The organism is Coprobacter fastidiosus, from assembly GCF_982245605.1.
In genome coordinates this window covers 1-48,215 of sequence record NZ_CEVCIF010000029.1, presented here as the reverse complement: position 1 = coordinate 48,215, position 48,215 = coordinate 1, and the positions used below count along the sequence as shown (strand labels likewise).

General features: G+C 38.2%; 28 protein-coding genes. 23 read left to right on the top strand and 5 right to left on the bottom strand.

What is annotated here, in order from left to right:
- Positions 1-73: 73 nt before the first annotated feature.
- Positions 74-1,303: a phosphoserine phosphatase SerB gene (gene serB, locus AC0UMU_RS08750; protein WP_022390750.1), complete on the bottom strand. Its 1,230-nt coding sequence runs from the start codon at positions 1,301-1,303 to the stop codon at positions 74-76.
- Between the two features lie 326 nt (positions 1,304-1,629).
- On the opposite strand from serB, the gene AC0UMU_RS08745 reads away from it, so the two are divergent.
- Positions 1,630-2,127: a peroxiredoxin family protein gene (locus AC0UMU_RS08745; protein ID WP_122337431.1), complete on the top strand. Its 498-nt coding sequence runs from the start codon at positions 1,630-1,632 to the stop codon at positions 2,125-2,127.
- A gap of 58 nt (positions 2,128-2,185) precedes the next feature.
- Here AC0UMU_RS08745 and AC0UMU_RS08740 read toward each other — a convergent pair whose 3' ends face one another.
- Positions 2,186-3,076, bottom strand: coding sequence for an AraC family transcriptional regulator (locus AC0UMU_RS08740; RefSeq protein ID WP_122303827.1), 891 nt, complete (start codon positions 3,074-3,076; stop codon positions 2,186-2,188).
- A 219-nt stretch (positions 3,077-3,295) separates the two neighbouring features.
- On the opposite strand from AC0UMU_RS08740, the gene AC0UMU_RS08735 reads away from it, so the two are divergent.
- From AC0UMU_RS08735 to AC0UMU_RS08635, 21 genes are all read left to right on the top strand, one after another.
- Positions 3,296-4,681, top strand: a complete 1,386-nt coding sequence (locus tag AC0UMU_RS08735; protein WP_022390747.1) for a sugar porter family MFS transporter — start codon at positions 3,296-3,298, stop codon at positions 4,679-4,681.
- An 11-nt stretch (positions 4,682-4,692) separates the two neighbouring features.
- On the top strand, positions 4,693-8,034 hold the full coding sequence (locus AC0UMU_RS08730; protein ID WP_022390746.1) for a DUF5107 domain-containing protein: 3,342 nt from the start codon (positions 4,693-4,695) through the stop codon (positions 8,032-8,034).
- A 209-nt stretch (positions 8,035-8,243) separates the two neighbouring features.
- Positions 8,244-11,045 carry a DUF8487 domain-containing protein gene (locus tag AC0UMU_RS08725; protein ID WP_009316672.1) on the top strand — a complete coding sequence of 934 codons (2,802 nt, stop codon included), beginning with the start codon at positions 8,244-8,246 and terminating at the stop codon, positions 11,043-11,045.
- Between the two features lie 191 nt (positions 11,046-11,236).
- Positions 11,237-13,042 (top strand): ELWxxDGT repeat protein, encoded by a 1,806-nt coding sequence (locus AC0UMU_RS08720; protein WP_278715989.1) that lies wholly within the window; start codon positions 11,237-11,239, stop codon positions 13,040-13,042.
- Between the two features lie 153 nt (positions 13,043-13,195).
- Complete coding sequence (locus tag AC0UMU_RS08715) at positions 13,196-16,354, top strand: SusC/RagA family TonB-linked outer membrane protein (RefSeq protein ID WP_278715987.1); 3,159 nt, start codon at positions 13,196-13,198, stop codon at positions 16,352-16,354.
- A 12-nt stretch (positions 16,355-16,366) separates the two neighbouring features.
- Positions 16,367-18,106, top strand: coding sequence for a RagB/SusD family nutrient uptake outer membrane protein (locus AC0UMU_RS08710; protein WP_288641248.1), 1,740 nt, complete (start codon positions 16,367-16,369; stop codon positions 18,104-18,106).
- Between the two features lie 16 nt (positions 18,107-18,122).
- Positions 18,123-19,208 (top strand): hypothetical protein, encoded by a 1,086-nt coding sequence (locus AC0UMU_RS08705; protein WP_270738026.1) that lies wholly within the window; start codon positions 18,123-18,125, stop codon positions 19,206-19,208.
- Positions 19,209-19,296: 88 nt separating this feature from the next.
- A complete protein-coding gene (locus AC0UMU_RS08700) occupies positions 19,297-22,470 on the top strand; it encodes a glycoside hydrolase (RefSeq protein WP_270738024.1) in 3,174 nt (1,057 codons plus the stop codon).
- A 95-nt stretch (positions 22,471-22,565) separates the two neighbouring features.
- Positions 22,566-23,438 carry an endonuclease/exonuclease/phosphatase family protein gene (locus AC0UMU_RS08695; protein ID WP_473979913.1) on the top strand — a complete coding sequence of 291 codons (873 nt, stop codon included), beginning with the start codon at positions 22,566-22,568 and terminating at the stop codon, positions 23,436-23,438.
- Between the two features lie 35 nt (positions 23,439-23,473).
- Positions 23,474-26,227, top strand: a complete 2,754-nt coding sequence (locus tag AC0UMU_RS08690) for a DUF8487 domain-containing protein (protein WP_288641243.1) — start codon at positions 23,474-23,476, stop codon at positions 26,225-26,227.
- 12 nt (positions 26,228-26,239) lie between these two features.
- Positions 26,240-26,953: an SGNH/GDSL hydrolase family protein gene (locus AC0UMU_RS08685; protein ID WP_195595924.1), complete on the top strand. Its 714-nt coding sequence runs from the start codon at positions 26,240-26,242 to the stop codon at positions 26,951-26,953.
- Between the two features lie 11 nt (positions 26,954-26,964).
- Positions 26,965-28,914, top strand: a complete 1,950-nt coding sequence (locus AC0UMU_RS08680; RefSeq protein ID WP_288641241.1) for a heparinase II/III domain-containing protein — start codon at positions 26,965-26,967, stop codon at positions 28,912-28,914.
- Between the two features lie 6 nt (positions 28,915-28,920).
- Positions 28,921-30,909, top strand: a complete 1,989-nt coding sequence (locus AC0UMU_RS08675; RefSeq protein ID WP_288641239.1) for a glycoside hydrolase family 2 protein — start codon at positions 28,921-28,923, stop codon at positions 30,907-30,909.
- A gap of 12 nt (positions 30,910-30,921) precedes the next feature.
- Positions 30,922-32,505: a glycoside hydrolase gene (locus tag AC0UMU_RS08670; protein ID WP_288641238.1), complete on the top strand. Its 1,584-nt coding sequence runs from the start codon at positions 30,922-30,924 to the stop codon at positions 32,503-32,505.
- 8 nt (positions 32,506-32,513) lie between these two features.
- Positions 32,514-34,268 carry a hypothetical protein gene (locus AC0UMU_RS08665; protein ID WP_031258632.1) on the top strand — a complete coding sequence of 585 codons (1,755 nt, stop codon included), beginning with the start codon at positions 32,514-32,516 and terminating at the stop codon, positions 34,266-34,268.
- A gap of 12 nt (positions 34,269-34,280) precedes the next feature.
- The gene (locus AC0UMU_RS08660; protein ID WP_288641236.1) at positions 34,281-35,807 is read left to right on the top strand and encodes a sulfatase; all 1,527 of its coding nucleotides are present in this window, start codon (positions 34,281-34,283) and stop codon (positions 35,805-35,807) included.
- Between the two features lie 19 nt (positions 35,808-35,826).
- Complete coding sequence (locus AC0UMU_RS08655) at positions 35,827-36,939, top strand: glycoside hydrolase family 88/105 protein (protein WP_278715843.1); 1,113 nt, start codon at positions 35,827-35,829, stop codon at positions 36,937-36,939.
- Complete coding sequence (locus AC0UMU_RS08650; RefSeq protein WP_278715840.1) at positions 36,936-38,882, top strand: glycoside hydrolase family 30 protein; 1,947 nt, start codon at positions 36,936-36,938, stop codon at positions 38,880-38,882. Before AC0UMU_RS08655 ends, AC0UMU_RS08650 begins: the two co-directional genes overlap by 4 nt.
- Before the next feature lie 10 nt (positions 38,883-38,892).
- Positions 38,893-40,632: a class I mannose-6-phosphate isomerase gene (locus AC0UMU_RS08645; protein ID WP_278715838.1), complete on the top strand. Its 1,740-nt coding sequence runs from the start codon at positions 38,893-38,895 to the stop codon at positions 40,630-40,632.
- Positions 40,633-40,642: 10 nt separating this feature from the next.
- Positions 40,643-41,746: an ROK family protein gene (locus AC0UMU_RS08640; protein ID WP_278715836.1), complete on the top strand. Its 1,104-nt coding sequence runs from the start codon at positions 40,643-40,645 to the stop codon at positions 41,744-41,746.
- A 104-nt stretch (positions 41,747-41,850) separates the two neighbouring features.
- Positions 41,851-42,855 carry a 2-hydroxyacid dehydrogenase gene (locus tag AC0UMU_RS08635; protein WP_009316691.1) on the top strand — a complete coding sequence of 335 codons (1,005 nt, stop codon included), beginning with the start codon at positions 41,851-41,853 and terminating at the stop codon, positions 42,853-42,855.
- A 9-nt stretch (positions 42,856-42,864) separates the two neighbouring features.
- On the opposite strand, the gene AC0UMU_RS08630 is transcribed toward AC0UMU_RS08635, so the two are convergent.
- From AC0UMU_RS08630 to AC0UMU_RS08620, 3 genes are all read right to left on the bottom strand, one after another.
- Positions 42,865-43,329, bottom strand: coding sequence for a TspO/MBR family protein (locus AC0UMU_RS08630; protein WP_009316692.1), 465 nt, complete (start codon positions 43,327-43,329; stop codon positions 42,865-42,867).
- 226 nt (positions 43,330-43,555) lie between these two features.
- Positions 43,556-44,218, bottom strand: a complete 663-nt coding sequence (gene ung, locus AC0UMU_RS08625; protein WP_009316693.1) for a uracil-DNA glycosylase — start codon at positions 44,216-44,218, stop codon at positions 43,556-43,558.
- Positions 44,219-44,402: 184 nt separating this feature from the next.
- Positions 44,403-45,476 carry a choloylglycine hydrolase family protein gene (locus tag AC0UMU_RS08620; protein ID WP_288641233.1) on the bottom strand — a complete coding sequence of 358 codons (1,074 nt, stop codon included), beginning with the start codon at positions 45,474-45,476 and terminating at the stop codon, positions 44,403-44,405.
- A gap of 250 nt (positions 45,477-45,726) precedes the next feature.
- Here AC0UMU_RS08620 and AC0UMU_RS08615 point away from each other — a divergent pair, with 250 nt between their 5' ends.
- Positions 45,727-48,006, top strand: a complete 2,280-nt coding sequence (locus AC0UMU_RS08615) for an outer membrane beta-barrel family protein (RefSeq protein WP_278582769.1) — start codon at positions 45,727-45,729, stop codon at positions 48,004-48,006.
- Positions 48,007-48,215: the final 209 nt, after the last annotated feature.

Genomic DNA, 48,215 nt, shown 5'->3' with positions numbered 1-48,215 from the left:
TAACAAAGGGAAAAAGAGGATGTATCAAATCTTCTCAATTTTGATACACCCTCTTGGATTTGAGTTTTTTGATTTATATCTTATTGTCTCCGATATAGGAATCTTTGAAACCTAAGAAATAAAGTACACCATCGAGACCTATTGTTGAGATAGACTGGGAAGCGTTTTCTTTTACTTTCGGTTTGGCATGATAAGCTATTCCCAAGCCAGCTATATTGAGCATGGGCAGGTCATTGGCACCGTCACCGACAGCGATGGTCTGAGCAATATCCACGTTTTCTACTTGTGCGATGAGACGTAATAGTTCAGCTTTACGTTTTCCGTCAACAATATCGCCGATGTGTTTTCCTGTTAACTTACCGTTCTCTATTTCCAATTCGTTTGCATACACATAATCTATTCCGTATTTCTTTTTCAGGTAATTTCCGAAATAGGTGAATCCTCCCGAAAGGATCGCAATTTTGAATCCTGCTGTTTTAAGAACCTGCATCATACGATCTACGCCTTCCGTTATAGGAAGATTTTGAGCAATATCTTCCATTACAGAAACATCGAGTCCCTTTAATAAAGCCACTCTTCGTTCAAAACTTTCGGAAAAATCGATTTCTCCACGCATGGCAGATTCGGTAATTGCTTTTACTTCATCACCGACTCCGGCACGTATTGCCAATTCGTCGATTACTTCTGTTTCGATGAGAGTAGAATCCATATCAAAACATATAAGACGGCGGCAACGGCGAAACATATCGTCTTGTTGAAAAGATATATCCATACCTAATTCCGAAGATAATTGCATAAAATTCGATTGCATTGAAGATTTATCTCTCGGAGTTCCTCTGACCGAAAGTTCTATACATGATTTTGGCTTACGAGCTGATTCGTCCAGAGGAATTCTTCCGGTAAGCCGTTGAATGGCATCGATGTTTAATCCCTGTTCTGCGACGACACGAGTCACTTCTCCGATTTGTCGGGCAGTAATTTGTCGGCTTAGGATCGTGATGATATATCGGTTTTTTCCTTGGAGGCTTACCCAACTGTTATATTCACTTTCACTAATCGGAGAAAATTTGATATTTATTTCCAATTCATAAGCCTTGAATAACAGATCTTTCATTATTTCTCCTGAATTATCATCAGTCGTTTTAAAGAGAATACCCAAGGATAAGGTGTGGTGAATGTCTGCTTGTCCGATGTCGAGAATCGTAGCGTTATAACGTGCTAATATTCGTGTTAGAGCTGATGTTACTCCCGGTTTATCACCTCCGGAGATATTGATCAATATGATTTCGGTCTTTTGGCTCATAAAATTGTATCTTATAAATATGGGCTGCAAAGATAATTAAAATACTGTTATGTATTTTTTGTAGCTTAAAAAGATATGCATATTTCAGTAATGAAGAAAATAAAACAATGTTATAATACTATTTTGTTTAGGTTGTATTGTTAAAAAATATAAATATTTTTGGGCTGTTTTTCAGAAAAAATGCATCTTTGCACTCGTTTTCTAAATCTCTGTCAGGGAAAAGGCGTTTTCGAGATAGTAGATTTACCGCTGAAAATCAGTGGGGCTTGCAGAATTCTGACGAGATGTCGCAACTGCAGGTTTAGTATGAATTATAAAACTTCAGTATGAAGAAAGTAAAGTCAATCTTTGCGTTATTTGTATTGTTTTTGATGTTTTCAGCTAGTAATAATCGGTTTCCTAAAACCGGATTGTTTGTCGGAGAAAAAGCTCCGAACTTTCAAATGACTGATTCCACCGCCGGGACTTTCGATTTGAGAGATCTGAAGGGCAAATATGTTGTGCTTAATTTTTGGGCTAGCTATGATGCTTCGTCGCGCATTTCAAATATAAGAATGCGGCAGGAGATCGAAAAATTGAATCATCAGAATCTTTCGTTTGTTTCGGTTTCGTATGACCCGAGCAGAGTCATTTTTGAAGAAACCGTCAAATTAGACGAGTTGGATAGAAATACGCAATTCTATGACAAGGAAGGGGAGTCTTCAGATATTTATAAGGCTTTCCGTCTTAAAAAAGGTTTTGGAAATTATCTGTTAGATCAAAACGGGGTAATTATAGCCAAAAACTTTAGTCCTGAGAAGTTGACGGAATTGATAGGTCAATAATCCTTTATAAAAGAGATCGGATATTATTATCCGGTCTTTTTTCTTTATTAATCGGTATTTATCCTTTTTTCTGTTCCCTGTATTTGCTTGGTGACATTCCCATGACTTGTGTAAAAATCCGGGTAAAATAGAATGCATCCTCAAATCCGAATTTGTGACATATTTGATTTATTTTCATATCTGTGAAGTCGAGATAGTGACATGCTTCTTGAATACGTAAATGTGTGAAATATCGAAGTGGCGAATATCCGGTCTTTTTTTGGAATATAGATGATAAATGAGAAGATGATAATCCGGCATGAGTTGCTAAGTCTGATAATGTAATCTTTTTTTCTATATTTTCTCTCATATAGTGAATAATATCTTCGATAATGTCCATTTGTTTGTTTTGGGGTTGTGCACTTTCCCTATATTCTCCCAAAAATTTCATAGATCCGAGAAAATAGAATAAGCTTGTAATTGCATAATAGAAATTATTTTTGCTATATCCTTTGCTTAATGTATAAAATATTTCTTCGAAAAGACGGAGACGCTCTTCAATACGAGAGTCGGAGTTGGGAGTGATGTTTGTCGGTTTGTCAAATCCGTTTGCAAAGAATGATGCTTTTTCTCCGTTGAAATGTATCCAATAAATAGTCCATGGGTCTTTAAGGTCGCTTCCGTATGAATGTGCTGTATTTTTAGGTAAGATAAAAAATTGGTTCGATTGTACCGAGTATTTATTCCCGTTTATGCTGAACCATCCGTGACCTTCAACACAATAAATCAATATAAATTGTTCCGCTTCTTCTTTTGTGCGTTCACGGTAATGATATGACGCTTGTGGATAATAACCTATGTCGGTAATATGCAACTCTTTCCCTAAAACATCTTGAGCGATGCTATCGACAACTGCGGAAGGCAGAACTATAGCTCTTTCTCCTTTGAATCCGCTTTTTATTTTAGCCATAAGTTATGTGATTTAAGATACACTTTCGCAAATATATTGATAATTTTAATTTGTAACAAGCATGTATTCATTATTTTAAGGGCTGTATATTGTATAATATATATTCATATAAAATTGATAAACAGAATAAAATTATCCATGTAAATAACATTTTTCTCTATGTTGTAGCTAAAAAAAAAGCGTTCTCTTTGTATTGTTAAAATTTAATACTGAAAACCGATGAATGCACATAGTAAATTTTTTCTGTTTTTTATAGCCCTGGCTTCTGCAATGGGAGGTTTTCTGTTCGGATACGATTGGGTTGTTATCGGAGGTGCTAAACCTTTTTATGAACAATTTTTCGAGATTGCCGATAATCCGTATATGCAGGGGTGGGCAATGAGCAGTGCCTTGATAGGCTGTCTTGTCGGAGCTTTAATAGCGGGGAAATTTAGTGACCGTTTCGGTCGTAAACCGATTTTGATTTTAGCCGCAGCTCTTTTTATTTGTACTTCTTTGGGTACAGGCTTGTGTAATAGTTTTACTATGTTTAATGTATTCAGGCTTATCGGAGGTTTTGCCATAGGAATTGCGTCCAGCCTTTCTCCTATGTATATAGCAGAAATTTCTCCGTCAGACGTGAGGGGACGTTTTGTATCGATAAATCAGTTGACAATAGTGTTGGGTATATTAGCCTCTCAAGTGGTAAATTGGTTGATTGCCGAACCTGTTGCCGAAGATGCTACGGGTGAAATGATTCGGTTGTCATGGAATGGCCAATGGGGGTGGCGTTGGATGTTTTTAGCCATGATTGTTCCGGCAGCTTTGTTTTTTATAGTTGGGTTCTTTTTACCCGAAAGTCCTCGTTGGTTAGCTACGGTAGGGCGCAGAGATGCAGCTTTACAGGTTTTTGATAGGATTGGAGGGCGAGAGTATGCTCTTGCGGAGATGCGTGAGATAGAACATACTGTACCGGCAGAACCGCAGGGCGGATTTAAGACATTGCTGTCTCCGTCTTTACGTAATGTATTGGTAATAGGTATTGTATTGGCTATGTTTCAGCAATGGTGCGGTATAAATGTGATATTTAATTATGCGCAAGAGATATTTATGGCTGCCGGATACGGAGTTTCTGATGTATTGATGAATATCGTAATAACAGGAATAACAAATGTCGTCTTTACCGTTTTAGCCATGTTTGTAGTTGATAAATGGGGACGGAAAAAACTGATGATGCTGGGAGCATTTGCATTGACCGTAATTTATGCGTTTATGGGTGCTGCATACTATTTTCATGTATCCGGACTTCCGCTGCTGATTATCGTTGTGCTGGCAATTGCATGTTATGCAATGACATTAGCTCCCGTTATGTGGGTTATCATTTCTGAAATATTTCCCAACAGAGTGAGAGGTGTTGCTATGTCTGTCGCTACATTCGCTTTATGGGCAGCATGTTTTATTCTTACTTATACATTCCCTATTTTGAATCATAGTTTAGGCGCTTACGGGACATTTTGGTTTTATGGTTTGATTTGTTTGGCCGGAGGAATTTTTGTTACGATAAAACTACCAGAAACAAAAGGCAAAAGTTTAGAAGATATAGAAAAAGAATTGGTTAAAAAATAACACTATAAAGTATGGAAAAAATTACAGAATACCTGACCCGTTGTGAGGTTGGGGAAGGACAGGTACGTGCTTGGGAAGAAGATATTATGCTTCCTACGTATGGTATAGGAAAAGAAGAAAAAAATCCTATTTTTTTAGAAAAAAGAGTATATCAAGGGAGTTGCGGATCTGTGTATCCATATCCCGTAGTTGAGAAAATAGAGGATGTAAAGTTTGAGAAAAAATACAAGGCTCTATTCCTTGAAAACGAATATATCAAGATGATGGTTTTACCAGAGCTCGGAGGTCGTGTGCAAATGGCCTACGATAAAATCAAGAAACGTCATTTTGTATATTACAATCAGGTTATAAAACCTGCTCTTGTGGGACTTACCGGTCCTTGGATTTCAGGTGGTATAGAATTTAATTGGCCACAACATCATCGTCCTTCAACATTTTTGCCTACAGATTATTCTATCGAAGAAAACCCTGATGGAAGTAAAACCATTTGGTGTAATGAAGTAGAACGGATGTTCCGAACGAAAGGGATGCATGGTTTTACTCTTTATCCCGGAAAGGCGTATATCGAAATAAAAGCTAAAGTTTATAATCGGACATCTTTCCCCCAAACATTTCTTTGGTGGGCTAATCCGGCAGTTGTGGTGAATGAACACTATCATTCGGTTTTCCCGCCTGATGTAAACGCTGTTTTCGATCATGGAAAGAGAGCCGTCTCGAGTTTCCCTATTGCTACCGGTGTGTATTATAAACAAGATTATTCTTCTGGTGTAGATATTTCGAAATATAAAAATATTCCGGTTCCGACTTCATATATGGCGATTCGGTCGAAGTTTGACTTTGTCGGAGGGTATGAGGAAGATAAAAAAGGGGGATTGCTGCATGTTGCCGATCATCATGTTTCTCCTGGAAAAAAGCAATGGACATGGGGGAATGGAGATTTCGGTGTTGCATGGGATCGTAATCTCACAGACGAAGATGGCCCTTATATTGAATTGATGACAGGCGTATATACCGATAATCAGCCTGATTTTACATGGTTGCAACCGTATGAAGAAAAATCTTGGGTTCAGTATTTTATGCCTTATGCAGAGGTCGGATATGTCAAGAATGCTACAAAAGATCTGATTTTGAATGTTGACGTACAAGGGAATAATACTAAATTGATATTGTACGCTACGGGAAAACAACCGAAAGTGCGTGTTTTGGTGAAGGATGTAAGCGGTAAAATATTGTTTGACAATACAGTGAATGTATCACCGGCAGAACCTTTCTGTGTCGAGTTCCCTTCAAACGGGGTGCTTGCGGAAAATATGATTACGGATATATACGGTCAGGATGGAAAATTATTGCTTACCTATAAAGCCGATAAGGAAGAAATAAAGCCATTGCCGAATCCGGCAGAGGCAGCAAAAGATCCTAAAGAAATAGCTTCTATCGAACAGCTTTTCTTGACCGGGTTGCATTTGGAACAATACCGTCATGCTACCTATAATCCGATGGATTATTATGAAGAAGCGCTAAGTCGGGAACCGGGAGATGTCCGCTGTAATAATGCTATGGGACTTTTATGGATGAGAAAGGGTGAATTTGCTAAAGCCGAAGCTCATTTTCGTACTGCAATAAAAACTCTTACACAACGTAATCCTAATCCGTACGATGGAGAGCCCTATTTCAATTTAGGTTGGAGTTGTCGTATGCAGGGAAAGATAGACGAGGCTTATGATGCGTTTTATAAGGCTGCATGGAATGCCGCATGGCAAGATGCTTCTTATTTTGAAATAGCCCGAATAGAAACCATTCGGGGAGAATATGAGAAGGCTCTCGAATCTGTTGAAAAGTCATTAACACGCAATTGGCACCATCACAAAGCTCGTCAGTTAAAGTGTTCACTTCTCCGTAAGATGAAATACAATGAAAAAGCAGTAGCTTTTGCTGACGCTTCTTTAGAAATCGATTCTTTCAATATGGGATGTCGCTATGAACGTTATTTGGCATCCGGAGAAAATTCTGATTTGGAAAAATTGAAAGAGTTGATGCGAGACTGGTCTCACGGGTACATTGAATATGCTTTGGATTTTGTTGCAGGAGGGTTATATGAGGAGGCTGCAGGCTTGCTCGGATTATATCTTCAGGATGTCGAAAAAGTATATCCTATCATTTATTACTTATTGGGTTATATATGCATGAAGCAAAGTAATCCTTCTTTGGCACAAGAATATTTTGTTAAAGCAGAAAAATGCGATTCGGCATATTGTTTCCCTAACAGAATAGAAGAAGTCTTGATTTTGCAAGAAGCCGTCCGGCAAAATCCTTCCGATGCAAAATCCTTTTATTATTTAGGAAATTTTTGGTATGCTTCCCGGCGCTATGAGAATGCTGTATCTTGTTGGGAGCAGTCGGCAACAATTGATCCTGAATTTCCGACAGTATGGCGGAACCTTTCGTTAGCATATTATAATAAATGTAATAATCGAGAAAAGGCGGTTGCTGCTTTAGAAAAAGCTTTTGCTTTAGACAATACGGATGCACGTATATTGATGGAACTCGACCAGCTTTATAAGAAACTGGGACGTTCATATGCCGAACGGTTGACTTTCCTTGAGAAACATGTCGCGTTGGTCGAATCCCGTGATGATTTGGCTTTGGAACGCATCACTTTATATAATCAGTTAGGACGTTATTCCGAAGCAAAAGCTTTGCTTGCGGCTCGTAAGTTCCACCCGTGGGAAGGCGGTGAGGGAAAAGTGACAGGACAATATGTTTTGTGTCACGTAGAACTGGCAAAAGAAGCAATTTCTGCAGGACGGTTTGAAGAGGCTTTGGATTTGTTGAATAAAACAGAATCGTATCCGTACAATTTGGGAGAAGGAAAACTCGCCGGAGCAGAGGAAAATGATATCTATTATTATAAAGGATTGTGTTATCGTGAGCTCGGTAAAGAGAGCGAAGCTTTAGGTTGTTTTCATAAGGCGACAGTCGGATCTTCTGAACCTGCACAAGCATTCTTCTATAATGATCAACAACCTGATAAAATATTCTATCAAGGATTGGCATGGCGAGCTTTAGGTGATGAGAAAAAGGCTCGGAGCCGCTTTAATAAGCTGATCAAACATGGTGAGAAGCATCTTTTCGATAATTGTAAGATAGATTATTTTGCTGTTTCATTACCTGATTTGGCAATTTGGGAAGAAGATCTGAATAAGCGAAATCTCCTTCATTGCAACTATGTAATGGGATTAGGACATTTAGGTTTAGGGAACTTGGTGAAAGCAAGATCATTCTTGGAGGAAGTTCGGAAATTAGATGTAAATCACCAAGGAGGACAAATACATTTGAATATGTGCAATAAGTAGAAAGATTGTTTGATAAAATTATATCCTTGTGTTAAAGGTGGAAACAAAAAGATTGATATTATCTTTTTTTGTTTATTTTTCCTCTCAAATATTTGTCTTTATTTGAAGGAGAATCCACCTTTGGCAAGATATAATAGATAGGCGTGTTTTATATAATAAAGTATATTATATTTATAAATACCGGATTTGTACTATTTTAGGCTTATTTTATGAAAAGAAATATTTTGTTTTTGCTTCTGATATTATTCGGGCTTATTCCGGAGGGTTTTTCTCAGGAATATGTATTGGATTTAAGTGGGACATGGCAATTCGCTATGGACAGTAAGGATGTCGGTGAACAGGAGTGCTGGTTTGAAAGATCTTTGGAAGATGTTATTCTGTTGCCCGGTACGACCGATTTGGCAGGGAAGGGTATTCCGAATGAACTCTCTCCGGCTTTGGAAAAGCCTCAAATGTTACACTTGACTCGTCGTCATTCTTATGTAGGTCCGGCGTGGTATAGCCGGGAGATTGAGATTCCTGCATCGTGGAAAGGTCGGAACGTTTCTCTCTATTTGGAACGTGTTATGTGGCAATCTAAAGTTTGGATAGATGGGGTTGCTTTGGAGGGGGTACAAGAGAGCCTGACTACACCGCATCGTTTCGATTTACCATCAGATATTCGTCCTGGGAAACACCGGTTGACGATCAGGATTGATAATCGCAAACAGTATGATATTTCGGTTAAAGATTTGGCGCATGCTTATACCAATGATACTCAGATTATGTGGAATGGTGTATTGGGACGTCTGGAACTTCGTGCGGAAAATCAAATCTCTGTTGAGGATGTTCAGCTTTATCCGAATGTATCTCAGAAAAAAGTGCGATGTGTGGTAACTGTGTCGAATTTTGGAAAGAAAGAAAAACAAGGAACTCTTTCATTTAATCCGAAAATATTAACAGATGGAAGAGCATTGTCGTCACAGCTATTGACTACATCTTTTCGTCCCGGGAAAAATACTATAACGTATGATTATGATATGGGCGAAAATACTGTTTTATGGAATGAATTTTCTCCGGTTTGTTATCAGATGGATGTCATTTTGACACAAGGGAAAAAAACTTCTGCTTTTTCAGCTCGGTTCGGAATGCGTAATTTATCGACGTCGGGTTCTGTATTGATGAATAACGGCGACCGCATTTATTTAAGAGGAACATTGGAATGTTGTATTTTTCCTTTAACAGGTACACCTCCTACTGATAAGGAAGGCTGGAACAAAGTATTTAGTGTTGCAAAAGCATACGGTTTGAATCATTTGCGTTTCCATTCGTGGTGTCCTCCTCAGGCAGCGTTTGAGGTAGCAGATGATATGGGCTTTTATTTGCAGGTAGAGTTGCCTTTATGGTCTTTGACCGTTGGTAAGGATACGACAACCAACAGATTTCTTCATGAAGAGGCTGATAGAATATTAAAGGAATATGGTAACCATCCTTCGTTTTGTTTAATGAGTGTCGGAAATGAATTGCAACCAGACTTTGACTTTTTGAATAATTTACGTTCTTATATGAAGTCAAAAGACAATCGCCACTTATATACGACTACTACGTTTACTTTTGAAAAAGGTCATGGTGATTGGCCGGAAACCGGTGATGATTTTTTTGTGACTCAATGGACGAAAAAAGGTTGGGTTAGAGGACAGGGTATTTTTAACGACGAATCTCCTTGTTTTAATAAAGATTATACTTCTGCCGTTGACGGGATGAATGTTCCACTTATTTCTCATGAGATAGGACAGTATGCCGTGTATCCTAATTTGAAAGAGATTGAAAAATATAAAGGTGTACTTGATCCTTTGAATTTTAAGGCGGTAAGGGCTGATTTGCAAGAAAAAGGATTGTTGTCTAAAGCCGATGATTATTTGAACGCTTCGGGAAAATTGGCTGCTATATTGTATAAAGAGGAGATTGAACGGGCTCTGAAAACACCCGGATTCTCAGGTTTTCAATTGCTCGATTTGCACGATTTCCCCGGACAAGGAACTGCTTTAGTCGGTTTGTTAGATGCATTTTGGGATTCTAAGGGGATTGTTGCTGCTGAAGATTTTCGTAATTTTTGTTCTCCGGTTGTTCCTTTAACTCGTTTCCCGAAAGCAGTTTATACGAATAACGAGTTATTCGAGGCGACAGTGGAAATTGCTAATTATGCTGCTTCAGATATTGACAATAAAAAAATTTTGTGGAATTTATTTGGTCCGGGTAGAAAATCTGTTGCATCAGGATATTTTGATGCAGCACACATTGAAAAGGGTAAAAATTCTGTTATAGGAAAGATTTCAGCGTCTTTAAATCAGGTTACGGTTGCGACTTGTCTTACTTTGGAAGTGGCTGTAGCGGAAACGCCTTACAAGAATAGCTGGTCGGTATGGGTGTATCCCGAAAATGTAGCTATAAATGCGGGAGATGTTTGCGTGACAGATAATTTGGAAAAAGCTCTTTCAGAGTTGTCAAAGGGTCGGAAAGTGCTGCTTTCACCTCCTGTTGGCGCATTAAAGGGTATAGAAGGCAAGTTTGTTCCGGTTTTTTGGAGTCCGATTCATTTTCCGAAACAAGCGGGAAGTATGGGGATTTTGTGTGATTCCGGACATTCGGCTTTGTCGGATTTTCCAACCGAAAATCATACCGACTGGCAATGGTGGCATTTGCTGAAAAACTCTAAAACGTTAGTCGTCGACTCTATAGCTCCAGTGTCTGCGATAGTAGAACATGTCGATAATTTTGCGAACAACAGGCGATTGCTTTCGGTCTTTGAGGCTACTTGCAATGGCGGTAAGTTGTTGTTTTCTTCTATGGACATTCTTTCGGAAAAAAATCAGAAATATCCGGAAATCCGTCAGTTGCTTTACAGCCTTTTGAATTATATGAATTCAGAAACTTTCAAACCTTGTTCAGAACTTCCTAAAGAAGATCTTAATAAGTTGGTAGATAATGAAATACATGAAGTGAAATCGAGTAGTGCGACTTCTATATATTGAAAACATTTTTGATAAAACCTGAAGAAATGGATAGACCGAAAATTTGTCCATGTGCTTTGTGAAATTGTCCATTTTTTTATGCTTTTTATAGTCGTATTTTCGTGATGTAAACTTAAAAATCGGTAGTTATTTATCTTTAAATAATCATTGCCGATCTTATCAGATATTTTTTAATTATAAATTTTTGAGCCATGAAACATTGTTATCTAAAACGAAATCTAAAATTTTTTACAGGATGCATGTGTGCTTGGGCAATGTTCGCCCCTATGACAGCACAAGTTTTGCCGGATGGAATAACCCGTTTGACACCGGAAGGTTTAGAGTTGGGTAGTGTTATGTCTGTTGCCAATCCATTGGGCCCTAAAGAACATGCCGTGAGAACAGAGAATTTTCTCTTTTTTGCCGGCAAGGATGCTGATCATGGCAGCGAGTTGTGGTACACAGACTTGACACCGGAAGGTACGAAGTTATTTATGGATATTATTCCGGGATCTGAGAGTTCAGAACCGAGCGGATTGAAATGGGTGAACGGAAAATTGTTCTTTACGGCAGAAACCGCTGAATACGGACGGGAACTTTGGGTCTCAGACGGAACAGTAGAGGGGACGAAAATGGTAAAAGATATTTATCCGGGAAATATCGGTTCTCAACCGGGAAATATGGTTATTCTTGGGGATAAAGTTCTTTTTACAGCGAGGGATGAAGAAAGTGAGATGATGCCTGTTGTAGATCCTGAAACTCCTGAGAGTTGGATTTGGATATCCGATGGTACAGAAGAAGGAACAGTGCGTATCGCAAGCATTCCGATGAGGAGTTATTTTGAGGTAATGGGCGATAAGGCTTTTTTCGCAGGAGTTGATCTTGAGCATAACGAAGAATTGTGGATTACCGATGGAACACCTGAAGGAACAAAGTTACTGAAAGATATTAATAACAGACCGAGTGATGATGGTACATTCGGAACCGGTCCGGCAGGGATTGGAGCATTGCGTAATATCAATGATAAGATGGTGATTTTTCGTGCTGAAACGGTAGCGGAACAAGTCGGTCAGGATTACGGGAGTGAAATTTGGTATAGCGATGGAACTCCTGAGGGGACTAAGTGGTTGGGATTCGATTTCGCCAAGGGAGAAGTTGGAGGTCTACCTGCGGCTACGGAATTTGCTTACCCGATAGCAATTGGTGATACAATTTATTTCCGAGCAAAGGACGGTATTCATGGTTGTGAGCCTTGTTTCTGGGATTTGACCAAGCCTATCGAAGATGGAGTAAATCCTCGTATGATTTATGATATTAATCATTGGGGTGGAAATGTTGCTTTGGATTCTTGGGGGTCGAATGCTGATTTCTTTGTATATCAAGGATATTTGATGATTCAGGCCAACGGAGGATATTATATGCCGGGAGATGTTAACCAATATGCTTCGGGATATAGTTTGTGGTTGGCTCCTACCGCTACTTTGGATACTTGTATTTATCAGCGTCAGTTCTGGGGTACAGATATTGCTGCCGGAAGTTTGGCTGATAATTGCTCAAACTTCAGAGAAGTAAGCGGCAAACTGTTTTTTAAAGCACAAGATGAGAACAACAATAATGAATTATGGGTGATCGACGGTATTGAAAATGCACCTTTTAAAGTTGTCGATTTACCGGATAACGGTTCTCCTACGGGATTTTATAATATTAATAATAATCTGTATTTCGGCTCTTCATCAACGAAAGCTCTTTACAAATATGATTTGGGAGGAACCAGTGCTATAGAAGATCCTGCAACGGTGGCTGTTAAGGTGACGGTTTACCCTAATCCTGCAACCGAAAGAATTTTCATCACGACACATCAGGATATAAAAACCGTACAAATTTATGATCTTTCGGGAGCACAGGTGTTGGAGACGGCAGCCGATAATATTGATGTTTCGGCTCTTAACGGAATCTATTTTGTAAAAGTTGTATTAGCTGACGGACATCAAGTTGTAGAAAAGATTGTGGTTAAATAAATTGGGAGATATGGGACTGTGTGAAAATAACAGTCCCATATTCTTAAAGGAATTAGAAAAGGTTTAAAAAGGTATTGATAATAATTTAATGTAAAATCCTGTAGAAACGGATTTTCTCTGGACTATTTTTTATAACATAAATAAGTTTTAAGCATGTTAAGCCATAGAAAAATAAAGGCTTTGTTGTTATTGTTCATGATTATGCTTGTTATGCCTGTTTATTCTCAGGTGATTACGGGTAAAGTGATAGATGCGAACAACAAAGAGCCGATTATCGGCGCTTCGATACAGGTGAAAGGAACAAGTATCGGAACAATGAGTGATCTGGACGGTCAATTTAAAATTACCGTGAAGGATAAAAATGCTTCTTTGCAGGTCTCTTATGTTGGGTATAAGACCGTTGTACAGCCTTTGAACGGGAAGACTTCTATTACGATTACTTTACAGGAATCGACTCAAGAGTTGGATCAGGTCGTGGTTATCGGTTATGGAGTACAGAAAAAAAGCGATTTGACAGGGGCTATTGCTTCTGTGGACGCAGATGAGATAGCTAAATTACCGGCAACGAATGTCATGCATGCTATTCAGGGAAAGGCTGCAGGAGTTGAGATTGTACAGAATTCCGGAGCTCCGGGTGCCAGTTCTACGGTTCGTATTCGAGGTATGGGTACGATCAATAATTCCGACCCTTTATATGTGGTTGACGGAATACCGATGGATAATATCGATTATTTGTCTCCGGATGATATAGAATCTATCGAAATTTTAAAAGATGCATCTTCTGCGGCTATTTACGGTTCTCGTGCTGCGAACGGTGTAGTGCTCGTTGTTACTAAATCGGGTAAAAACAGCCAGAAAATCTTAAATGTGAATTTTAATGCTTATCTGGGATGGCAGGAGTCATGGAAAGATCCCGGACTAATGGACAAACAGGATTTTGCTTATTATTCCGACTTTGTGAATAATCTGAATATTGTTACGGATTATGATGCGGCTACAGGCCAGATGAAGGTAAAGCCGGAAACTCAAGAGTTGATAGATAAAGGGGTTGATTGGTGGGATGAATTGTCTCGTAGTGCGTTAATGCAGAAATACAATATCTCATTGTATGGAGGTAATGATAAATTGAATTATTATGTCAGTGGTAATTTTCAGAATACGGACGGTATTATAAAAGAGTCGAATTATGAACGCAAATCTTTTAACGGAAAGATGAATGCTAAGTTACTGAAAAATCTGTCACTTGGTACAAATCTTACTTATGCACGAGAAGATCGCAGAGTTGTCGGAGAGGGAACTTGGGGTGTTATTAAGACAGCCATTAACTATAATCCGCTCACACCTATTTATGATCAAAACGAAAGTTATAATTGGACTACTCCGATCGAAAATCTTCGTCGTACGACTTATGATACCTATGTCAATACCTTTATCGGGCAAATAACATTGGATTGGGATATTGTGAAAGGATTAAAATATTCTACTCGTGCCAGTTATTCAAATTATGCCTCCGATCAGGAACAGTTTAACCGTTATAACGTAAATCCTGAAATTGTAGGAACTATAAAATATGATGTGAAACGTTATCCGACGACTACCGATAATATAAGTTGGGATAATATTTTGAATTATACGGCAAAATGGGGAGATCATGACTTTTCTGCAATGGTAGGTCATACGATGGAAACTTCAAAAATGAGTCGTACTTGGGCTCAGGGTACAGGATATGGGGGGTATAATGATGAATTCAATTCATTGAACTTTGCCCAATTTTCTCAATCGACGTCTGGATATACAACTTCTTGGACTGCTTTAGGGCTTTTGGGACGTATTAGCTATGACTATAAAGATCGCTACTTATTACAAGCGAATTTCCGTGCGGACGCTTCATCCAGATTTTCGAAAAAAAATCGTTGGGGATATTTTCCGAGTGTATCTGCCGGATGGAAGATTAATTCGGAATCATTTATGCAGAATGTAGATTGGATAAGCCTTTTGAAATTGCGTGCCGGTTGGGGGCAGTTGGGTAATAATCGTATTGGAAATAATGCTTATGCCACTTATGTCGGACAGCAATCGGCCACTTATATATATGGAGTGGGGATGCCTTCAATTAAACCGGGTATGAGTATATCTTCATACGGAAATTCCGATATTCTTTGGGAACGTACTCAATCGACCAGTGTCGGGCTTGATTTTAATGTTCTGGATAATCGTATCTCTACATCGGTCGATTATTTTATTAAGGATACACACGATATGTTGGTTGCTGTTCCTATTGTCTATTCGTCAGGGTACACTTCTACTCCGATGCAGAATGCCGGAAGCGTGAGAAATAAAGGGTGGGAAGTTCAGCTTTCTTATAAAGATCGTATAGGAGATTTTAATTTTGAATTGTCGGGAAATTTTACGAAAGTAAAAAATGAAGTGACTGCTTTAGGCGGAAATAATGATGCCATATATGGTGGAAATTTAGGCAGTCCCAATAATTTAGGATATGTTAATAAGACTGTAGTGGGAGCTCCTATCGGTTGCTTCTATGGATGGAAAACGGCCGGAATTATGACAGATGCAGATTTCAATGAAGACGGTTCTCCAAAAGTTCCTGTATTTTCATCCGGATCGACTTATACTCCCGGAGATATGAAATTTGTAGATGTGAATGGCGATGGTGTAATCGATGATAGCGATCGTACATTCATCGGGAATCCTAATCCGGATTTTTATTACGGATTTAATATCAACATGGAATATAAGGGATTTGATTTGTCGATGTTTTTCCAAGGTGTTGCCGGAAATGAGATTTATGATGTGACAAAATATTTCCGTTATTCAAATGTGGCTTACAATGGAGTATGGGAAAACTTAAATTATTTGAGTTATTCAAATGTGGCGAAAGATTATTTCGATAAAGTTTGGAGGCCGGTTCCCGATCCTGCTAATCCTTCTTATCGGGATCATTGGGGTGCTAATTTGAATGGGACAGTGCCGTTACCCAGTTCGGACGGAACTAAAAATGAAATGAATTTCAGAAATTCTGATTTTTATATACAAGACGGTTCATATTTGAGGTTAAAGAATATTCAATTAGGATATACTTTCCCTAAAAAATGGGTAAACAAATTGTCTGTGAGTAATTTAAGAGTTTATGCTTCTGCTACGAACCTATTTACTATCACTAGTTATGATGGTTTGGATCCGGAGGTCGGTAAAACTTCAGGTCAAGAAAGTAATAATCTTTATTTGGGTATCGATCAAGGAGTATATCCTCAAGCGCGCTCTTATATGTTTGGCGTAATTATTGATTTTTAAATAATTTCGAATATGAAAAAGTTGATATATATTCTTTTAGCAATGTACCCGTTGTTTTTTTCGTCGTGTGAGGACTATTTTGAGCCTGAACAGACCGGATTGGTAGAAGGGGACGTTTTTTATAAAGATTTGAATAATCTGCGTATCGGATTAAATTCGGTTTATAATCTGATGCAATCGCAACAGTATCAGTTGAGTGAAATTATTTTCGGTGAGGCCATGAGCGATAATTCTTGGAATAAGCAAGATGTCGAAGTTAATGAAATGGGGCAATTAGTTAATTTTCAGTTTAATACAGAAAATACGTATATCTTGCAACGTTATCAAATAAATTATCAGGGTATCAATAAAGCTAATCAGGTAATCAGATCGGCTCCCTATGTCGATTATCGGGCAAATGGTACGAGCGAAAAAGAGATACGTGAAGTTTTGGGACAGGCCAAATTGTTGAGAGCCCTTTTTTATTTTAATTTGGTGAAAACTTATGGCGGTGTATCGATACAGCCTGAAGATGTAGATTTGGGAAATATGGTAGTGCCCCGATCTTCTTTAGATGAGGTATATGCTTATATCGAAAAGGATTTGCGTGAAGCAATTCTGATTTTGCGTAGAGGTCGTTATCAGTTAACTGAGGCCGGACAGATTGGAGTCGGCGGAGCTTTAGGATTGCTGATGAAAGTATTGGTATATGAAGCATCGCCGGGCGTAAAGTTGACATCGGTGGATAAGGAGCAAAAATGGCAAGAGGCACGGGAGATTGGAGAATTTTTTATTGAAGGTAAAAATTTGACTTATAATCAAATACTGAAATTCGATGAAAATTATCCTAATGAGTCGTGGGAGTCTTTGGCAAAACGTTTGGTATTAGATCCTTCGGCTACCAAAGAGACTGTTTTTGCAGGACAAGATGTAGTAAGTATTCATCAATTGGATGAGTTCGATAAAATATTCCGGCTTGAGGGTGAGTTTTCTCCTGAATCGTTGATAGAAATAAATCATTATGATTATTCCGGCTCGGGAGTTTCGACAAATGAAAGTTGGCCGTGTGGAGGTTCTTTGATAAATTCGTTAGGAGGAACTTCTTCAACAATAGCTATTACACCGACAAATGATTTGAATAATCAATTTCAGAATGATCCTCGGAAATTGTTTACCATTACAGGACGTACGATCAGTGAATATTATAAACAAGAGGAGACATCTCCTCAAATCGGATGGTTTAATTATGGAGATGGGATGATTTTTGTTAAATATTATATATTCCGTAGCGAGGGTTCTACAAACGGACGAAATTATCGTGTAATGCGTTATCCGGAAGCATTATTGTTATTTGCCGAAGCATTAAATGAGACCGGCGATTCTCGTAAAGCAGTCGATTATGTGAATAAAATTCGCCAACGTGCTCGTAAATTGTTAGATCCGGATAATCCTAATTCTCAATATATATCGATTCCGGCAGCTAATTTTCAAGATGTCGCTTATGCTCCTTATGATGTTACGCGGGATGCTATCTTAAAAGAAAAACGAATAGAGATGGCAGGAGAGTTTGACCGTTGGTTTGAAATTGCACGTTTGGGTATTTTAAGCGAGAGAATGGCGTCTGTATATAAAAATGCTCCGGTAGAACAACCGTCTGGAAAAATCAGAGAGCGAGGAAAATATTTCAGAAAAGGAGTAAACGAAATATTTCCTATTCCTCAGGAAGAGATATCTATTTCCAATGGGGTAATCGAACAGAATTTTGGATATTAAAATGGAGAGTAGTGTTATGAAAAAGATAAGAGTTTTATTATATAGCTTATTGGCTGTTCTGATGCTCGTTTCGTGCGATGAAAACGGTTATCTCCGGGATTTATATGTAGCGCCTAAGGCTGCTTTTGAAATAGAAAAAGATACTTATGATGTCTTTGAATCGGTTCATTTTGTGAATAAGGGTTCCGGACAGTATTATGTCGTTTATCCGGGAGATGCAAATCATGTATATGGAAAGGAGGGAGATACCGGTTTTGCCGCAGCTTCGGATGGTACGTTTTCTTATTCTTATCAAGAGCCGGGAACTTTTAATGCTGTATGGGTCGCTTCTTCGATTAATGAAAATGGAGAGCGGGAATTTCAGGTTGACTCGGTAACTGTTAAAGTAGTTGCCTTAGACGGGGGATTGGATAACTTGAGAATAAATAATATATACCGAATGTCGGAATATGCAGGAACGGTATATTATACTTCGTATGGAGAATTTATCTCTTCGGATTCGTTAATCTGTCCGATATTGTTCGATGCGTGGAGAGATGCGACATTTAATTCGATTAAGGCAAAACAATTGGTTAATTTTGAGTTATCGTCGAGCTTGGCGGAAATGTATTGGATTGATCCTGTAGGGGAAGAAAAGAAAATCGTTTCTGGTTCTACAGCTTCGCGAATTGTCGAATTTGTTCAGGATGGTAAACTGAAAATACAAAATTTTAGAGTTATTACGGCATCCGGAGTCATTTCTAATTATTATGTAGCTCCGGTTATGATTCCTAAAATGACGAAATTTTCTATTAATGGGGTAGAGGGGACTATAACTCGTGATATTGCATATTATGACCGGTATAATATTACATTGCAATTAGCCGATGATATTGATTTAAGTAATGTGATTCCGGTTTTTGAGACGATGAACAATGATCCGAATTTGTTGGATGGAACAAATTGCCGTGTTACGATCGATGGTGTTGAACAAATATCGGGAGTTACTCCGGTCGATTTTTCACAAGGTGACGTTACTTATACGATCGATTATAATTTTATGGGGAATAGTAATCCCAAGCTGACTCAACAAGCTCTGGTGACTGTTTCTGTTTCGCATTAAATGATATTGTTGAGAAATAATGTCTTCGTTGTCTTCTGATAGAAGCTCGGAGACATTATTGTTTAATCTTAATATTAAAAAAAGAGCCATGAGAAGAATGTCTTTATTTGTTTGTCTATGTTTTCTTTTGCCTATATGTGCATGGTCGGTTAGCGATAATAAAGCAAAACAGATTGCAGATATAAATTTTGAGGAAGGTACAGCATCGGATAATTTAGGAAATGTTATTGCCGAAACATTAAATGGGGCTTCTGTAATATCTGATGATATACGGCAGGGAAAAGTGCTGAGTTTTGATGCTGATTTGAAAGGCTGCTTACAGTTGAAAGGGGATATATTGTCGGATGAAATGACCATCTCTTTTTTTGGTAAAAGAGAAGATATCGATCCCAATGCAAATTGGCGGATGTTTTTAGCACTGTATGCCGATGACGGAAGCAATATCTATTTAACTCCTAAAACAACATGGGGGAACGATAGTTATATCGTTATTGATAATAAGCCTTATTCAACTTATCGTTCGATCGCAGGAGAACCTTTAGAAAATAACCAGTGGTATCATTTTGCTCTTGTTTTCAAAGGAATTCAAGTAAAATATTATGTAAATGGAAAGTTGTCGGGAGAACTTGAAACGTTGCTGAATCTTTCGGATTTTAATATTTCAAAAATCTTTTTAGGATGTAATCCCGAGACAAGTTATTCGATGAGTGGGCGTATCGATAATATAAAAATATATCATACGGCTCTTACCGTTAACCAGATTGCAGCACTTGCTGAAGATAAAGAGTTGCCAGAGCCTTCTGTTTCTGAGGACGGGGAAATAGCTTATGCGCGGTTTTCTTTTGAAACAGGATTGGAAGATGACATGAAGAATATTGAAAGTTCGTCTTTAAACGTGGAACGAACAAAAAATAATGTAAGAGGATATGTAGCCGACATTAAAAGTGATAGCCGAATATCTTTGCAAATTGGCGATTTAATGAAAGAAGAGTTATCTTTTAGTTTTGTATATTTTAAAGATTTGTTTAAAGAGGAGGATGTCGGTAAGGTGTTAGTCCGTTTCCAAGGTCAAAATAATGATGAAGCTTTATTGCTTGTTTCACAAATTACTTCGGGGCAAGCCGTGTTTGAATTTAAGATTAGAGAAGACGGGGTTGTCCGAACTACTGGGAAAATGGCAACTGTTCCATTGTATTCCGGCAAATGGAACAGCATATCTTTGGTACAGGTTTTTAGTGCAGGAGGTAGTCCTTATTACCGAATATATTTGAATGGGGCTTTGGGAAAACAGATCGCAGGATATACGAATAAAGAAAACCCTTTTTCTCAGATCGATTTTGGTTGTGGAGAAAATACGTGTACCGGTCTTTTTGATGAGATAACTTTAGAAAAAAGTTCTCTTACTTCGGACGAAATTCGAGACTGGGATGCTGAATTCTGTGATTTTTCAGAATTTACGGTTTGTGTAGATCAGAAAAAGCAAACTATACGCAATTTTGGGGCATCAGATGGTTGGAGTACTCAATTTATAGGAAAATATTTTCCGGAAAATAAAAAAGAGCATTTAGCGGAGTTATTATTCAGTTGTGATACTTTATCGAATGGTACGCCTAAAGGTATAGGATTGTCTGCGTGGCGTTTTAATATAGGGGCAGGGACATCTGAGCAAGGAGCAGCCAGCCGTATTTCGGATGAAACACGTCGTACCGAATGTTTCTTGAATCCGGATATGACTACATATGATTGGACAAAACAAGCCGGACAGCAGTGGTTTTTGGAGAAAGCGGTAAAAACGTATAATGTGCCGGATATTATAGGTTGGCAAAATTCTCCCCCTGTCTATTATACAGTGAGAGGTTTGGGATTTCGGGAATACGGTGATGCGAAATCGACTATTTTGAAGAGAGAGCATTTCAATGATTTCGGGAAATTTTTAGCCGATGTTGTCTCCCATTTTAAAGAACAAGGAATTAATTTTAAATATATTAGTCCTTTGAATGAACCTCAATGGGAGTGGAATGCAACTTCTGACGGAGGAGTCGTATCGCAAGAAGGAACTCCTTGGACAAACCAAGAAGTTTCGGATGTAGTTAAAGCGATCGATGCTGAATTTGTAAAAAGGGGTATTGATACCAAGTTGTTTATTACAGAAGCTGGCTCTATAAATTATTTATTGAAAGAAAGTACGGGAGATTATGCAAATCAATTATATAATTTTTGGGATGATCGGTCTGATCTTAAGATAAAAGATCTTCCTTCGGTTTCATCTTATGTATCTTCTCATAGTTATTGGACAGATGCTTCTGCTACGGATATTGTAGAGAAGAGAAATGCGTTGCGAGATCAAATAGAAGAGACCGATCCTGAATTAGAGTATTGGCAAACTGAATATTCGTTGTTGGGAAATGGCTATAAGGCCATTCATAGCGGAGGTTCTTCCCGTACGTTATCTCCGATGGAATGCGGAATATCATTGGCTCGGATTATTCATAATGATTTAGTAGAGGCTGATTGTTCCGGTTGGCAATGGTGGACGACATTCGAAAAAGATGCAAGTAGTGGCAATGAAGAACGTTTTGCTCTAATTCGATATATTTTGAATAACCAGCAAACAGATGGTGTATACCGTCCTACAAAATTACTTTATGCTTTGGGAAATTTTTCTCGGTTTATCCGTCCGGGCATGAAACGGGTCGATGTAATGCGGTTGGATGGTCTCTCTGCCGCAGATGCAATTGCAAACCAAATGGTTTCGGCATATATCGATGAAATCAACCAGGAACTTGTAATTGTTGTGATAAATGCTTCGACACAATCCCGTTCGATACGTATGAATATATCCGGATTAAGTAATAATATGGGAATAACACACTTTACTCCCTATATTACGACTAATAATCTGAATGATGCTTTAAGACGAGGATCGGATATTGCTGTTACAGAGAATTATACGATGCCGGCGACATCAATTGTTACTTTTGTCGGTAAAATAAAGGATCTTTCCGATACCGGCATAATTGAATCTGTTAGCGATTCTCGGATTACTGTATATCCGAATCCTGCAAAAGATCAGGTTACCATCCGTTCGGAAGTTCCGGTCAATAAAATATCTTTAATTGATTTAAATGGTAAAATAATCTATTCTTCAAATCCGGATTCTGAGATAGCGGTATTACCATTAAATGGATTATATAAAGGTGTTTATGTGTTGAAATTAAATACTGGAGAAGAAACTGAAATTCAAAAATTGATTGTCAAATAAATCGTAAGATACTCTATTTCGTTTGGATAATTGTCCATTCTATTTGAGGAAGGGTATTTTTATTTTTGCTGATAACAAAAAGAAGAATTTTGTTTATGAAAAAGGTGCTGTATTTAATTTGCTTTTTGGTTTATTGTTTTGGACTTGAAGCCCACCAAATGAAAGTTGCTTCATATAATATTCGGTTTGCGAATCGTAATGATTCGATTAATGGCAATGGGTGGGGGCAGCGCTGTCCTGTTATTGCCGATTTAATCCGTTATCACGATTTTGATATATTCGGGACGCAAGAAGGAAAGTTTCATCAGGTAGAAGAGCTGAAAAACAAGTTGCGGGGGTATGATTATATTGGAGTAGGACGTGATGACGGGATGAAAAGGGGAGAGTTTACTGCTATTTATTATAAGACAGATAGCTTTGAACTTTTAGATGAAAGAAATTTTTGGCTTTCTTCTACTCCTGATTATCCCAGTTTGGGATGGGATGCCGATCAAGTGCGTTTGTGCACTTGGGGAAAGTTCAAGGATAAGCAGACAGGTTTTGTTTTTATGTTTTTTAATTTACACGCCGATCATGTCGGAGTAAAATCCAGAAATGAAAGCGCATCTTTAGTATTGCAAAAAATTAAGAAATCGGGAGGTAAATTGCCTGTTATCTTAACCGGTGATTTTAATGCGGATCAAAATAGTAGATGTTATATGACGATTGTGAATTCAAAAGTGTTATCGGATGCGTATGAATGTGCTGGTATACGTTATGCTGTAACGGGAACTTTTAATGCTTTTGATCCTAATAGGAAGACTATGACTCGTATTGATCATATATTTCTTTCGTCACATTTCCGGGTTGATCGGTATGGAATATTGACTGATACTTATCGGATTCCTGTGAAAAACATGGAAAATGTATTTCAGGCACGTAATCCGTCAGATCATTTTCCTGTAGTTGCAATTATTGAATATAAATAGTAAGGTAAATTGATATACCTTGAAAATGCACTCTTATGAAACGTTTAGTTTTTTTTCTTCCTTTTTTTCTGGTCGGACTTGCATTTCAGATGCAAGCCCAACCGGGATGTCATACAATTTCTTTAGATGGAATATGGTCATTTAAAGCAGATCCTCTCGGGATGGGTCTTCAAAGTAATGGATTGCAGATGTTTCCATCTCTTACCGAAACAATTACATTACCCGGTTCTACTGATGAGGCGGGTAAAGGGATTCGTACACAAGGACTCTCTTCTATACGACTAACAAGAATGTTTGAATATAAAGGTCCGGCATGGTATGAAAAAAAGGTCTTCATTCCGGAAGATTGGGCAGGGAAAGAGATTTCATTATTTCTTGAAAGAGTCCATTGGGAAACTAAATTATGGGTTAATGGAGCTTATGTCGGACGGGAAGAAAGTCTGTCTGTTCCCCATATTTATACATTAGGAAAATTTTTGAAACCCGGAGAGGTAAATACAATACGTTTACGTGTAAATAATGACCTGATTTATAATATTGAATATAGCCATGCCATTAGTGCCGAAACACAAACTAATTGGAACGGCATTATAGGAAAAATAGAACTAAGAGCTACGGACAAAGTATATATATCGGATGTGCAGGTCTATCCCGATATTAAGGGCAAAAAGGCTCGTTTGGAGGTGACTTTCAATAATAGCGATAAGTTATCGTTGAAAGGTGATTTGGAAATTATGGGAAAAACTGCGGATAATCTTTTTGATATTCCAAAGAAAAAAATTCCTGTGACCGGAAATGATTCGCTTATCTTTATGGAGATAGATTTACCTCTTGGAGATCAGATCAGGACATGGGATGAGTTTGATCCGAATCTTTATCTGTTAAATCTTTCTCTGAATGTTAAAGCAGATAAAGAATCTTATTTCGATACGAAACAGGTCAAATTCGGAATGCGTGAGGTGGGAGTGAAAGGTACTCGTTTTACGATGAACGGACGTGAAATATTTATACGGGGAACTGTTAACAGTGCCGAATTTCCATTGACCGGATATCCGGTTATGGATGAATCGGGATGGTTACATATCCTAAAGACCTGTAAAGATTACGGATTGAATTGTGTTCGTTTTCATTCATGGTGTCCTCCTGAAGCAGCATTCAAGGTTGCTGATAGTTTAGGAATTTATTTGCAAATAGAGAACTCTGATTGGCGGTTTACGGTAGGAGAAGATAAAGCTGTTAATGATTTTTTACGTCGTGAGGCAGACCGGATATTCAAAGAATACGGAAATCATCCTTCTTTTGTCTTTTTCTGTGAGGGAAATGAACTTTGCGGTTCGGGAGTAAAAGAATTTCTTTCAGAATCGGTAACTCATTGGAAACGAGATCCCAGACATCTTTATACAGGAAGTGCTGCATATCCTTATGTCCCTGAAAATCAATATAACGTTTTATATGGAGCACGCCCTCATAGATGGAAAGAGGGTTTAAAGAGTCGTTTTAATGTTGCTCCCTTGAATACTTTGTATGATTATTCGGAGTATGTAAAAAAATATCCGATACCGATGATTACACATGAAATAGGTCAATGGTGTGTTTATCCTAATTATGACGAGATAAAAAAATATACGGGAGTTCTTAAACCATATAATTATCAGATATTCAGGGAATCGTTGCGGGATCATCATATGCTGGATTTAGCTGAGGAGTTTACACGTGCATCCGGTAAATTTCATTTAATACAAAAAAAAGAAGAATTCGAATCTTATTATCGTACACCGGGTATGGCTGGATACCATTTGTTGCAATTGAATGATTTTCCGGGCCAAGGAACTTCACCTGTAGGTGTGGTCGATGTTTTTTGGGATCCGAAACCTTATGTTACTGCAGATGAATTTAAAAGCCTAGTTTCCCCTTGTCTTCCGTTATTGTTGACTTCTTCGTTTGTCTGGACAAATGATGCGATTTTTACCGGTGAGGCACGTATTGCGAATTTCGGAAAATCGGATATAAAGAAGGCTGTACTGAAATGGACGTTGAAATACCCTGATGGCAAGATATATGCTCAAGGAAAGCTCCCGGCAAAAGATATACCGATCGGTAGTCCGCATTCATTAGGTAAAATAAAAATTTCTCTGAAAGGAATCAAAAAAGCGGAACAGATGAAACTCATTTTTGATATTTCAGGAACTTCATATCGGAATCAATGGGATATATGGGTATATCCCTCTGTATTGCCGGAGGTGAATGTCCCTTCTGAGATAAAAATCGTAAATTCATGGAATACAGAAGTGAAAGAGTACTTGAAACAAGGAGGAAAAGTACTTTTACTTGCAGATACTGCAGATGTTCGTACTACGGTTTCATCGTGTTTCTCCGGGATTTCATGGAATGCTGTCTGGTCTGGTATGCCTCCTGAATTATTAGGTATTTTGTGTAATCCTTCGCACCCGTTATATGCATATTTCCCAACGGAGTTTCATTCTAATTGGCAGTGGTGGGATTTGGTTATTCCTTCTAAATTGATGAATCTTGATCATACACCTTCGACTTATAGGCCGTTGTTGCAGATGATTCCCGATTGGAATAAAAATAATAAGCTGGGGTTAGTCGCTGAAGCCAAAGTCGGGAAAGGAGAATTGTTGATCTGTACGATCGATTTGCTCCGGAATATGGATAAAAGACCAGTCGCACGGCAATTTTTATATAGTTTGAAGAAGTATGTAAGCAGTCCTGATTTTCATCCGGAAGAAGAACTGTCCGAACAGGCTGTCGATGTATTGTTTAATTAAATAGATCTCTTTATGCTTATTAAAAGATTCGTATCGGTAGTATTTGGTGTCTGTATAGTTTGTGTTGTAAATGCCCAATCGGCAACAGGAAGCTATGTTAATAATTTGAGAAATGAGTTAGTAAAGACATGGCCGCATAACCGGACGATAAATATTGTATTTCATGGTCATAGTGTTCCGTCCGGTTATGCCAATACTCCTGTGGTGAATACTTTAGGTGCTTATCCGCATTTGACCCTTCATGCAATAAAAGAGCATTATCCTTATGCCGTAGTGAACGTGATTACGACTTCTATCGGGGGAGAACAATCGGAACAAGGTGAAAAACGATTTAAAAAAGAGGTATTGACTCACCGTCCGGATTTGTTATTTATTGATTATGCATTGAATGACAGGAGTATAGGGTTAGAACGATCATTAAAGGCTTGGGAAAAGATGATTAAACAGGCTTTGAAACAAGACATAAAGATTGTTCTGATGACTCCGACACCGGATCTTACTGAAAATATTTTGGATGAGAATACTCCATTAGCCAAGCATGCCCGGCAAATACGTGATTTGGCATCGAAATATCATTTGGGGTTGGTCGATAGTTATGCTATGTTCAAAGATTTGGCTAAGGAAGGGAAAGATCTTCGGGAATACATGAGTCAGTCGAATCATCCTAATGCAGAAGGGCATAAGGTCGTATTAAAGGCAATTGAGAAATGGTTTGTTTCACGGTAGGAAAGAAATATATGAGAATAGGAAATTATATTAAAATAGGAACTTTCATTATTATCGGAATATTTGTTTTCCCATACGTTTTGTGTGCACAGAACGGTTACTATTTTTTTTCGGATTCGGATAAGGTTGCCATTCGAAATTCTGCAAATACTTTATGGGGCAGTGTAATTGTAGAATCGATGAAAGAAAAAGTAAAAGAACGCCGTTCTCATAAAATGGAAGTTCCTTTGTTAGAAGGGGGGCATCTTCATGATTATTTTTGCCCGGTACATAATCTTTCTTTTAGTTTTGAATGGGATAAACCGAATGAACATTATTGTTCTGCATGTAAGAAATATTGGAAAAGAAACAAACGCTATGATTGGGCGTGGATAAATAAGGTCCACGCGGAGAATCTACAATATCTGGAGAATTGTACTTATTTGTATTTGGCGACGGGAGATACGGTCTATGCAACTTATATCCGTGATATGTTACTTGATTATGCATACAAATATCCCACTTATTTCGAGCATAATACAAATCGTGTGGCAACCGGCTTAAATAGTGGTAAACTGTTCGGACAAAGTCTCGATGAGTCAGTTTGGGCGAGTGATGCTGCCCGGGCTTATTCGGTTGCAAAGGAGATAATGTCCTCCGGTGAGATAAAGAGAATAGAAACCGGCTATCTGAGACCTTGTACCGAGTTGTTGCTTAAACGTCGGGGTGGAGGAAATTGGCAGGTATGGCATAATAGCGGATTGATTGCTTTAGGAGTTGCTTTGGAAGATGATAAAATAGTCGATATTGCACTGAATGACAAACAATGCGGATATCATGCCTTAATGGAAAAACATGTACATGATGATGGCTGGTGGAATGAAGGTTCTCCGACATATCATTATTACCCTTTAAGAGCTATGATGCTATCTGCCGAAGCGTTGCGTTGTCGAAATATAAATTTGTATGATCGTAAGTTGTTGGATATGTTGGCTTCTCCGGCGCAGGGTGTATATGCCGATCTTTCTTTTCCGGCGCATAATGACGGTTGGTATGGAGAATCTCTTTTGGCGCAGACTAAATTGTATGAATTGGCTTATGCAAGGTCTCATAATCCGTTATTCCGTAATATATTGGAGCGTTGTTATTGTTTTGTCAACCGAACTTCCGCTGAGGCTTTATTCAATCCGGTATCAATGGAGCAAAAAGGAAAACCCGAGTATGGAAAGAGTACCTATTTTAAGGATCTCGGGGTTGGTGTTTTAAGATATCAAGATAAAACAGTCGTTTTAAAATATGGACCGTATGGTGGTGGACATGGGCATCCGGATAAGCTATCCATATCTATTCACAACGGGAAACGTGAAATTTTACCCGATTTGGGAACGTCGGCTTATGGCGTACCTGATTTTACAACTTGGTATCGGAAATCTTTAGCGCATAATACGGTTACGGTCGATGGTAAAGATCAAGCTCCGGTTACAGGGAAATTGGTTCGTTTTTTACCGTCTTCATCCGGAGGTACAATTGAAGCAGAAGTGGATAGTGCGTATAATGGTGTAAAGATGAGACGTTGTGTGACGCTTAAAAAAAATCGGTTGTCGGATGATTTTGTTTGCGAGTCGTCGAGATCTCATGTTTATGATTATGTATTGTTGTTTACAGAACCTTTGGACCTTCCTCAGGTAGGGAAAGAAATAGCCATAACAGATGCTCCTGTATATGAAAAAATCCAGAATATGAAACGGTGTATTGTCCGAGGAAAATTTACTATACAGACATCTGATGCAGAGATACGAATCGAGCCTGGTTGTGATGAAATAGAACTTTATACCGGGGTAGCACCCGGAATACCCCCCACGAATCCCGGAGTTATAACGAAAAATCATAGTGAGCAACGAGAAACACAACCTTGCTATCCTTTAATTATCAGAGTAAAAGGTGAGAAAATGAATATACAAACAATTTGGAATTTAAAATAGAAAAGTATGAAAAACATAATTATAAAATATAGTATCGTCTTTTTTAGCTTTTTATTTCTTATATCGGGAAGCCTTTTTGCTCGTGAGGAAATGTCTCTTTGCGGAGTATGGAAATTTGCATTAGAACGAGATTATAAATCTTATGATTCTTGGACAGAAGGTTTTGAATTCGGTCGGGATGTAACAGTCCCTCATACGTGGAATGTAGAAGATAAAACGGAACGTATATTCGGAAAAGCTTGGTATGAAAAGCGAACGATTGTTCCGGAGAATTGGAAGGGTAAACATGTCCGCCTTTGTTTTGATGCGGTATATAGAGATGTTGTTGTTTGGGTCAATGGAAAACAAGCGGGTACACATTCGGGATCAGGATTTACGGAATTTTCTTTTGACATATCTCGTTTACTAAAATATGGGAAAGAAAATCGAATAACAGTGTCTGTCGATAACTCTTTTTCTGAACATGCTCTGCCTTATAAAGCCAAATTCGATTGGCCGAATGATGGGGGCATTATTCGGCCGGTAAAACTTTTAGCTTTGGAAAAACCTGCAGTACGCTCTGCGTTTGTTCGTTACGATATAGATTTTAGTAATAGTTCCGCAGATATGGATATAGAGGTGAGAAGTTGGAATCCTGAGATAAAGGAGCTTTCTTATGACGTAATTATCAAAGAATGGAAATCGCAGAATACTATTTTTGAAAAGACATTTGAGGCCAGTATAAAAAATGGCATATCCCGATTGAATTTTAGATTGGATAGTGTTAAATTGTGGCATTTCGATACTCCTCATTTATATACACTGGAGATAAAAAGCGTGCAGAAAGGTAGAGTATCAGATTCATATACAACACGTTTCGGAATAAGAAAAGTCGAGATTAAGGGAGATACGCTTCTTTTGAATAACGAACCTGTTCGGCTTCCGGGAATAGAATATATGCCCGGCAGTTATCCTGAGTTCGGTATGGCAGAACCGTTGTGGGTTATGGAAAAGGCTGTGGAACAAATAAAAGACTTGAATTGTGTCCTTACCCGTTGTCATTGGCAATATGATAAACGCTATTTCGATTTGTTGGATGAAAAGGGAATATTGGTCCAGGAAGAAATTCCCTGGTGGCAGGCTCCGGGGAATTTGACTCCGGAATTAGAAGATTTAGCAAAAAAACAGATCGATGAAATGATAGAGCGGGATTTTAATCATCCGTCGATAATTTCATGGGGAGTAAGTAACGAAGTATTTTATAATACGGATAAAGATATTTACCGGAGGTTGATTCGCCATGCCAAGGATTATAATTCGGGACGGTTTGTGACGGTGGTTTCAAATGAGATATTTGATCGCCTTGAGAATGACGAGTCTCTTTTAGGTGATATTCCTACATGGAATGATTATACGGGGACTTGGCATGGTAAGAGCAGGGAGGAGACTCCCGATAAATTGGCATTGATTAACAATCGTGCTTTAAAAGGACGTCCGTTATTGATTACAGAACACGGATTGTGTGAGCCGCGTTTTGTGGGGGCAGATGCTCGTCGTGTCGTAGAAATGACTTATCATTATGACCAATGGGCTAAAAATAAGTTTATTATCGGAGTGATTTATTTTTCATTAAACGATTATCGCACTCATGTCGGAGAAGCCGGTTTCGGACGATATAAATCGCGGGTACATGGACTGTCTTCGATGTGGTTTGATAAAAAGCCTTCATTTCAAGTCTATAAAGGATTAGCAGCCCCTATATATGTGGAAAATTTGCATATACGAGCTTCTGGGAAAGAGGCCCAGGTTGTTTTAAAAGTAAAAGACGATCTGCCTTCCTATACTTTAAGAAAATATACAGTATGCTGGAAGACCGTTACTGGTATGAAAAAATTGGAGTTACCCGATCTGAAACCGGGAGAACGATATACTTTCGAGATTGACGGGTTAGATCCTTTATCTCGTCCCGATGTGAAAATTTTCAGACCGACAGGGTATTTAGTTACGGAGTATTAAAATGTAGGTAGTATGAAAAGATCGTTGTTATTTATTCTTCTTTGCAGTTTGTTCACATTTGCTTTTTCAAAAGAGAATACTGTTGTCGTATTCCCTAATGAAGTGCATCAGACAATTCACAGTTTCGGTGCTTCTGATTGTTGGCGTACCCAATATATCGGGAAAAATTGGCCTTTAGAAAAAAGAAATGCCATTGCCGATTATCTGTTCAGTACCGATTTTGATGACAAAGGAAATCCCCGTGGGATAGGATTAACGCTTTGGCGTTTTAATATAGGTTCGGGAAGCCATGAGGCTGGAGAAAGAGGTGGCGTAGCGTCGGAATGGCGTAGAACCGAATGTTTTTTAGATTCTTTGGGAAATTGGGACTGGTCAAAACAAGAAGGACAAAGATGGTTTTTGCAAGCTGCCCGGGAGAGAAAAGTGCCTTATACCTTAGGTTTTTCTATTTCGGCACCTGTATTTATGTCGAAAAATGGAATGGCGCGGGCTAGTGAGCCTACACCTTATGCTAATTTGAGACCTGATAAATATGTCGATTATGCTCATTTTATGGCTGTCGTTTGCGAAAAATTGGGGCTTGACTATTTGAGTCCTATTAATGAACCTCAATGGAATTGGATTCATGCAGGTCAGGAAGGTATGCAAATGACTAATGAAGAGTGTTGCCGTTTGATCCGGTGTCTGGATAAAGAATTGAAAAAAATAAATGGGAATACTCGTGTAGTTTTTGGAGAAGCAGGTTGTATTAATTATTTATATGAACGGGTGAAAGATAATCCGTTGAGAAGTAATCAAATAGAAGAAATATTTGCTACCGATGGAAAATATAGCATATCTGGACTGCAAAATGTCGCTCCTATTGTTTCGGGACATTCTTATTGGTCAACATGGTCGTTAGATTCATTAATCAGTTGGAGAAAACGATTGAATCGTAAAATAAAAACGGATTTACCCGGTACAGCTTATTGGCAGACCGAATATTGCCCTATGGAGAAAAATGATGATAATCCGTATGGCGGTGGAAAACGAGATATAGGGATGAATACGGCCTTATATGTAGCGCGTGTTATTCATAGTGATCTAGTTTATGCGAATGCGGCTTCTTGGCAGTTTTGGACTGCTTTTTCGGAATGGGATTATAAAGACGGTCTGATTTATATCGATGACGGAAAGTCGCCTCAAGGAGCTAATTCGCTTGATAATCCGTTAGTAGAATCTTGTAAATATGACGGAGTGTACAGAACGTCAAAACTAATGTGGGCTTTAGGAAATTACAGTCTGTTTGTCCGTCCCGGTATGCAGAGAATTTCTGTGAATTTGCAAGGAGTTTCGGATGAAGAATCGGTGCGATCGCTGATGGTGTCTGCTTATAAAGATCCGATTTCTGGTAAAATGGTTTTGGTTTTTATCAATTTCGCTCAGGATGAAAATATTGTGAATATTCAGTTCAAAGGAAATAAGAAGGTTGCTTCTGTAAAATATAAACAGTATATTACTTCTGAAGAGTGTGATTTATCATATAAAGGTAATGTCGGAAATAAGGTCGTTATTCCTGCTCGATCGTTAGTGACTTTAGTATCCGAAATGAAATAAGTTATATTATGAATAGGTTAAGTGCTTGTATTGTAATGAGCATAGGTTTGTTCTTTTGGGGAATAAACAGCGTGTCGCATGCTCAAATGAAGAGTGTAAAAGAGTCTTGTATCGCATCGTTTCGGATGCCGTTACCCCCTCCCGGTTTTAAACCGAAACTGGAGGATTTGAATGGTGACGGGAAGCCGGAGGCTATCTATTCTATGACAGGTGATAGTGTTCCTATTCTTTGGATCGATGATGACCGAGATATGAAATGGACGGACATCGAAGGCGATATGGATAATGACTGTTTGTTGATAGACCGAAATAAAGATGGCATATATGGCGGTGACGGAGATTTGGTAATCGATTGGGTTGATAGCGATAATGATGGAAAAGCCGATCTGCAGATTGTGATGGATTATCCGGCCGTGCATGCTACAGAAGTATGGCCGAATGGGCATGTGATGATTTTGTTAGATACGGATAAAGACAATATTTTTAATTATATTGATTGGAATACTTATCAAATAAAAAGCTGGAATAAAAGCGGACGAGCAGCGTTCTATACGGATTATAGCGGACAATCTGCATTTACCAAAATGCATGTGGCTACCTATAATATGGGGGATTTAAGACTTAATTGGGAGAATCCCTTTTTGTTTTATGATCCGGATAAAGATGGCCTTTCGGAGATTGCCGTTCGTTTGTTGGATTCCCCGAGTACTAAGGATGAGAAAGCGTCTTGGAATGATTATGTAAATATGCAGTTGGAAGGAGTAATCGATTGGGTGTCCATTTCTGTAGATTTGGATAATGATAATGCTCCGGGAAATGATTTCGATTTCGATTTTACTTTAGGTCTTCGAGGAGGCGGATTTGATTATATGGATCAGGTTCATGTATTTAAGAATATGAGAGGTTTGCCCGAAGCTGATAAATTTTTTATGGATCCGCGTTGGCGTCAAATGGATGAATTGATTTATCCTGATCATAAAAATGCATTCGATCTGATTTTCAATAGAGGAAAATGGGAAAGCGCTCATTTCGTTTATGATGAAGATGATGATTGTCATCGTTGGGAGCGTGTTGAGTTTTATGAAGCCCGTGATCCTTTCAAGGTAGGGGCGGGAAATGGAGGATTAGACCATAATACACAGGCTGATGCGGCCGGAGACCGAGGGGAATGGGATATGGACTGTTCGGGAAAAGGCAATTTATATATTAGTCCTTTAGATGGTCGTTTACATTTATATGGAGCTGAATGGGGGTGCTGGCGTGTAGATCAGAATACGGAATATTATCAAGGTTGGGATCGTCTTTGGATCAATAAAAATCCTAAAAAGTTCGCAACGGTAAAATATACAGATAAAAACGGTAATGGATTTCTGGATTATGTAGAATACGATATGGATGGTGACGGGAAGTTCGAGACTGTATTTGATTTGAAAGCTTTAGGAATTGATGATAGAGCTAAACTGATCGATGTTTCGTCGTTTACATACAGAGATTATACTAAAATGATGAAACGTATGTCGGACGGAATATGGGAACGTGCACAAACAGCCGTACGTGTAGCACACAAATACGGGTTGAATACCTCTTGGTATGCATGGTGGATAGAAGCACTTTCGATGCGTGAAAAATATCATCGCGGATATTGGCTGCAATATTATCTGTTTCAAGATTTGATGAATTACGGTCTTCGCACAGGAGATAAAGACCTGCAACAAAAATTGGTTGTTGCTTATTGTAGCGGGAATTGGAAAAGTTTGCTTTAAAAATCTGGTTTTATGAAATATCCGGTTTCTTCTTCTGCGTTATTTCCGGTGGCGGGATTGTTATTTTTTCCGCTTACGGCTCAAACCCAGACTCGTCCGAATGTCGTGTTCATAGTTGTGGATGATTATGGATGGGCAGATGTCGGGTACAATGGAAGCCGTTTTTATGAAACTCCCAATATAGACAAACTTGCTGCAGACGGAGTGATTTTTACGGACGGATATGCCGCAGCTCCGGTAAGTTCTCCTGCAAGGGTAAGTATAATGACAGGTAAGAATCCCGCACGAACGGGGATCACCGATTGGATTCCGGGTTATCAATATGGCCTGGATAAACAGAAACTGAGCAAATATAAAATGTTGTCTCCTGAGATGCCGTTGAATATGCCGCTTGAGGAAGTTACTATCGGAGAAGCATTAAGGGAACAAGGGTATAAAACATTTTATGTCGGGAAATGGCATTGTGCTGAAGATTCTTTATTCTATCCTCAATATCAAGGTTTTGATGTGAATATCGGGGGATGGTTAATGGGAAAACCTAACGGGGATGTCCGGAAGAAAGGAGGACGGGGAGCATATTTCTCTCCCTATCATAATCCGATGTTATCGGACGGTCCGGATGGAGAGTACCTTACGGATCGTTTAGGAGATGAATGTTTGAAACTAATGGATTCGGCAGGAAGATCACCTTTCTTTCTTTTCTTGTCGTTTTATGCAGTGCATACTCCGATAGAGGCGAAACCTGAGGTTACGAAATATTTCGAGAAGAAGGCTCGGAAAATGGGTTTGGATACGATCTCACCTTTTACGACAAATAAAGATTGGATACGGAATACTCCATATAGAGCTTGGCATTGGAAAGAACGTACGATACAGAGTGATGCCGAATATGCTGCATTGATATGGAGTATGGATGAAAATGTGGGGAAAGTTTTAGATTATTTAAAAAAAGAGGGCTTATATGATAATACGGTCGTTTGCTTAGTTTCTGACAATGGTGGTTTATCTACAGCTGAAGGTTCTCCTACTTCTAATTTCCCGTTACGGGGAGGAAAAGGCTGGCTGTATGAAGGCGGGATACGGGTACCCTATATTATTAAGACTCCTTATATGAAAGGTTCGGCTGGGATTTGTAAAACTCCAGTTTCTTCTACGGATTTTTATCCTACTATACTGGAGCTTACCGGAGCGACTTTGAAACCCTACCAGCATAAAGATGGAGTAAGTCTTGTACCTTTATTGAAAGGGAATACGGTCTTTGATCGGGGAGCTATTTATTTTCATTATCCTCATTATGGAGGTAAAGGTGATTCTCCGGCAGGAGCTATACGTAAAGGAGATTATAAGTTAATATGGTTTTATGAGGATGATCATATAGAATTATATAATCTTAAAATGGATATTTCTGAAAAGGAAAATTTGGCGGAAACTCAAAAGGAGAGAGCTTTGTCTTTACAGAAAGAACTGCAGGAATGGTTGTGCTCATGTGCTGCAAAAATGCCTGTATATAATCCGGATTATAAGGAAATAAAATATTGAAATGAAATATAATTGAGTTATGAGACTGAGATATGTATGCTTATTATTCTGCATCTTTTTTGTAGGGTATATGAAAGCTGGAAATACGAAAATTTCTCCCGATTCATTAATGAGTGTAATGAAACGTGTTGCCGATTGGCAAATAGCGGATTATCCTCGGCATTTACATAAATGGACGCATACCCCTGTAATGTGGACTAACGGAGTAATGTATATCGGAATGGCGGAATGGGCTTCATTGAGGAAAGACGACTCTTATTTTGAATGGTTGAAGAAAATTGCTGCAAAAGAACGGTGGCATCCGGCAAAGGGTATGTATTTTGCTGATGATATTTGTGTGTCGCAGCTTTATTGTCAGTTATATGAAAAATATAAAGATCCGGTAATGCTTCAACCTACAGAAGCCCGTTTGGAGTGGGTAATGAATCATCCTTCAAAGGCAGAACTGACTTATGAGTCTCCGCATTCCCATGATCGTTGGTGCTGGTGTGATGCTTTGTTTATGGCTCCTACCGTATATGCACGTATGGGAAAGATTACAGGTGACATACGGTATTGGAATTTTATGGAAAAAGAGTTTTGGGAAACCGTAGAGCTTCTATATGACCGCAAAGAGAATCTTTTTTATAGAGATACCCGTTATTTGTCAATGCGTGAAAAGAATGGAGCTCCAGTTTTTTGGGGACGAGGTAATGGTTGGGTAGCGGGGGCTCTGGCCGTAATTATAGACCAATTACCGGAAAATTATCCGACACGATTAAAGTATATAACTTTATATCAGCAGCTTATGAAACGTGTTGCCGGATTACAGGATGATGAAGGATATTGGCATGCCAGTATGCTTGATACAGAAACATACCGAATGCCTGAAACAAGTTCTACGGCCTTTTTTGTATATGGTTTGGCTTGGGGAATTCGTCGTGGATATCTGCCTGAAAAGAAATATTTTCCTATAATGGAAAAAGGGTGGAGTGCCCTTGTGCGGGCAGTACATCCGGATGGGAAATTAGGTTGGGTGCAGGCCATCGGATCTGATCCTCAAAGAGTATCGGCAGATATGACAGAAGTATATGGCACGGGGGCTTTTCTATTGGCTGGTACTGAAATTTATAGAATGGTTATGGAGAAATGAGACGATATTTAATTTTTTTATTGTTCGTTGCTGGGATTTCCGGAATATCTGCTCAGACTGTAATTCGAATAGATAGGGGAAGTTCCGGATTGGAATTTGAAGGTATTGGTGCTGTAAGTGCGGGTGCTTCGTCACGTCTGCTTATTGATTATCCTGAACCGTACAGATCTGATATATTGGATTTTTTATTTAAACCTCATTTTGGAGCTTCGTTACAACATTTTAAATTTGAACTTGGAGGAGATATAAATTCTACTTGTGGAACAGAACCTTCTCATGCACGTACGAGGCAGGAGATGCAGAATCCGGTCCGGTTTTATTTTGAAAGAGGCTACGAATGGTGGTTGGCACGGGAGGCTTTGAAAAGAAACCGAAATATGATTTTTGATATATTGCAGTGGGGGGCTCCGGGGTGGTTTGACGGAGGTTTTTATTCTATGGACAATGCAGAGTATTTAGCATCGTATATAAAGGGAATGAAGCGTTATCATAATATCGATATAGCTTATTGCGGATTGTGGAATGAAAAACATATACCTGATTTATCCCGCAATTATGCCGTAAATATTTTACGTCCGGTTTTAGATAAAAACGGGTTGAAAAAAGTAAAGATAGTCGGTAATGATATGTATTGCTCTTCACCTGAACATCATGAGCCGTGGAGTTATGCGAGAGAGTTATTGAATGATTCGATTCTGAAAGAAAATATAGATATCCTGGGGTATCATTATTTGAATGTCGATGCTACACAGGACGTGAAATCATTAGATATGCCTGTTTGGGAAAGTGAGGCATCTATTTTGTCTGGAAACTGGAAAGATGCTCTTACTTTTGCGCGAAATACGAATCGCAATTATATCCGGAGTCGTGCGGTCAAGACATTGATATGGTGTCCTGTAGATGCATATTTCCCTAATGTGAGTTGGAATGGGGTAGGAGCTATGGAAGCCCGTATGCCGTGGTGCGGTTATTATGATGTGCGTCCGGCTATTTGGGCGATAGCTCATACGACGCAGTTTGCAGATCCGGGATGGCGTTATTTAGATGATGCTTGTGGTGAAACCGATACGGGATTGTCATATGTTACTTTAAAGCATCCGAGAAAAGAATTGTATAGTATGATTATCGTAACCGGAAATAGACCGGATACTCTTGTTCTGGATGTTTCTCTTATTGGTTCAGCAGAATTTTGTTTATGGAAAAGCGATGAAAAAGATCAGTTTATCCGGCAGACATCTGTCCCTGTCAAGGACGGGTGTTTAATTTTGACCCTTGCGCCGAATGCTATTTATTCGTTAACAAATACGGTAGGGCAAAAGAAAGGAAAGGCTATTCATCCTATTCCTGCAAAGTCAGAATTTCCTGCATATTATACAGAGAATTTTGAGTCGTATGAGAAAAATCGTATTACTCCGCGCTGGTTATCTGATCAGGGAGGAGCTTTTGAGGTTGTGAAGTTGCCGGATGGCAACCGAGTATTGCAACAGCAAATAACAGAATCGTTGATTTGTTGGGATCCTTGGGGAAAGAATAATCCGGAACCATATACGCAGGCCGGATCGTCGAACAGTAGTGATTATGTTGTATCTGCCGATTTTAAAATCGGAGAACAAGGGTGTGCTCGGATTTTCGGAGTAGTGTCATGGTTCGAAAGCAATACAGCTCCGCACGGCGTTGGATTAGAGATAACACATAGCGGGGAGTGGAAATTATCTATAAATCAAAAAGTTATAAAAGAGGGAGTTATAGAAATTGATCCTTCTGCATGGAATCATTTTGTTTTGGAATGTGGAATCTCTGAAGTCAGAGCCATAGTCAATAATTGTATATTGGCCGATATCCCGGCTGATCGTAATTATGTAAAAGGTTTTTTTGGAGTCGGATCTGATTGGAATAGAGTATGCTTTGATAATTTGCAGGTAAGGCCATTAAATGTGAATTGAATTTATTTATATGAGAAGGTCAAATTATGATAAATTCCCGGTAACAAATATAACGGGAGAGATATGGGTAGGAATAGAGGATATAATTTCGCAATTGCAGCGTGAAATTGTAAAAAAAGATTTTATATTAGTTGTGGATTGTTATGTCGGAGTTTCTTTGGATAAGTTGTATGAATGTTTAATAAATCTGCATCCTGATTTGTGTATAAATACGGAATGTCTGATGAAACCGGAAAATGAAGTTCGCGATATGACTTATCCGTATGTGACTGATGACGAATTGTTCGGATATAGAACAAGATTAAATATTTCCGATTTTTTTGATCATGAAAAAGTTTCGGCTTTCCGTAAACGGATTTCTTCTGAAAAAGGCATAAAAATTATTCTGGGGTGTGGAGCTTCTTGGATTTGCCCTGATGCTGATTTGTTGGTATATGGAGATATTGCACGTTGGGAGTTGCAACAGCGTTTTCGTCGTCATGAAATAAAAGCGTTAGGTGTGGATGTCCGAAACGAATCACCAGCCCGGCAATACAAGCGAGGGTATTTTTGTGATTGGCAGGTGTGTGATACCCTTAAAAAAAGTATATATGAGAAAGTCTGCTATTGGTTGGATATGAATATTCCACTGACTCCTAAGATGATAAGTAAAGATACTTTTATGCGGGGACTTGCCAAGACGATTGAGGGACCTTTCAGAGTTGTTCCGTTTTTTGATCCGGCCCCTTGGGGAGGTCAGTGGATGAAGGATGTTTGTGATTTAGATAAAAATGCCGATAATTTCGGTTGGTGTTTCGATTGTGTCCCAGAAGAGAATAGCTTGATGTTGCGAGTAAATGGTGTCGATTTTGAAATGCCTTCGGTGAATTTAGTTTATTTGAAAACCTCCGAATTGCTTGGAGAACCGGTTGAAGCTCGTTTCGGACAGGATTTTCCGATACGGTTTGATTTCTTAGATACTATAGGTGGGGGGAATCTCAGTTTACAAGTGCATCCGACAACTCAATATATACGGGATAGATTTAATATTCCTTACACTCAGGATGAAAGCTATTATTTGCTTGATGCCGAAGAGGGGGCATCTGTTTTTTTAGGAGTAAAAACGAATGTCAATAAAGAAAGCATGTTAGCTGATTTAAGAAGCGCCCAATCTGGAGAAACGATTTTTGATCCGCAACCCTATGTCAATTGTTTTCCGGCATTCAAACACGATCATTTTTTGATACCGGGAGGGACAGTACATTGTTCCGGAGCTGGTGCAATGGTTTTGGAGATAAGTTCTACCCCGAGTATATTTACTTTTAAACTGTGGGATTGGAAACGGTTAGGTTTGGATGGTAAACCTCGGCCGATAAATGTGGAACATGGTAGTCATGTAATAAATTGGAAAAGAGATACGGAATATGCTTTGAAATATCTGGTGAATTGTGTGGAGGTTGTTGCGGAGGGTGACGGATGGATAGAGGAAAAGACCGGACTGCATCCAAATGAATTTATTGAAACCCGTCGGCATTGGTTTGAAAGAACGGTAACACATTATACAAGGAATAGTGTCAACGTTTTGAATTTGGTGGAAGGAGATGAGGTTATTATAGAGAGTCCTGATGAACGATTTGAACCGTTTGTGCTTCATTATGCAGAAACGGTCATTGTCCCGGCTTCGGTCGAAACATACACGATAACGCCTTATGGTACAGCTTCGGGAAAACGTTGTGCTACTATAAAAGCTTTTGTTCGGTTAAATGCTTAAATGAAACGGTATGGGATATGTAAATGATAATAGAATAGTAATGACATTGGATGCCGGCGGAACGAATTTTGTTTTTTCGGCGATACAGGCCGGTGAGGAAATAATAGAACCTTTTTCTGTTTCGTCTTGTAGTTATGACCTGAAATCATGCTTGAACAGTTTGTCAAGTGGTTTCCGAAAAGTATGTTCTTTGTTGCCTCAAGATCCGGTTGCAATCAGCTTTGCTTTTCCCGGTCCTGCGGATTATGAAAATGGAGTAATCGGAGATTTGCCGAATTTCCCTTCTTTCAGGGGAGGTGTAGCACTAAAAGCTTTTCTTGAAGAAAAGTTTTGTATACCGGTGTATATTAACAACGATGGAAATTTGTTTGCATATGGAGAAGCGCTTGCCGGAGCATTGCCTTATGTAAATAGTTGTTTGGAGTCTGTGGGGAGTAATCGGCGTTATAAAAATTTATTAGGTATTACTTTCGGTACGGGGTTTGGAGCAGGAGTTGTGATAGATAAGGTCTTGCTATCGGGAGATAACGGTTGCGGTGGTGATGTATGGCTTGCTCGCAATGGTTGTTATCCGAACATGATAGCGGAGGAGAGTGTCAGTATTCGTGCTGTAAAACGGGTGTATGAACAGTTTGCCGGATTAGAGGATTCAGATTTGACTCCAAAAGATATTTTTGAAATAGCGGACGGAAAGATGGATGGTAATAAAAATGCCGCAGTGAAAAGTTTTCAGGAATTTGGTAAAGTTGCGGGAATGACTATTGCCGGAGCTTTGAATATAGTGGACGGAATTGTCGTTTTGGGAGGAGGAATTACAGGGGCGGTAAACTATTTTATGCCATCTTTGCTGGAGGAGTTGCGAGGAAATCTTTTCTCTTTTTCCGGAGATAGTTTCCCTGTTTTGCAAATGGATGTTTTTGACCTTTCGAACCAACAAGAGTTCGATTCTTTTTTATCGGATGAAGATGGGCTTATAAAAGTTCCTGATTCGGATAAATATGTTCCATATCGCAAAATCAAGAAAACAGGGATACTAGTATCGTCTTTAGGGACTAGTAAAGCTATTGCATTAGGTGCATATACATTTGCTCTGACACAACTTGACAAGAGTTAATATATCTGTTTGCATAATTTAGTAGGATATAAAGAGTTTCTTTGGGAATAGTTTCTATCTTTACAAATAGGAAGTAGTAATGAACTTTTATATAATTATATCCTATGTCCTCAATCGTTTTTTTCGGGGCAAAGCCCTATGATATAGCATCATTTGATGCAGCGAATAAGAATTTCGGGTTCGAAATTAAATATTATAAGGGAAACCTTAACATGGATAACTTGATATTGGCGAGGGGAGTCGATGTCGTTTGTATTTTTGTGAATGATAATGCTGATGCAGGAGTGGTCAAGGCTTTATCTGAAAACGGAACTAAATTATTAGCCTTGCGATGTGCGGGATATAATAATGTCGATTTAAAAGCTGCTCGGGAATATGGAATGAAGGTTGTAAGAGTTCCGGCTTATTCACCTCATGCCGTAGCTGAATATACATTAGCTTTAATGCTCACTTTGAATAGAAAGATACATCGGGCTTCGTGGCGTACCCGTGACGGTAATTTTTCTTTGCACGGATTGATGGGATTCGATATGTATAATAAGACTGCCGGAATTATCGGAACCGGAAAAATCGCTAAAATTTTGATTCGCATTTTGAGGGGATTCGGTATGAATGTTTTAGGATACGATCTGTATCCGGACAAAAAGTTTGCCGATGAGGTAGGAATGACCTATACTTCGTTGAATAAGCTGTATGCTGATTCGGATATAATCTCATTACATTGTCCGCTTACACCGGAAACAGATCACATGATTGATAAAAACGCCATATCTAAGATGAAAAAGGGGGTTATGGTTATTAATACTGGACGAGGCCGCTTGATCGATACGAACGATTTGATAGACGGGTTGAAAGAAAAAATTATTGGTTCTGCCGCATTGGATGTATATGAGGAAGAAAGCAATTATTTTTATATGGATCGTTCGGATTATATTATTGATGATGATGTGCTTGCCCGGTTGCTTTCATTTAATAATGTCATCGTAACTTCTCATCAAGCTTTTTTTACTCAAGAAGCTATGGCAAATATTGCAAACACGACGCTGCAGAATATTCGTGATTTTCGGACTGGATCAGAGTTACAAAATGAAGTTAAGACCGAGTTTTGATATTCGATTTTAATTGCATATCAGAATATAAAGATTTAAATAAGTTGCATAAGTTACCCACAGTATATACGGAATGAATAAAATTGAGCTGATTTTATTTATTCCGTAACTTTTTACACTATACACAATTATTAAGAATTCGAGCAGAATAATATTTATGAATCCGAGTAATGGATTTTGCATATAGAAGAAAAAAATACTCCATGTGAAATTAAAAATTAATTGCAGTATAAAGAGTCGTATCAGTGATTTTCGTCCGTAATGGGAGGAATTGAGTATAAGACCTAAAGAGATACCCATGCAGAGATAAAGTATAGCCCATGCGATCGGAAAGACCATATTAGGAGGTGTCAGGCTTGGTTTATTTAAGTAGGGATACCAGTTTAAAATAGAACTTTCTTGAATCTGTCCGGCTATAAATCCAATTAAGAAACAACACAGAATGGGTATAATAAATTTGTAAGCTTTTTTCATATATCGATAGATTTTGTTGATATAATAACACTTGTCCGTATTCTTTTGTTGAATCAAATTGAAACTAAGAACCTGTATAGATTTTGCATGGATCAGTTTTGAGAGTCTTTTTCGAGAATGTTTTTCTGTTTTTGTTCATCGGATATTTCGTTGTTTCCTTTGTAAAATAAGAAAATATACTCAAAAGTTTTCTGGAAATATCAAAGGTCGGATATGATCTAAAAAACTACCATTCGATTTCTGATATTCCTTTACTCTTAAAATATTGATTAGCTTTACTGAAATGTTTGCATCCGAAAAATCCTCGGTCTGCAGACAAAGGAGAGGGATGTGCGGCTGTTAAAACACAGTGTCGGTTACGGTCGATAAATGCACCTTTTCTCTGGGCATAAGAGCCCCAAAGCATAAAAACGATGTTTTCTTTCTCATCGTTTAGTATTTTAATGACAGCGTCGGTAAATTCTTCCCACCCCTTTCCTCTATGTGATCCGGCTTGATGAGCCCTGACCGTAAGAATAGCATTGATGAGTAATACTCCTTGATCGGCCCACCGTTCTAAACGCCCGGATTTAGGCATAGGTTTACCCAAGTCGTTTTCGATTTCTTTGAATATGTTAAGAAGAGAGGGTGGAAAGGGAACTCCATCGAGTACGGAAAAACAGAGCCCGTAATATTGTCCCGGTTCATGATATGGATCTTGGCCGATAATGACTACCTTTACCTTGTCGAAAGGGCAGGTGTTAAATGCGTGAAAGATAAATTTCCCAGGAGGATAAATCGTATGTTTAGAATATTCTTCTTTTACAAAATTTGTCAGATTATAGAAATATGGTTTGTCAAATTCTGGTTGTAGTCGTCTTTTCCAACTGTCTCCTATATTTACTTCCATGTATTCGATATTTTTGAAATCAGGTTTTAAATATAGTCAAATTCGATATATATTTTAAATTTATTATACGAAAACTTGTTCTAATTAAATGTGTCTTATAATTGAGAAAGTTTCAGGTTAACTATTAAAAGGGTTAATGGGGCAGTCCTTTACGGAAGTGCCCCATTGTTTTATAATTAGCCTTTTATTTGAACTGTAGATTTTCGATAGGCTGTTTAAGTGTTTGGTCTAATGGATGTGATTGGTAAGAAATTGTATTGAAATTTATATCTTTAAGATCGATACAGCGAATATTGTTATTGTAAGCGGTTTTGTAATATACTTTCTTTTGTGTCAGGTCGATGGCGGAAGTCCATTGTGTTGCACTGGGAATATTCGGAGCTTTTCCTGATGCAAATTCAACACCGATAGGAATATCGAAGTTATTAAGGATGTGAAAACATTGTAGTATCGTTTCGTCTGATGTATTTTGCTGGGGAGCTGTAGCTTTGTAAAAGGCTATCCTGACGAAACGGGAAGGAGGGGTAATGTCTCCAGGTATACCCAAGAAACCGGAGCCCGCACCGAACGGAAATATCGTGACATTTCCGATCTTTTGAACAGGAGCATTGCCCGGGAAAAGGTTGACGTAATTATTCAGATTGGTAACCTGCCATTTAAAGTCAGGGGAGTTTGTCAATACACCTACTTGGTTTTCGTAAAAACAAGGTTTCCCGTTTTCAAATTCAAGCACGACTTGTCTGCCGGAAGCTTCTCCTATACGCCAATGTACAGTTGAAGATGCCCCCTCTTTATCTAAGGAAACGATCCGTACTTGTTCAATGGCTTTTTTTACTTCATCGATAGTCGAAAAATTGGATAATATCCATGAGACGAATTGTAAATCGGATAATGTACGGCTGTTTTGTTTCTGGTCATATTCTGGATACTTTCCGTAATGAGGGAAATAAAATAGTCCGGCTGATAAGCCGGCTTCATTTAGACCTTCGGCAATAAATTCTTTTTGGATGATTGCAAGTCCGACTACGCCATATTTGGATTTAAATTTTAACCCGTTTATACCCGTTGGAGTATATGATGTCTGATTTAGATTACGGGGTATAATTACATATTCACTTGGTAAAAAGCTATCTCCCCACTCGATGGTTCGAGCTTGTACATATCCGCCGTCTTTGGCAAAAAAGGAAATTCCTGTACAGGCAAGAGCAGATGAAAGCCCGATGAGGAATAATGCAAAAGTTAAATAAAGTATTTTCATAATTCTTATGTGTTTATATATTAAAAACATTTATTTCGCTGATATGTTTTGGGAAAATTGAAAAAATAAAGATGATATCCTGAATGTTGATAATTATACCATATTTTTATCATTTTGAAAACTTACTTAGAAAAATAGTAATTTTTTTCTAAGTAGGATATGTTTTATACCTCTTTAATTTTAAAACATTCTTATAATTTTGTTTTTCATGTTTATTTATTATGATTTAAGTGCAATGTTGGTATAAATAATGGTCAGAAGGTTAACTGTATTTTTGTTATTTGTATTTGTTTTTATTAGAGTAATTGAAGCACAGTCGATTATTGGAACATTGGTGGATGATGATACGCAACAACCGATAGAGGGGGCGACTATTCTTTTGCAAGCGGCAGATTCTGCTTATATAGGAACGTCGGTGTCAGGTACAGACGGAGTATTTATTTTAAATAATTATGTGAAAGAGTATTGTTTGGTAATACAGCATTTTTCGTACCAGACAAAACGGGTACTAAATAAAGGGATGATTGTAGATACTATTCGACTTATTCCGAAAGATTATGTTTTAGATGAAATTGTAATAAAGTCGGGACGTCCTTTTGTAAGAGTTAAGGATGGACATTTGGAGTATAATTTATCTGTTTTTCCGGGGAGTAGAATGGCTACTAATGCTTATGAAGCATTAGTAAAACTTCCGGGAATACAGGAGAACAAAGGCGTATTAGCATTGGCCGGAGCTGAAAAACTGACTATAATCTTAAATGGAAAACCCTCAACAATGAATGTTGGGCAGATAGAGACTTTTTTACGTAATACTCCGGTGAATCGTGTAGAAAAAGTTGAGGTAATGTATAGTGCTCCCCCCGAGTATCATGTAAAAGGAGCAGTGTTAAATGTAGTCATGAAACGTTCTGATAATTATTTTTTTCAGGGAGAAATTTGTGGTGATTATAAAAATCAATATTTCAATAGCGGTGGAATGAATGGAAATTTTCGTTTATCTATATCTAAAGCGATTTTAGATGTAATGTATAGTGCGGAAAATAACAAAAGTATGGAATATATGGATCTCTATTCTAAGCATACTTTGTTAGGGCAGATATATAATATTGAACAGAATGAACAACTTCGTAGTAAATATTGGAATCATAATTTAAGAACTGCGTTTGAGTATGATTTTAATGAGGAAAGTCATGTCAGTATATCATATACAGGCAATTATGTCCCTTTTCGACATAATAATAGTTTGACAACCGGAAATTATCAAATTGGGAATGTAGATAAATATATAAATACGAGGATGCATAATGTGACAGTGCGGTATAAGTCAGAATTTGGTCTTGATATAGGAGGAGACTATACTTATTATCATTCTGATAATAATCAGAATTTGAGAGCAAATTTTCAGAATGGAGAACAAGATTATTTTGACATGAAAAGCGGACAAAGGGTTGATCGGTATTCTATTTATGCAGATCAGAAACATCGGTTAACAAGGAATTGGGAACTTGGTTATGGCGCTTCTTTTCAATTTGTTAGAGATAAAGATTTTCAAATTTACAATCAGGTCGTAGGAGATATTTATACTCAAAATACGAGCTCTGATTTGAAAGAAACAACAACAAATTTTTATGTATCGATGAATAAGAAAAGTAAGACCGGAGCTTCATTTTTTGTTTCTGCTACAGGAGAGTATTATACGATAAGTAATTATCATAAATGGGCTATATATCCTCAAGCTTCGTTTTCATATTCTAGAAGCTTGAGTCATATGTTTCAATTATCTCTATCTACTAATAAAACTTATCCGAGTTATTGGAATATGCAATCTTCCGTTAATCATTTGAATGGATATACCGAATTGCACGGGACTCCGGGACTAAAGCCTATGACGGCTTATTGTTTGAATGGAAATTATGTTTTGAAACAAAAATATATATTTGGCATGTTTTTCGTACACTCTTCTGATTATTTTACACAAACGGCTTATCAATCGACAAAACGTCTTGTATTGATTTACAAAAATACTAATTGGAATTATATGAGATTATGGGGCATGAATGTAATACTTCCATTCAAATCTGGAAATTGGCTGGATTCTCATTTTACTCTTACAACTATGCAAATGCGTCAACGTTGTGATAATTTTTTTGATATTCCTTTTGATCGAAAAAAATGGATATTTAATGCTGTGTTGGATAATACATTCAAAGTGAGTCGGGAACTGTCTTTTGAATTAATAGGGAATGTGCAAACGCCGGTTATACAAGGAACATTTGATATTGGAATGTGTTATGATCTTGCGATTGGGATGAAATGGAGTTTTGCGAAAGATAAAATCACTTTGTCAGTTCGTTGTAATGATATATTTAATACAGGAGTTCCGAAAATGAAAGTCCGATTTGCAGGTCAATATTTAAATATGAATGGGGACTATTATTCAAGATCTGTTACAATACATTTAGCATATCGTTTTGGAGGTTATAAGAAAAGAGGAATAAAGAGTGTCGATACTTCGAGATTCGGATTTTAAACTTTTGGATGAAAAGTTATATTATTTGATTTTATAAGGAAAAAGAATATTTTTAAATAATGATAAAAATATTACAATATAAATTAATATTTAGGTTGTAATCTAAGTAAATTTAGGGTATAAAAAAGAGAGCTACAAGATATAACTCTCTTTTTCGGGATATTCAGTAAATGTCCCTAAAAATCAAGATGGCATATGAAGATGATAGA

Bases quoted from the DNA above. Each gene is read 5' to 3' on its own strand.
- AC0UMU_RS08620 (WP_288641233.1), bottom strand. From the start codon at position 45,476: ATGAAAATACTTTATTTAACTTTTGCATTATTCCTCATCGGGCTTTCA.
- AC0UMU_RS08695 (WP_473979913.1), top strand. From the start codon at position 22,566: ATGAAAAAGGTGCTGTATTTAATTTGCTTTTTGGTTTATTGTTTTGGA.
- AC0UMU_RS08650 (WP_278715840.1), top strand. From the start codon at position 36,936: ATGAGACGATATTTAATTTTTTTATTGTTCGTTGCTGGGATTTCCGGA.
- AC0UMU_RS08720 (WP_278715989.1), top strand. From the start codon at position 11,237: ATGAAACATTGTTATCTAAAACGAAATCTAAAATTTTTTACAGGATGC.
- AC0UMU_RS08690 (WP_288641243.1), top strand. From the start codon at position 23,474: ATGAAACGTTTAGTTTTTTTTCTTCCTTTTTTTCTGGTCGGACTTGCA.
- AC0UMU_RS08655 (WP_278715843.1), top strand. From the start codon at position 35,827: ATGAGACTGAGATATGTATGCTTATTATTCTGCATCTTTTTTGTAGGG.
- AC0UMU_RS08630 (WP_009316692.1), bottom strand. From the start codon at position 43,329: ATGAAAAAAGCTTACAAATTTATTATACCCATTCTGTGTTGTTTCTTA.
- AC0UMU_RS08640 (WP_278715836.1), top strand. From the start codon at position 40,643: ATGGGATATGTAAATGATAATAGAATAGTAATGACATTGGATGCCGGC.
- AC0UMU_RS08730 (WP_022390746.1), top strand. From the start codon at position 4,693: ATGGAAAAAATTACAGAATACCTGACCCGTTGTGAGGTTGGGGAAGGA.
- AC0UMU_RS08670 (WP_288641238.1), top strand. From the start codon at position 30,922: ATGAAAAGATCGTTGTTATTTATTCTTCTTTGCAGTTTGTTCACATTT.
- AC0UMU_RS08745 (WP_122337431.1), top strand. From the start codon at position 1,630: ATGAAGAAAGTAAAGTCAATCTTTGCGTTATTTGTATTGTTTTTGATG.
- AC0UMU_RS08705 (WP_270738026.1), top strand. From the start codon at position 18,123: ATGAAAAAGATAAGAGTTTTATTATATAGCTTATTGGCTGTTCTGATG.
- AC0UMU_RS08660 (WP_288641236.1), top strand. From the start codon at position 34,281: ATGAAATATCCGGTTTCTTCTTCTGCGTTATTTCCGGTGGCGGGATTG.
- AC0UMU_RS08635 (WP_009316691.1), top strand. From the start codon at position 41,851: ATGTCCTCAATCGTTTTTTTCGGGGCAAAGCCCTATGATATAGCATCA.
- AC0UMU_RS08700 (WP_270738024.1), top strand. From the start codon at position 19,297: ATGAGAAGAATGTCTTTATTTGTTTGTCTATGTTTTCTTTTGCCTATA.
- AC0UMU_RS08715 (WP_278715987.1), top strand. From the start codon at position 13,196: ATGTTAAGCCATAGAAAAATAAAGGCTTTGTTGTTATTGTTCATGATT.
- serB (WP_022390750.1), bottom strand. From the start codon at position 1,303: ATGAGCCAAAAGACCGAAATCATATTGATCAATATCTCCGGAGGTGAT.
- AC0UMU_RS08710 (WP_288641248.1), top strand. From the start codon at position 16,367: ATGAAAAAGTTGATATATATTCTTTTAGCAATGTACCCGTTGTTTTTT.
- ung (WP_009316693.1), bottom strand. From the start codon at position 44,218: ATGGAAGTAAATATAGGAGACAGTTGGAAAAGACGACTACAACCAGAA.
- AC0UMU_RS08665 (WP_031258632.1), top strand. From the start codon at position 32,514: ATGAATAGGTTAAGTGCTTGTATTGTAATGAGCATAGGTTTGTTCTTT.
- AC0UMU_RS08615 (WP_278582769.1), top strand. From the start codon at position 45,727: ATGGTCAGAAGGTTAACTGTATTTTTGTTATTTGTATTTGTTTTTATT.
- AC0UMU_RS08725 (WP_009316672.1), top strand. From the start codon at position 8,244: ATGAAAAGAAATATTTTGTTTTTGCTTCTGATATTATTCGGGCTTATT.
- AC0UMU_RS08740 (WP_122303827.1), bottom strand. From the start codon at position 3,076: ATGGCTAAAATAAAAAGCGGATTCAAAGGAGAAAGAGCTATAGTTCTG.
- AC0UMU_RS08675 (WP_288641239.1), top strand. From the start codon at position 28,921: ATGAAAAACATAATTATAAAATATAGTATCGTCTTTTTTAGCTTTTTA.
- AC0UMU_RS08685 (WP_195595924.1), top strand. From the start codon at position 26,240: ATGCTTATTAAAAGATTCGTATCGGTAGTATTTGGTGTCTGTATAGTT.
- AC0UMU_RS08680 (WP_288641241.1), top strand. From the start codon at position 26,965: ATGAGAATAGGAAATTATATTAAAATAGGAACTTTCATTATTATCGGA.
- AC0UMU_RS08735 (WP_022390747.1), top strand. From the start codon at position 3,296: ATGAATGCACATAGTAAATTTTTTCTGTTTTTTATAGCCCTGGCTTCT.
- AC0UMU_RS08645 (WP_278715838.1), top strand. From the start codon at position 38,893: ATGAGAAGGTCAAATTATGATAAATTCCCGGTAACAAATATAACGGGA.